Below are 57,671 nucleotides of genomic sequence, written 5' to 3'. Positions count from 1 at the left end.
GCGTTTCTTTGTTGGTCCTAACGGCTGTGAAGTGACGGGCTTTACCATTAGCCCAGATTACAAGTCGTTGTTCGTGAACATTCAGCATCCGGGTAACTGGCCTTACAGCGACAATGCTGCGGAAGAAACACCTGCGGGTATGAAACTGCGCCCACGTGCCGCAACGGTGGTTATTCGCCGTGAAGACGGTGGTGAAATTGGCGTTTAGTCATGTGACTGAATTGAAATCGGGAATAAGAAAAGCCCTGCGTTTGCAGGGCTTTGCTGTTTTATATCTAAATAAACATGCACTTTGTATCTAGGCTTGTATCTAGATAATAAGCTTAGTTTTTCAGTGAGCCGCCCGCAGTGCGAATCACATCTTGATACCAGAAGAAGCTCTTCTTACGTTTACGTTCTAATGTACCTTGACCATCGTTGTGGCGATCAACGTAGATGTAACCGTAACGTTTGCTCATTTCAGCGGTTGAGTTCGCGACCAAATCGATGGGTCCCCAACTGGTGAAGCCCATCAGCTCAACGCCATCCAGAATCGCTTCATGTGCTTGTACAAGATGGTCGTTCAAGTAAGCGATGCGGTAATCGTCTTGAATCTCACCGTTTTCATCGATTTCATCACGTGCACCTAATCCGTTTTCTACGACGAACAGTGGCTTTTGGTAGCGATCGTGAAGGAAGTTCAGCAGAACGCGCAGGCCTTTTGGATCGATCAACCAACCCCATTGGCTCTTCTCCAGATATGGGTTTGGTACGCTATCGACGATGTTACCCACTTCTTTTTGTTTCGGATCCGCGCTCGCACAACCACTTGCGTAGTAGCTGAATGAGATGAAATCGACACTTGCTGATGCGATCTCTTCTAAGTCGCCTGCTTCCATCTGAATTTCAATGCCATTTTCACGGAAGTAACGCTTCATGTAGCCAGGGTATTGACCACGTGTTTGTACATCACCGAAGAACAACCACTTGTTGTTTTCATGCATTGCAGCAAGCACGTCATCAGGATTACAGGTATATGGGTAGTTGATTGCGCCAAGCAGCATGTTACCTATCTTGCCGTTTGGTACGATTTGCTGACACAGTTTTACCGCTTTTGCGTTTGCGACTAGTTGGTGGTGAATCGCTTGGTAAATCTCTTGTTCACTGGCATCTTCTTGCAAACCAACACCAGTAAATGGTGCGTGCAGTGACATGTTGATTTCGTTGAACGTTAACCACAGCTTCACTTTGTCTTTGTAGCGTTCCAGCACGGTGCTAGCATAACGTTCGAAGAATTCGATGACGCGGCGATCACCCCAACCGCCGTAATTTTCAACCAGTGCGTAAGGCATTTCGTAGCGAGATAAGGTCACGAAAGGTTGGATGTCGTGCTTCGCCAGTTCATCAAAAATTTTATCGTAGAACGCCAAACCTTCTTCGTTAGGTTCTAGCTCGTCACCGTTCGGGAAGATGCGGCTCCATGCCAAAGACAGACGCAGACAGTTAAAGCCCATCTCTTTAAATAGCGCAATGTCTTCTGGGTAGCGATTGTAGAAGTCGATCGCCACGTCTTTGATACCCGGCGTACGTTCTTCACGGGTTTGATGCGGACTCAAAATACCGTTTGGCAGCATGTCTGATGTCGATAACCCTTTACCCCCAAGGTTGTACGACCCTTCTACTTGGTTTGCAGCAATAGCACCGCCCCAAAGAAAATGTTCAGGAAACTTAATCATGTTTCTCACTCTTTATCGTTTTGAAGTGTATGTTTTCTGTGTTCGAGAATAGTGTAGGTCAAGGAGGGATTCTTGTATCGAGATCGTGTTTTTCTCAAACGACGGGGATGCCTAGTTCTAACGGTGGTTTTGTAATCGATACAAATCACGCTGACTTGAACCATAAAGTGAAAATCAGCCCATTTTGTTCATTTTTATTCACGATAATTTGCCCGTTCATATCGCGCATATTATTGGCGGTGATCGCTAATCCCAGCCCTAATCCCTTACCAATTTTCTTTGAGGTTTGGAATGGTTCGAACATGGATTCAAGCATTTTATCCGAGACGCCGCAGCCATTATCACTTACCGTGAGCTCTACTTGATTGTCGGTTGGAGTGACGATCAAACTCAGCTGTGGATTGGCGGTTTGGTCCATTGCATCCAATGCATTCGACACAAGGTTGCCAAGGACCTGCAGAAGCCGTTGTTCTTCACCCATGATGTTAGGTAAGTCATGAGGAACGCGCACACGCACGTCCACGTTCTCTAATTGGGATTGGTACACCCGCAAAGTATCTTCGAGTGCAGAGGTGAGAGAAATTGCCTGTAAGCTTTCTGGTTTGTTGTAGGCGAACGTCTTTAGCTGACTGGTCATGCTTGCCATGCGATCAACCAGCTTCTGTACCAAAACATTGTTGGCTTTCATCATCTCCGTTTCGCCACGTTCTGCCAACAGTTCGTTTGTGGTGAGCAGGGTACGCAAGCCTGTCAGTGGCTGATTGAGTTCATGAGTGATCGCGCTCGACATGCGACCCAAAGCGGCCATTTTGCTCGATTCAATCAACTGGCTTTGCGCTTCTTTTAGCGCTTGAGTACGCTCTTCTACCCGCTGCGCCAGCTCTTGGTTTACTTGTTGCAGCGATTGCTCAGCTTTTTTCCGCTTAGTGATGTCGATGATTGTTGCAAGGAAATACTGATCACCATGCCAAGGGAAACTGGTCAGCGAGAACAGGACAGGGAAGACGCTACCGTCACTGCGTCTGGCAATGGTTTCAACCGTGCTGATCTCTGCGAGCTCTTTATGTTTAGGCAAGTCCTTTAGTAACTTAAGTGTGGTGGAATTGGGATTACCTGCGTCGAATAATTCCCAAGCAAAAGCGTGTCGATTGACGCTTTCTGGCAAACAGAACAAGCGCTTTGCCATTGGGTTGAGATCGAACAGTTGCCCTTGTTCATCAATCAATAGCAAACCTACGTGGGTCTTATTGATCATCTGTTTCAAGCGGCGTTGGGACTCTTCCAACAGGGCTTGAATTCGCTGTTGGTTGATGTGCTTTTGGCGACGTTGTAGACCAATGATGACAAGTAATACAACCAATAAGAGCAGCGCCGCTACGCTCCAACCAATCACGTTTATGGTTTGTTGAATCGGCTTAGAAGGGGTGAGGTAGCTGACGTACCAATTCAAATCATCCAATTTAACGGTGTGCGCAAAGTAGCGTTGCTGGTTGAGCGTCCACACACTGATATTGGTGTTGTCGTATAAGCGTTGCGTTTCTAACTGAACGGTGTTGCTCGGTTCGTTAAACCAGTCAGCATTATAAAGCGAGCTACTCGATAGGAAAAAGCGTTGTTGGCGATTTTGCAACGTAATGATGTCTTGGCTAGTAATGGTCTGTTCGGTCAACAGGCTGAGGTTGATTTGCACCACCACAATGCCTGCGATATCCAGACCGTCGTAGATAGGGGCTGCAAGATAATACAACGGGCTCGAACCTTTGGTTTTGTTCACCAAGGAAACACCGCCGCCTTGATTGTGAATTTGTTCCACAATGGCTTTCCGGTCAGACAGGCTAAAGCGCTCTTCGATCAAACTCGATACCAATACTTCGCCAGAGTTAGACAGGATTAACCACCCTTCTGTATTGGCAGCTTTATCGAGTTGAGTCAGCTGGGTTTGCAACGGTTCGTAATAAGTTCGGTTTCCTTTCACAAACGCGATGGTTTCTGGATTGTTGGTAACAAGGTAAGGCAGATGGTAGAAGCGTTTAAGTGCACGGCGAACTTCACCAATATAGTCGAGCAGCTTTTGCTGAGCTTCGGTTTGAGTTTGCACACTTAACCATTGACGGGCGACCTCTCTACTGGCGCTATAGCAAGACAACATCAGCACTGCCGCAATTGCGACCACAAGCCATGTTTTGCCATTCCTTTTGCGCTGCATACTGACTCCATTCAGCTAGTGCGTTCTCACCGAGAGTCATTAAAGAGTGCGCCTAACTGGTTGGATGTTAAAGACTTGTAATCAAGAAGTGAGATCTAGCTCCTTTTCTCCTCAGTGGTTTTTGCTACCGTTAACAAAGAGCGATTTCTTTCCCACCCCATAAAGCAGGCAGTAACTCATGGCTTTTGACGACATCCCTAAAATTGCACTTATCGAAGACGATGACATTGTTCGTCAGGCTACCAGTCAGTGGTTGCAACTCGCGGGGTTCGACGTGACCGCGTTTAGTTTGGGGGAGGAGGGCAAAGCCGCCATTCTTAGCCAAGAATTTGATGCGATTGTCAGTGATGTTCGCCTGCCGGACACCGACGGCTTGTCGATACTAGAAAGCCTGATTGCCAATCACATTCCAACGCCGGTTATCTTGATCACCGGACATGGTGATGTCGATATGGCAGTAGGGGCGTTGCAAAACGGTGGGTTCGATTTTATCGAGAAACCTTTCCAACCTGAGCGCCTATCCCAGCGAGTGACCGATGCGGTCGAGAGTTATCGCGCACAAACTTCTACTCAAGATCGCCAAGAGTACCTATCTAGTGTTAGCGGCTTAGAAGAAGTGTTGATTGGGCGAAGCCGAGTGATGCAACAGCTTAGAGAACAAGTAGCCAAGTTAGCGCGCATTGATACTAACGTGATTATTTACGGTGAAACAGGTTGTGGTAAAGAGCTGGTAGCGACCAGTTTGCACAATGAAAGCCAACGCAGCCCCCATCATTTTGTGCCAATCAACTGTGGTGCTATTCCTGAGAACCTGTTTGAAAGTGAGCTGTTTGGGCACGAAGCAGGGGCATTTACCGGGGCAGGTAAAAAGCGCATTGGTAAATTGGAATACGCGGATAAAGGCACCTTATTCTTTGATGAAATCGAGAGTATGCCACTGTCTATGCAGGTGAAAGTCTTACGTTCATTACAGGAACATACAGTAGAGCGCGTTGGGGGCAATCAACAAATCTCGGTTGATTTGAGAGTGATCGCCGCTGCGAAAGAAGATCTCAATGATCATGGCGAGTTTCGTCAGGATTTGTACTACCGCCTCAATGTGGCGCAGATCTATTTGCCACCACTACGTGAGCGAGAAGAAGACGCGTTGATCTTGTTCGAACACTTTGCTCTGAAAAGTAATCCAGGGAGTCGTCCGCTGAGTGAAGCCGATAGAAAAGCCATTCTTGCTTACGCTTGGCCCGGTAACGTGCGTGAGCTGAGGAATGTCGCGATGCGTTTTGCACTGGATGAAACCGTCTCCGTGATGGAAATTCTCTCCAGTCGACCATCTTCTACAACCGAAGAGACACAAGCAGGCGTTCCATTGGCGATTCAGCTACACAACTTTGAACGTAAAGTGCTGCATGACTCGCTAGTTCGACATCAAGGACGAATTACGGATGTGATGGTCGAGCTAGATTTACCGCGCCGAACCCTCAACCAAAAGATGCAGAAGTTTGGTTTAAATCGCTCTGACTATACATAGAAAAAACGGCTTCTGAGGAAGCCGTTTTTTGTTGAAGTACTTATTTGTTAAGGTACTTGCCAATCTAGGCTTGGTTTGCCAACTCGGTGTGTTGTTGGTTTGCCTTGCGGGTAAAGACGACCCCCACAATCACCATGACAATCGTCGGAACAATCCAGCTTGCAAAGTAGTGGTACAGCGGCATGTTGCTGTCTAACCATTGGTTTGCGGCTTCTGGCATGTAACCTAGGATGTGCAGCGCATCAACACAGCCAAACGTTAGAGCAGTGAACGCCGTCGCGACGACCATGATTTGCGACATCTTGTTGCGCACTGGTGCCATGATCATCAATGCAATCGCTACTGGATGAAGCGCCACAACCGCTGGCAATGTGATAGCCAATAGTTGCTCCAGACCTACGTTGGCGATCAAACCTGCCAACACCATAGTCGTGATAACGCAGCCTTTGTAGTTCACTTTGCTGAAAGTGTTGTCGTAAAACTCACTGCCTGCTGTGGTTACGCCGATAGCCGTAGTCAAACACGCTAATACCATCACGGCACCAAGTAATAGTGAACCAAATGCGCCGAAGTGGCTGAAGGTGAATGCCGTTAAGATGTCGCCGCCATTACTGAACTCAGAACCCAAGTATGAGCTTGTCGAACCAATGTAAGCCAATGAGATGTAAACAAATGCCATGGCAACGGCGTACATCAAAGCTGCAATTAGCGTGTATTTTGCGGTGGCTTTCGGACAATCCACACCCATGCTGCGAATCGCTCGGAAGATGATCCAACCAAAACCGATAGAACCTAGCGCGTCCATGGTCATGTAGCCTTGGGTTAAGCCTTCAGCAAATGCGCCAGATACATATGGTCCCGTTGCAGTAGTAAGCTCGCCGGCTGGATAAACCAGAGCGGTTACAGACATGATCACTAAAATAGCCATCAATGCCGGGGTTAAGATCTTGCCTAGGTTGTCGACTAATTTGCCCGGGTATAGCGCAAACAAAATGGTGATAACACAGAAAGCAATTGTGAAAGGTACCAAAGCGGCATCACCAAACATTGGTGCAAAGCTAAATTGGTAAGCCACGGTAATCGCACGTGGTATTACGAATGCAGGACCAATCACGATAAATACCATTACCCAAAAACTGGTCGCCAAAGGTTTAGGTAGGGCAGCGGTTAATTTGTCTGAACCGTTTACGATAGCGACCATCACCAGTGCCATTGCAGGCAGACCTACGCCCGTTAAGAGGAAGCCAGACATCCCGCTCAGAAAGTTTTCACCTGCTTGGTAACCCAAAAATGGAGGGAAGATCAGGTTACCCGCGCCTAAGTACATGGCGAAAGTCATGAAGCCCAAAGCGGCGATATTGCGTGCGCTTAACATTGTTATTCCTCTTATGTTTCGCTTGGAAGAAACTGAAAGGAATGGGAGGAGTATGTGGTGTTCCCGTCAGCTTCTTCTCAAGCTGACAGAAAGTTTAGATATAGCCTGTCAGCTCTGAATCAGTTCCAGAGAGAGCAGGAGGATCGCAGCAGCAACGCCAGATGGGCGTTTTAAAGCGAATTGTGATTGCGCAGTTGCTGACATGAGTGATCCTTAGTGACAAAAAAGCACCAAGGAATACGTTTGCCTTGGTGTGTAGTTACCCTAACGAACATGAGGCTATTGGCACAACCCCGAAGTAGAAAATAAGTTGATACGGTCAATGTTTGTTTCTGAACTGGTGGATCGAACTGGTTTTTAAATTTAAAATTAGAATAAATGACTTTTCATTTCATTAACATGGCTTGTTTTGCTGTATTTTTGTGCTATTTGTAGTCGTTTAGGCTATAAGCCTCCGCTGGTAAAGTGAGCAGTTTAGAATGATGCGCTTTTTATTCTTATTGTTAAGACGCTCATTAGTTGTAGTCCAATCCAAAATCACGTCGGCAAAATATTGCTTATCAGCCAATCGTGCATTTATTTTGTCTTGATCACATTTTATTAACCTTTTGCGATCTAGGCGTACAACCTTCTCCTCTTGAATAAGCAAGATCTTGCTCATCGCTTTGCTATCAAATCAGCATAATTTTGCTCACTTTTGATGTCTTTCTGTGCTTAAGTCAATAAATACAATGAGTTAAAAGTTGGCATTTCAATTGCTCTAGGGAATTTGTTGTTAATAAAGATTTAACATGATGTAAATCCCCAATCGTGAAACGACTACACGGAGAGTAATAATGAAAATGAATAAGCTGGTAAAAGCTTTGGCTGTCGCTGTGACTTCTTTTGGTATTGCTGCTAACGCTGCGGCAGAAGATCGTAGTTACATTCTTGCAACGGCATCGACAGGTGGTACTTACTACCCTGTGGGCGTAGCGTTGGCGACGTTAAGCAAAGTGAAATTGGCACCAAAGCACCACTTCTCCCTTTCTGCAATCAGCTCTGCGGGCTCTGGTGAAAACGTCAAACTGCTGAACGAAAACGAAGCACAGTTCGCGATTCTACAAGGTCTTTATGGTGCGTGGGCTTGGTCTGGTGAAGGTCCTTATGAGAAGAGCGGTCGTCAAGAACAACTGCGTTCAGTCTCTATGCTGTGGCAAAACGTTGAGCACTTTATTGTTCGCTCTGACTTAGCAAAAACTGGCACAGTGACTGACCTGAACAACCTAGATGGCAAGAAGTTCTCTATCGGTAAGAAGAACTCTGGTACTGAGAACTCGGGTCGCCAAATCATGAAAGGTCTGAAGGTAGACCCTGATAAATTCAACCTTGCGTACATGGGCTACGGCGGCAGTGCGAGCGCACTTCAAAACGGCACCATTGACGGCATGAACACGCCTGCGGGTGTGCCAGTTGGTGCAGTAACTCAAGCTTTTGCTGCGCTGGGTAAAGACATCTCGATTCTTTCGTTTACTGATGAGCAAATCAAAGAGGCGAACGGCAACTACAACCTATGGACGAAGTACGAAATTCCTGCGAACACGTACCCGGGTCTAGATAAGCCGATCACCACCATTGCACAGCCAAACTTCTTGGCAGTTCGTGAAGATATCTCGGAAGAAGACGTTTACCAGCTAACCAAAGCGATCTACGAGAACCTGCCTTTCCTACAAGGCATCCACAAAGCAACAAAAGCAATGGCGATTGAGAAAGCGATTGCTGGTTTGCCAGTGCCTCTTCACCCAGGCGCAGCGCGTTACTACAAAGAAATGGGCATCGAAATCCCATCAGATCTAATGGCGAAATAACGCCTACTTAGCCCCGAGTTTCGGCTCGGGGCATTTTATCCCTACCGATTTCTAAGATGGAAAAAGCCGCCAGAGCTTGGAGTATGAGATGAGCGACTCAATAGAAAAGGAATTGCAGAAGTTTGAGCTGCCCACGCGCACTGATTTTCCGTGGGTAACCACTACAATCACTGTGTTTGGCGTGGTGTTGTCTGCTTTGCACATTTGGTTTAATACATTATCGACGTTACCAGAGTTATGGATTTCCGCGACCCACTTTGCTGGCTTTGCGGTGATTTGTGCGCTTTGGTATCCGGCTCATATCTCTCTCAAGCAAAGTAAGGTTGCACTCGGCATCGATGTGTTGATTGCCATAGGCGCGGTCGCGTGTTTGCTCTACATTCCCTATGCCGAAGATGCGCTATATGAACGCGGTGTTAAGTTCGTGACCAGCGATTGGGTCTTCGCCATCATGGCAATCCTGATTGTTATTGAGCTGATTCGACGCACAATGGGCTGGTTTATTCCTGTACTGATTGTGGTGTGTCTGAGTTACGTTGTGCTTTGGGGTAAGTGGGCAACAGGCATTTTCCATTTCCCGGGTTTGAGCATGGAAACCTTGCTCTACCGCAGCTTTTATTCTTCTGAGGGCATGTTTGGCTCGATTTCACGCATCAGCTGGACTTTCGTATTCATGTTCATTCTGTTTGGTGCGTTTCTTGTGCGTTCTGGTGTAGGTGATTACATCATCAATGTGGCACGAGCTGCGGCAGGCAAAATCATCGGCGGTCCGGGTTTTATTGCGGTGATTGGCTCCGGTTTGATGGGCTCAGTATCTGGATCAAGTGTGGCAAATACGGTTTCAACCGGTGTTATCAGTATTCCTTTGATGCAAAAAGCAGGTTTCCCTTCGCGCTTCGCGGCGGGCGTTGAAGCTGCGGCGTCGACAGGTGGTCAGTTGATGCCACCAGTGATGGGAGCGGGCGCTTTCATCATGGCGTCTTACACGCAAATTCCGTATGTTGATATCATCGCGGTGTCTTTCATTCCTGCTCTTATCTATTTCTTGTCTGTGGCGTTCTTTGTGCGTATCGAAGCCAAACGCAGCGGCGTTCAAAAAATCACGACCAGCGATGAATCTCTACTGAAAGTGTTGATCAGCGGTTGGCACAACCTTATCCCACTGGCGGTATTGGTCACTTTATTGGTTCAAGGCTTTACACCGACTTACGCTGCGGGCTTGTCGATCATTTCAGTGGTGGTGGCTTCTTGGTTTTCGAAAGAGCATAAGATGGGACCAAAAGCGATCATCGAAGCACTTTCGCAAGGGGCGAAAAACATGGCGACAACCGCCGTATTGCTGGTGGGTATTGGTCTGGTGATCAACGTGATCAGTACAACGGGCATCGGCAACACGTTCTCATTGATGATCGATGGTTGGGCGAATGGTGACTTGTTCATCATGATCGTTCTGATTGCGCTCGCTTCTCTTGTTTTGGGTATGGGTTTACCTGTAACAGCGGCGTATATTGTATTGGGTACACTATCTGCCCCTGCGCTTTACAAGTTGATTGCAGAAAACCAATTGCTTGAATTGATGGTATCGGGTCAATTGCCTGAACAAGCAAAAGCCATCTTTATGTTGGCGGCGCCAGAAAAGCTGGAACTGCTTAATGCACCAATGGCGTTGGAAACCGCGAAAGAAATGGTGGCGCTAGTGCCTGCGGACTTTATGGAAACCCTACTAGAACAAAGTTTGGGTATGGAAGCGGTAGGCTTGGCATTGCTGGCTGCTCACCTCATCATCTTCTGGTTATCGCAAGACAGTAACGTTACGCCTCCAGTGTGTTTGACCGCATTTGCAGCAGCAACCATTGCAAAAACACCGCCAATGCGTACCGGTCTGATGGCGTGGAAAATCGCCAAAGGTTTGTATCTTGTCCCGTTGTTGATTGCTTACACAGGCTTGGTCAGTTGGGATGTGACGTCGGTGATTACCGTGGGCTTCTTTGCCATCATAGGAACCTATGCATTGATTGGTGCGATTGAAGGTTACTTGGAAGGTCCTCTAAACATTCTGACGCGTCTCTTGTTGGTAGTGGTGGGTACATTGCTGGTTTGGCACGACATCCCAATGTTGGTTCGTGTGGCAAGCTGCGCGGTATTTATCGCGGTGTTCATTTACAGTGGTCGCAAGTTCAAATTGCAACAATCTCAACTATCGGTTTTATAAGAGGTCGTATGAAATCAGTCTATGACTACATCATTGTTGGTGGCGGTATCGTTGGTGTGTCGACAGCATGGCAACTGCAACAACGTCATCCAGACAAATCCATTTTATTGGTTGAGAAAGAGTCCGGTTTTGCCAAGCACCAAACCGGACACAACAGCGGCGTGATTCATGCCGGGGTGTACTACGCACCGGGCAGCTTAAAAGCCGATTTTTGTAAGCGTGGGGTAGAGCGAACCATTTCGTTTTGCGCTGAGCACGATATTCCGGTGGAGAACTGTGGTAAGTTACTGGTTGCGACCAACGAGCAAGAAGTCGAACGCATGAATGCCCTCTATGAGCGCTGTCATGTCAACGGCATCGACGTAAAGCTACTTGATGAAGTTCAACTCAAGCTGGCTGAGCCAAACATCACTGGCTTGGGCGCGATTTATGTCAAAACCACCAGTATTGTCGATTATCGTTTGGTCACTGAGCAGATGGCGGAAGAGTTCCAAAAGCTCGGCGGGCAAATTAGCCTGAGAACTAAAGTGGTGGCTGCCGAAGAGAAGGACGAAGAAGTCCAATTGACCTGCATTTCAGACGGTCAAACCATGCAACTTAATACCAAGTTCTTGGTTACTTGCAGCGGCTTGATGGCGGATCGTATGACTAAGATGATGGGTATTCCAACCGATTTTCAGATCATCCCTTATCGTGGTGAATACTACCGCTTAGATAGCAAACACGACCAAGTGGTGAATCATCTTATTTACCCAATTCCCGACCCTGATTTGCCATTCTTGGGCGTCCACCTGACTCGTATGATTGATGGCAGTGTGACTGTTGGTCCAAATGCGGTGCAAGGCTGGAAGCGGGAAGGGTACGATAAGGTCAACTTCAGCTTGCAAGATACCATGCAAATGCTCAGATTCTCCGGTTTCTGGAAGGTGACACAAAAGCATCTAAAAACCGGATTGGATGAGTTTAAAAACTCATGGTGGAAGCCGGGCTATCTCAAATTGGTCAACAAATACTGCCCAAGCATCAAGGTGGAAGATCTCAAACCATATCCTGCGGGTATTCGTGCGCAAGCGGTGTTGTCTGATGGTACCTTGGTTCATGACTTCTTGTTTGCTGAAAGCGCAAGAAGCCTGCACGTTTGCAACGCACCGTCTCCCGCAGCGACATCTGCAATGCCCATTGGGGAATATATTTGCGATAAAGTGAATGAGAAGATAGAGGCGAAAATGGTATAAAACAAAGGCGACTAAACTGTCGCCTTTGTTGTATTTGAATCTGGGAATTAGGAGTTGCCATCTTTAGGGCAAAGTTCGCCCTTCTTGGCGTGTCTTTCGATCATGTAATCGCCGCGGGCGCTGTGCAACACAATCGCATTCCACACTTCCCCGTCTTTGAGTTCAAACTCCATCGCGTAGTGTATGCCGCCAACGACTTGAGTTCTTACATCATTGATTTGTTTTAGCTTATCCGTCGCGTTCATTTGATGCAGAATCATACTGAGTGAGCGCTCCGCATCTGGTGTAACTTTCGCAATCTGCCAACCACCTGGTACACCAACTTGTGAGCTGCAGATGGCTTGCATTTTCTTCTTCAAAGCTGGTGACATTTGTTTGTCGACTGCAAATGTGCTGGTTGCAAATGGCAGGGCAGATAACACCAAAACAGCCGTCCACATCATCCTTAACTTCATAATTCACTCCGTTGTTTTGTTATTGATTGAGTATAAGCACGACTTTCACGGTTTACATAATCACGAGGCATTCCGTAACAGCTCATAGATACGTATCGGAAAGATGAAAGAGTTAAAAACGATCGCCTTTCGATGGCTATTCGTAACACTCTTTAGAGGAGGAGACGTTATGAGTCTGAAGCATTATTTTGAAAAGGTCTCACCAAAGTTTGAACCAGGAGGCCAGTATCACAAGTTCTACCCACTCTTCGAAGCTGTTGAAACCCTTTTTTATACGCCGGGTAAAGTGAATCATGGCGTTACCCATGTTCGAGACAGCATCGATTTAAAGCGCATCATGATCATGGTGTGGCTAGCCGTTTTCCCCGCGATGTTCTGGGGCATGTACAACATAGGGCAACAATCCAGCGATACTTTGCTCTATGGTCTTGACCAAGTGGCAGCGCAGCAAGCCATTGATGCCTCTTGGGGTCTAAGCTGGGTTTGGGGCTCGGTAGAAGTCGCAAGCCAAGCAGGTTGGGCAAGTAAAATGCTTGTCGGCGCCACGTACTTTCTGCCTGTCTACGTGACTGTGTTTGTGGTTGGTGGGTTCTGGGAGGTGCTGTTTGCTATCGTTCGTAAACATGAAGTGAATGAAGGTTTTTTTGTCAGTTCTATTCTTTTTGCTTTAATTCTCCCGCCTACCATCCCATTGTGGCAAGCCGCGTTGGGTATCACTTTTGGCATCGTAGTGGCGAAAGAAATCTTTGGCGGTACGGGGCGTAACTTCCTAAACCCAGCATTGGCTGGTCGCGCATTCTTGTACTTTGCTTATCCCGCTAACATGTCTGGCGGCGCTGTTTGGATTGCGGCAGATGGTTACTCTGGCGCTACACCGCTGAGCCAGTGGTATGAAGGTGGTCAAAGTGCTTTGACGAACAACATGACGGGACAACCAATCTCATGGATGGACGCATTTGTTGGTAACCTTCCGGGTTCAATGGGGGAAGTCTCGACCTTGTTGATTGCGCTCACAGGTCTGGTGCTGATCTTTATGAAGATCGCTTCGTGGCGAATTGTTGCTGGGGTCTTTGTGGGTTTAGCTGTGACGTCGCTACTGCTTAATGCGATTGGCTCGAATACTAATCCTATGTTCTCTATGCCGTTTTACTGGCACTTTGTGATTGGTGGTGTTGCGTTTGGTACCTTCTTTATGGCGACAGACCCAGTATCCGCTGCGTTCACTAACGGTGGTAAGTGGGCTTACGGTATCTTGATTGGTGTGATGACGATATTTATCCGTGTACTCAACCCCGCCTATCCGGAAGGCATTATGTTAGCGATTCTGTTTGCCAACTTGTTTGCTCCTTTGTTCGACTACATGGTCAAAGAGAACAACATCAAACGCAGAATGAAAAGGGTGAGACCTTCGTAAAATGAGGTAAGCTTCACTGAAATTTGGTTGAAAACTGCACTATATTGAAAAGGTCAGAGACATGGGGTTTCTGGCTTTTCTTTTTATCAGGAGGACGAAGACGATGAGAATTAAGGATATTCTCGATAGCCGTTTGGTGCTGTCGTTCTGGTACAACCTAGACTACTGCTTGTCTCTTCTTAGCAAAATCTCTGCACGTTAATTTCCTCAATGCTTCCGCATTGAAAAGCAATTTATCAGTTTGTTTTTAATCTTACGCTTAAGTGCGTAGGGTCGTGCGTATAAGGAAATTAACAATGAAACGTATCCCAGAACCGTTCCGTATCAAAATGGTTGAGCCAATCAAAATGACGACCTTGGCTGACCGAGAAGTTGCCCTTAAACAAGCGGGCTTTAACCCATTTCTTCTTCGTAGTGATGATGTCTACATCGATCTGCTGACCGACTCTGGCACTGGTGCTATGAGTGACAATCAGTGGGCAGGCATCATGATGGGCGATGAGTCCTATGCTGGCAGTCGTAACTATTACAACTTGTGCGATGCGGTGGAGCACTTCTTTGGTTACAAGCTTACTGTGCCAGCGCACCAAGGTCGTGGGGCGGAGCAAATTCTATTCCCAGCTTTGATTGAGCGTATGCGTCAGGTTCGCGGTGGTGAAACGCCCGTATTTATCTCGAATTACCACTTCGATACCACTGCGGGTCACATTGAACTCAATGGCGGTAAAGCGATTAACGTGGTGACGGAAGAAGCGTTTGATACCACCACTCCATACGACTGGAAGGGTAATTTTGACCTCAATAAACTGGTGGCAACGATTGAAGAACACGGTTCTAACAATATCTGTGCGATCATCACGACGGTAACGTGTAACAGCTCTGGTGGTCAGCCTGTGTCGATGGAAAATATGCGCAGCGTGTACGAAATCGCAACCAAGTACGACATCCCTGTGGTGATTGATTCGGCTCGTTACTGTGAGAACGCTTACTTTATCAAGCAGCGTGAAGCGGGTTATGAGAACAAATCGATTCTCGAAATCATTCGCGAGATGTACCAATACGGCGACATGCTCACTATGTCTGCGAAGAAAGACCCGATGGTGAACATTGGTGGTATGTGTTGTATTCGCGATCATCAAGAGCTATTCCAAGCGGTTCAAACACGATGTGTACCGATGGAAGGCTTTGTCACTTACGGTGGTATGGCGGGTCGTGATATGGAAGCCTTGGCTCGCGGGTTGTATGAAGGTGCGGATGAAGACTATCTTCACTACCGTATTAGCCAAGTACAATATTTGGGTGAACGTCTACGCGAAGGGGGTATTCCAATTCAATACCCAACAGGTGGTCATGCTGTCTTCGTTGATGCGGCGAAGATCTTACCGCATATCCCCGCGGATCAATTCCCTGCGCAGGTGCTGTGTAATGCCTTGTATTTAGAGGCAGGCATTCGTGCGGTAGAGATTGGCTCACTGTTGCTTGGTCGAGATCCGGAAACGGGTAAACAGAAAGCGTCGGAACTTGAGTTGATGCGTTTGACCATTCCACGTCGTGTCTACACCAACGATCACATGGATTACATCGCCGATGCGATCATTGAGTTGAAGAATCGTGCTGATGAACTAAAAGGATTGACGTTTGAATACGAACCTCCAGTACTTCGCCACTTTACGGCTCGTTTCCGCGAACTGGATTGAGAACTCTTCGGGTTGTCGATACGTCAGAGATTGATAAACGTTAATTAAGCAAAAAGCCGCGAACTTCGCGGCTTTTTTAACTCATCTGGGTGTCGAGTTATGCTAAATCCAGCGTGATTCGCACAAACTGCTCGTCTTGGTACAGCACTTCGTAATTGAAGGTATTGCTGGCATAAATACTACCTAGGAACAGAGAACGTTGACTCATAGGTCCACGGAAAAGCATCGAAATAGGTGCGATTAAGGCGTTATTATCGTCGAAGTGTTGGTTTAAGTTATCAGACAGAACACATAGCAAACAACCATGTTGGTCGTGGGATAAATCGACATCTTCAGGACGAGAAAGCAGAACCGTCGTACCTAATTTCTTTTCGACTTCGTTGATCAGCAGTAGGTAGCTATCGAGGTGAGGTTGTGGGTTACTAGGTTTATCGGCACCTACACAACGTTCAAGTAAAGCTTCTAGATTGCCATTTTCCCCTTTTGCCTGTTGAGTCAGAGACTTTAATGGCTTTTTAATCAGTTTGTAGCGATTACTTTTGAGCTTAGGCTTAAGCCATTTTTGCAGTAGGTCGTTACGTTCTTTAAGAGGAAGAATTCGCGATGATGCGTGGATTTTGAAGTGCAGGTGTAATAAGGCGTGCACCGCAAGCTCGCTAAGTAATTGATTAGCGTCAGCGGACTGTTTTGCCTGTTTAGAACTTTGCATTACACTCTAAATTCTTTGAAAGAAAGGAATGGTGCCGAGAGAGGGACTCGAACCCTCACACCTAAGGCACTAGCACCTCATGCTAGCGTGTCTACCAATTTCACCATCTCGGCATCATGATGCTCTGAATACACAGAGGCTTCGAAATGAAGCGTTCCAAATTGTATATCCAAAATCCATAGATTGGCGAGAGCAAAATTGCTCATTTTTGGTCTTTGGTGTTCGATTGGACATTTATTGTTCATTTTTGGTGATTTCACTATTCGTCACCCTCCTAATACCCCTATTTTCCCTACAAGTATGACCACAAAATAGCATCTTTGCTTAAATTATGAACGCTTGAACGTTTGCGTAAATAAATGTGATGAATATCTCTTTTTGTTGGCTATACTTGCGACCCGTTTAAGCGGGAATTAGGGTTCGTTGTTCAGGACCCTTACCCATACAAGCCGTCACATGGAGCAGGAAGAGTCGAGAGCTCTCTAGCAGTGAATGACCCCACGGACCGGACCAGCTACGTTCAATTGCTTGTATAAGGTAAAAATAAGATGTCGAACTATCCGTTCTTCCTTCAATTTGGATCTACGAGTGCGTTGTCACTCGATGCGTTGTCCCTTTCTTCTGCCAATGCTTTTGGCATTCCTTTCTTTTTCAACGTTCAGTAGGTCCGATTCATGAGTGTTCTATTTAGTCTATTTGGTATTGTTGCACTATTAGGTTGTGCGTTCCTGCTGTCAGAGAGCCGTTCTTCAATCAATTGGAAAACCGTGTCTCGAGCATTGCTGCTTCAAATGGGTTTCGCAGCCTTGGTGCTCTACTTCCCTTGGGGACAAGCGGCGTTAGCCAGTTTGAGCAATGGTGTCGCTGGGTTATTGAGTTTTGCCGATGAAGGCATCAAGTTCCTCTTCGGTGACCTCGCTTCTACTGGTTTCATCTTCGCGGTTCGCGTTCTTCCTATCATCATCTTCTTCAGCGCTCTTATCTCTGCCCTTTACTACTTGGGTATCATGCAAAAAGTGATTCAATTTATCGGTGGTGCCATCCAAAAGTTCTTGGGGACCAGCAAAGCAGAATCTCTTGTTGCAACAGGTAACATCTTCCTCTCTCAAGGCGAATCGCCACTTCTTATCCGTCCTTTCTTGCAAAACATGACTCGTTCAGAACTGTTCGCGGTAATGGCTGGTGGTATGGCGTCAGTCGCAGGTAGTGTACTAGGTGGTTACGCAGGTCTAGGTGTAGAGCTGAAATACCTAATCGCAGCGAGCTTCATGGCTGCTCCAGGTAGCCTGTTGATGGCAAAAATCATTGTGCCAGAGCGTCAAACGCCAAGCGATTACAATAACATCGAATTGGATAAGTCTGAAGAGAGCAACGTGATCGACGCGCTAGCAAGCGGCGCGATGGGCGGTATGAAAGTTGCGGTTGCGGTAGGTACGATGCTGATCGCATTTGTGAGTGTGATTGCAATGGTGAACACGGGTCTGGAAAACCTAGGCGAAATGTTCGGCTTTGCGGGCATCACGCTACAAGCGATCTTTGGCTACCTATTTGCCCCTCTCGCTTGGTTAATCGGCGTTCCGGGTCACGAAGTATTAGCGGCAGGTTCTTACATCGGTCAGAAAATCGTAATGAACGAATTTGTTGCATTCATCGACTTCGTGCAACATAAAGCAACGCTGACTGAACACACACAAGTGATCATCACGTTTGCGCTTTGTGGTTTCGCGAACATCGGTTCTATTGCAATTCAACTTGGCTCTATCGGTGTGATGGCTCCAGAACGTCGTAAAGACGTAGCGAACATGGGTCTCAAAGCGGTAGCGGCTGGTACATTAGCGAACTTAATGAGTGCGTGTTTAGCAGGTATCTTTATCTCGTTATAAGGAACGCCTCCACATAAACAGCCATTCAAAACCCGCCACTTCGGCGGGTTTTATTTTATAAATTATTTGAATGAGAGCTAGGTTAAATATTAGGTAGGCTATCGCTCGACAATATTCATTATTGAGTAAATTCACATCAGGATTGAATAGTGCTTGCGTACGGTTTGCATTTACTTTCTAATTTATTAATAGAATAAGGAAGTCGTACGTGACGTCAAAAGTCGTATCGGTAGTATTAACCGATAAAGGTTGGACAGGGCTAGGTCCACTCACTCAAACATGCTGTAAATCCATCACACCTTTCGTAGGTTCTCACCGTTTAATTGATTTTTCGCTAACCAACCTCATTCAAGCAGGAATAAAGCGTAATCTTGTCCTCAGTCGTTTTTATTGCGCACCGTTAGTTGCTCACCTTAAGCATGCATGGCAGCACTACAAATCGAGAATCGAAGTGCTCGAACCCATTTATTCTCAAGCTAAGTTATTACCTAAGCTGCAACAGAATTGGACTGATGTTTTATTGCAGCATTTAGATGTCATCAATCGACCCTCCGATGAACATGTCTTGCTGGTCGGGGGTGAGCAAATCCATCGCAATTACATTTCTTCTTTGCTGCACTACCATCAAATCCAAAATGCCGAACTCACGTTAGTTGTGGCTCAGGTTCCTGTCGCACAAGCGTCTCAGTATCATGTCGTTGAGTTAGATGAACACCGTCAAGTCATTGATATTCAACACCAGCCCCCAACTCCAGCAGAAATTCCAAACAAACCAGGCTTTGCCATGGTATTAACGGAAAATTACCTCTTTCAGCGCCCCGTGTTGGTCAAAGGTTTGTTTAATAATGCCAAGAAGCTGGATGGTCAGCATGATTTGACCAAGGACATCGTTGCACTGCTTGCGCGTAGAGTAAAAACCGTGTTGTTTGACCTCGGCGAGATTGACGCAAAGCAAGCACCTATGTACTGGCACAACGTCAATAACATTGATGATTATTGGCGACTACAAATGATGATGCTGGCGGAACAAAGTGATACTAGCAAACCATCTACCAGTGCGTTGCTGAGCCGACAAATTGAATCGCAACGGCCAAGCCAATATTGCGATATTGAAGGGATCAAAGTCCGCGTTAAGGACAGCTATATTGCTTCTGGTTGCCATATTGAGGGGGCGTGTTCAATTCGCTCAGTCATTGGTGTGGATTGTGAGCTGGGTAAAAACAGTATTCTGCACGAGTCCGTATTAATGGGACGGTGCAAAATTGGAGAAAATAGTCGCATTACACGTACTATCATTGAAGAAGATGTTCAGATTGCTCCGGGTACCGTGATTGGGGAAAAGCCGGAGAGAGACAAAGAACGTTTTCACATTACGGATGGTGGATTAGTCGTGATTCCGAGGGGCAGTCGCGTTGGTTTTGAACAAGAAGCTTCTCCACTGCATGCGAATTACCCCGAAGGCGTTACAGATAACGTCGTGTAATACGGGTATTTTGAGTTGAATTGTGATTGACGTACAGAATCAAGATTTGGTGTGTAAATATACATATTTTCGAAACTAACGGCGTTTGGCTAGGAGAAAAAATGCAGTTCGACCGACTTCAATTTGCTGATGCATTGAAGCACTTTAGAAAGAAATATAAATACTCACAAGACAGTTTGGCGGAGCTGCTTTCTTCTTCACACCGTGTATTCTCTAGCTTGAATCAAGCAACGTTGAGCCAGTGGGAGAGGAGGAAAATAGAGCCGACGTTACTGCGACGTCTCGGGATCGCACATTTCTTTCAGCAACCATATCACTACGATACTCAAGAGCTGAAGAGTGTTAAGAAAGCACTCCAACATCCGGTCAACTTCCAAAATTTAAGTACGGTGTACGAGTATGAGATCACGCATACCAGTCACGTATCTTTGGATAAATTGGAAGGAGAAGATAGATCATTAGTTATGGATTCCCATCAACGTTTGAATGGGAACGAGCTTGTCGAAACTCTGAATGAGCTTGAGCTTCATCAACCTAAAATCTACTGTTTCTATTACCAAAAAATGCTGATTGGACATGTGGTGTATGAACAGAAGAATAACGCCATTTACTTGGTAAGCGTTGTATTTTTGACCAAGTCAATTCGAACTCAATTACTCAATCATATTGCTGAAATTAGTAAAGATTTGATGGTGTTTTTCCCGATTCGGGATCATAGCTTGAATCAGTTTATGGAAGATTGTTTTTTAGAACGATGTTGTTCAAGTCATTGCATCACTTTCTACACAGGAACCAGCCGGCAATTTTTTGAGAACCCAATGATCCGGAGCGTGATGCAAGGATTTCAAGACTTTCGCTTGGTTCGCTACGAGCAAATGCTTAAGAAGCAGAGTGTTTAGCTCTGCTTCCTGATCTCAAACTAGATTCAGTAAGGTTGATTACGACTTGGGTACCAATCCGTATGGTACTGAACTAAACGCTTGTGGTTGGTTTTTTACCGTCGGTGCTTGATGCACTCCTTGCCAATCTAACAGCATGATCGCGAGGACATTACGGTGTTCACCATAAGTTAGGTCGAACTCACCATCCACAGAAGGGATCATGCCTTGCTCAGTATTAAGGGCGCTTTGAATCGCTTGACGTGTTTTTTCAACAACCGGATCGTTATCCAAACCAGCCAACAAGAAAGTAATGCCGACTTCAGCAATCACATCTTCTTTTGAACGGAGAATGATGGTGTCTATGTTGTCGCGAAAGTAGTCATAGATCCATTGATGATCGGCTTCGTTAACCTGTTTTTGGTAGTACTGAGAATCTCCAAAAATGATGTGTGTCATGCCGTAGATCTTATTGCCGTATTGTTGCGGTGAGAGCTTCTTATCTAGGCTATCTGGGTAGGTGCTTCGGAATGCATCTGTAAACGCTTTAACGACATCTTGCTCGCCGAGTTGACGCAACCAATAAACCTGATTCGCCAACTGAGCTGCCCAAGCCTCAATCATGGCGGGGTCAGTGGCGTAACGAGTAAAGTCATAACGTTTTAGTATGCTTCTCAGCGTTTTGTCTTGCTTGTGTTTTAAACCATACTCATCGGCTCGTGCCATTGCGCCAAGTAAATCAACACCTAAATACAAGTATTCTGGTTGATGTTTGGTAACGGTATAACGGCGCTGCCCGCGCTCGTCTTCGTCGTCATGGTAGCTGGCTAAACGTTCCTCTGAATACAGAAAAATCTGTTCTGGTGTGGTGACATCGCTGGCAAAGCGATTTAAACGGCTGGCAACTTGCGCCATGTCAGTCCATACCGCAGGTAAGTATTTATCATCCAAAGTTTGGCGGTACATACGAAGACCGAAATGCCCTTCTCGAAACGCTGGTAAGGTATAGAGCTGTGACTCATAGGTACTTTTGATCAACTGAGCAGATTGTGAATAGGTCAAAGCTGGAGACTCTTGAGAGGCTTGCGCCTGAAAAACCAGTGAGCATGAGAGCAACACGGCTAAGCTGAGAGGTTTGATACGCATATACACATTCCGTTAGAAAGCCAGAATTCAAACCTACCATCAATGCTTTATCGGTATGTAATGGCTCAGTCAATAGTTAGTCACGATATGGCGGAACGTTAGGTTGATGCGTTCTCCTTTGGTTTTTGCAGTTTTTGGGACAGCATGCTTCCAATGGTGCTGAAGCTCACCTGCCATGATAAGCAGTGAACCATGGCTGAGTTCATACTCTATTTGGGTTTTACAATGTAAATTCCTTAGCACAAACCGACGAGTTTCCCCCAAATTAATCGACGCAATAATCGGGTTTCTTCCCAATTCTGGTTCGTTGTCTTGGTGCCAGCCCATTGAATCTTGTCCATTGCGATACAGGTTTGCCAATACTGAGTTGAACGAAACGTCTGCAATGGTTTCGCAGCGTCCTTTGAGATCACTAAGTTCTGTGGTCCAAGGGTGAGGTGCCATTGTGAGCCCGGAGTAGGTGTACGCTGCATCGCCGTGCCATGCTTGCAAACGAGGTTGTAGAACTGAGCGACCAAACATCATGATGCTTTCTTGTTGCCAAGGTAGGGTTGTTCGCAATTGGGAAAAGTAATGGTCGGCTTCTGAATGACTCAGAAAGTGAGGATCATGGTAGATCTTGCCTTGTGCTACTTCTTGCCAAAATGAGCTTTTGAATAAATCGCCTTGTACCTGCATCTCACTTTACCTTTCTCTTTTATAAAAAGAACAAATATTTATTACCTTTACGATGGCTATTGGTTATTCTTTTAGTAAATAAGTATTTTAACAATAAATAAAGAAAACTCTTGGTTTGCCATGAGTTAGTGGGGAACAGATGCGGTACTCACCGAAGAAGCAAGGTTACTTTGCATTGTTCTTCCTCACTTTTTTTGCCCTGTGCGTTGGAGTTATTGAGCTATTACACCAAAATCAGCTCAGTCTGCACCGAGAGCGAGTTCAAGTTGAGGCCAAAGAACAACTTTCTATGCTCCGTTCCAATTTGGAAGCGGAACTGATGGCTGACATATACAAAGCCAGCACTCTCGCTACGCTTATCACATTGCTGCCGAACAGCGAAACACACAAGCTGAATTTGGCGGCGAATCGTATCTTAAGCAAAAGTAATCACATTACTGTTATTGGCATCGCAGAAAATGATGTCGTCGGTTATATATACCCTCGAAAGGGCAATGAACGTGTGATTGGTCTTGATTATCGTAGCGTGCCTACTCAATGGGTTCAGGTACAAAAAGCCAAAGACATTGAAGAGATATTTATCGCCGGTCCTGTCGAGCTTGTACAAGGCGGTAAAGGGTTGATTGTGCGCGTTCCTGTGTTCCGCGATCCTCCGACTAATAAAGACTATTGGGGCGTTATTAGTGCGGTGATCGATTTCAATGGTTTGTTGAGAGAAACGGGTGTCATTGATTTTTCTTACCAATATCAAATGACGATGCGTGGCTACGACAGTGGCGGTGAGCTAGGTGATGTTATCTTTGGCAATCCGGGAAGAGAAGAGGACATTTATGCCAAAGAGCAAGTGTTCTTCCCATATGGTGGCTGGAGTCTGGCGGTGTACTCCAATGGTGAGTTAGAGCAACAAGTGCCTTGGTATGTATTACAAATGGCGCGTTTAGTTGGCTATCCGATCGTGCTTGCTTTGAGCATTGCGCTCATTGTTATTTATCGCCTATACATTGTAGCGGACAGCCGTGCATTGCATGATGAGCTTACTCAGCTGCCAAATCGTCGTTACTTTATGAAGTCTTATCAACAGCAGTTTGAGATCGCCAAGCGCTATAAAAAGCGTTATAGCTTTGCCTTGGTGAACATCGACCTCGATCATTTTAAGCATATTAACGATACCTATGGGCATGACGCAGGGGACAAGGTGTTGGTGGCGTGTGCAGAAAGAATCAAAAGCACATTGCGCCGATCAGATATTGTGGCGCGAATGGGGGGCGACGAGTTTCTTATCATCGTGCATAACCCTAAGACTGAAGAAAACATTCAAGCGTTGTTGAAAAAACTGAGGTTTGCCTTGTGTTCAACGCCGGTGATCTATGAAGAAGAATTGATATACCTGCGAACCAGCATGGGTTACGCGATGTTTGACCCTGAAATGATTTCATCTCAGCAAATGATGAAAATCGCCGACGAGCGAATGTATCAACAGAAACACTATGGCGGCTAAAACGAATGGTATAGCACCCGCTTAAAACATTTAAACGGAAAGCCTCGCACACTTAGCGAGGCTTTTTCATTTAAGCCGTTCTTATCACTAAGAAAGGACATTGCTGATAAAGGGATTAGTAGCAATGCATGTTGTGGCATATTTTGCAGTTGTTTGCATTTTGCAAATGCGATTTGCAAAATGTGTGGTTAATAAATCATCAATATGCATCAAGATCGAAGAAAAAACGCAGTTTTAAAAGTTGGCACGCATCGTGCTTTATACAGAGTGACCCTTATTAAGCCGAGGGTCACCTAGCCAACTGACGTTGTTAGTGAATACACATTGTTCACAAGTATATACCGCCAATCACCTCATTGTGATTGGCGTTTTTTCTTTTTAGAGTTCAATAGTTTGCCTCTCATCGCCCGAATCATCTGATTCGCCACACTTGTTATAACAACTTGGTTGCCTTGGACACACTGCTCCTCTTGAACAAATCAATCTTGCTTGAGTTTGAATCCCTCGTTCGATCCAATTGATGTTGAGAATTTTGGCAATCGTTGTGAGATCTTTCTTGATGTGCTGTGGAATCACAGTACTACCACCGGAAGATACACACAGTGACTTCAACTCTTCAGCAATCGCAATCGCATCACCACCTTGGGCTGAAATCGCTGGATTGAGGTCAATACCTGCACACAGAACGCGATTATTACCTGCAGGGTCAAATACGTTGACCGATTCACAGCAATAGATGCGAGGTTCGTTACCGACGTTAAGAATCGAAATTTGCGCCGAGCTGGTGTCCAGCGGTTGTGATAAGCGGCGGAATACCGCCCAGTGCTGACAAGGGTCATTGACTTTACGCATGTTTCCCCAAGGAAGAGGGATACCATTACCGCGATATACGGCTTTCAGTTTGCCCGGACCATAGGCATCAAAGTAATGCCAGTGTGGGTATGGCGACACTACCGTCATGCGGCGCATCGCGACAGAAGGCGAGACGCCCGCTTTTTTGTGAACATCAATTTCATAGCCAGAGCGGTCAAGTAACTGACGAAATGGCACTTTCGGACACAACAACGCCCCAGCAAAGAAACTCGACTCGAAATCGCGCCACGCTTGTAAAATATCTTGCGAGTTGAGTTCAGAGTTAGAAACCTGCGAACCGCTTTGTTCCCAGTTGTTCTGGTGACCAATCGACAACACGTTATTCATGCCGTCACTGCTGTGCAGCACTCGGTGCCCAATGTATACCGCTAAGTCGTACTTCAATCGAGTCGGGTAGTCTCGCATGCGCTTGTTGAGGTAGATGGTCCCTGGTGCTTCCATAAACGAGGTGATCAACTGCTTGGCACTCACACCGAGTTCATCAATCACATCTTGTGGCGCGCGGTCTACCCAGCGAATATCCAATCCCATGCTTTTCGCAATATCAATCAGATCCTCTACCGAAAGATTAAGACGTTTTAAGCCAACCTCTTCTGCCGCTCGTTCTAAGTCCGGGAAGTGGTTTTGGTGGTTCTCTTGATGCGCTCGAATCAAGAGATGAGCGAACTGACGTCCCGTGATGCCGGTTTGAGAGAGCATTTCCGGTATCGCGATTTGTAGGATGTCGTTAGAGAATAAAAAACTTGGTTCGAGCGCCATTCCGTTGATGCCACCACGATTACCTTTGTTGGGGGTAATGGCTTCTAGCTCTGGTTCATCGTCCAAAAACCAAGCGGGTTCTTTTTGGAAAACTTCGGCAATCACTTCCAACATATCAATGCTCGGAACGCGTTTTCCACGTTCGATCATGGATAAGTAAGAAACTGACGGAGCGTATTCAGGATTAATCCTAACGCAACGCGCAGACAAATCTTCCATCGTTAAATGGTTGTTCTTCCTTAGGTTACGAATTTTCGTTCCTAAGAAGTGAGATTGGCGGATAAGACTTTTTGACACAGACATTTTGTAAAATTCACATTGTAAAATTTTTGTTGTGAAATTGTAGTCAATATTTCGCTAGTCTACATAATGAGCAGGCAAGGAAATTAACCATCAACTTCACAGATTTGCCTGAAACTTAAACAGAGGTTTTAAGTTTTTACTCTAGGAAGAGTGTTTAAGTGCGAGGAAACGACGATGAATATGCTGAACTTCGATAAAAAAGACATCCAACAACAAGAACGCCCATTTATCGCTGAAGCCGTATTTGCCGTCGAGGCGGTAAGTGCTGAGCAGCAGAGCGAGAAGCAAGTTAAGGCGAAGCAACTACTGGACCGTATTTTCCCATTGGAGAGTGGGTCACACCAAGATGTATCAAGCTACGTGATCGACTACAGACACGTAATGGCGTACTTCAAGGACGGCACACACAGTGGTCTGAAAAGTCCAAAGCATTTTGTGGCGTACACAGGAGAGAAAGAAGATCCAAAATCGATCCTATTCAAAGATGAATCAGGCAGTCACGTTGAAGTAATGTTCGGTTGTCACAAAGGCACGGGTTGTGTGGAGTTGATGGACATTGACGACATCCAACTGGAAACGCGTACTACCTTTAGCCCTGAGCTAATTGGTAATGCACCGACCGCGATGCGTCATTGGATCAGCTTAATCAAAGGCGATAAGAAAGGAAAGCCAATGGCGTGCAGTGAAGACAAAGAGTACACCGCGAAAAATGGCGACGATTACTTCTTAAGCTACTGCTATAGCATTGATTAATGAGCTAAGAAGTACAGAGAATAACGAGCCAGCCCAAGAAAGACAAAACCCCAAGCACTTGCTTGGGGTTTTGTTTATATTTTCAGCCAGTTCGAATGGCTTTCGCCTGTTCGTTTTGACTGTGTTAAAGCGGCATTACGCGGTTACGACCGAGTTGTTTCGCTTCATACAATTGTTTATCAGCTTTGTTTACGATGCTATCGAGCGTGTCACCAACTTCAAATTCTGCAACACCAAAAGAGGCGGTGATGCTTTGTACTTGGCTCCCTGAACGTTTGTCACGAACACGCAGCTTTTCAATCATTCGACGAAGCGTATCAGCGTATTGTCGACCGATTCGCAGTGACTTGTTTGGTACGATAAGGGCAAACTCTTCACCACCAAAGCGATAAGCACTGATGCCGTCACGACAACTTTGTTGCAATCGACGAGCAATGGCTTTGATCACGGTATCTCCGAATAGGTGACCGTAGTTGTCATTGAATGCTTTGAAGTGGTCGATATCCAACATGATCAGCGTCATTGCTTGGTTGTTATCGATCAGCATTTGCAGGTCGTTATCGAAAGCGCGACGGTTATACAGGTTGGATAAGCCATCGAACAAGGCGTCTTTCTGCACTTCTGCTAGCTGATTCTTAAGGCGAGAGATCTCTTCGCTAGCCGTTGTGAGTTGGCTATTTAGGAACTTCGTCGAGTGGCGTATTTCACGAGACTCTGCAACAAGCTGACGCACTACATTCATCACTTCTTCGATGCTGAGGCTATTGTCTTCAACTTTTTCTAGTTTGTTAAAGCTCTTATCCACCATGTCGGAGAAGGAGGAGGTGTCGGTAATCGTGTCAGTCATCGAGCTAGAGACTTCGCCCAAAAGCACTTCTACATTTGTTTTGAGTTCTTCTAAGCTGGTTTCTGCTTTACTCGCAACATAGCTGTTATAGAGCTGCTTATGCATTGCTGGTGGGCAGACGTCATAGTTCTCAAGAACCATATCTAATTCTTGATTCAGCTCTGGGATAGTTTTGTCTACGTAGGTGTACCACAGTGCGTAGTTGGCTGGTGTTGCCGCTACGTGGTTTTTTATCATCAGTGGTACCGCTTTTTTTAGATTCGCGGTTGATTTCTTAAATTCGTCGGTCATTTCTGCAGTGTTACAAGCAAAATGGAATTAAGCTAAGGGTAACGGATATAAAACAATATCGCTTTATTTTTTGTCATTTTTGCTTGGTTTTCTTAAAAAATATGAGCAAATAATCAAATGGTTTCATGAATATTAGTCTTGATTTTAAAATTTCATAAAATCTTTCGTAACATTCTGTTTACCATAAAAGTTTGAGTGATGGAGTTTTGAGCAATGTAAACGAAGTGCTGATCTTGACCAACTAAGGTTCGTAGAATCTGGCATGCGCATAACAGAAAAGTGCCAAAAGGAGCTTCGTTTGAACAAAACAATAGGACTGTATTGGTTTACCAATGATTTGCGACTGCATGACAACCCAAATCTGGCTAAAGCTGCAGAAGAAGTGGATTTTCTTATCTGTCTTTACTGTTATCCCAAGGTTTCACCATTTTTGGCGCACTATGCTCAAACATCCGAGTTTGGTCAGCCAAAAAGACAGTTTTTAGATGAGTCATTACACTGCCTCAACCTGTCTTTAAATGCACTTGAACAACGTTTGCTTGTTGTCGACTTGCATCCTTATCAAGCATTAAAACATGCCTTCAAAAATCTTGGTGTTACAAGGCTTTACGTTGATGCTATGCCGGGTTGCGACGAGCAAAATGTCATCGAAGAAATTAAGGCGGAGGAACGCCACGTAACGGTTGTTCAGCACGAAGTGCGAAGTTTATTTAGGTTGGCTGACCTCCCGTTCAGTCTCAATGCGCTACCTGACACCTTTACCCAGTTTCGTAAGCAAGTAGAAAAGCTATCTATTTCGCAACCTATCGACAGAGTCTCCACACTTCCACCACTACCCAAAGGTCTCTCTTTACCAACATTGAGCCTAACTCGCGACTTAAAGCCAATGCCATTTGCTGGGGGAGAGCATGCGGGGCTTGAGCATTGTCGTCGGTATTTTGATTCGCCGCTTGCTAGTGAATACAAACAGACACGCAACGGTTTAGATGGCATGGATTATTCCACTAAGTTCTCCCCGTGGTTAGCACATGGTTGTGTTTCGGCGAAAAGGATCGTGGACATGTTAAAGCGTTATGAAGCGGATTATGGTGCTAATGATTCTACGTATTGGATTTACTTTGAATTGCTGTGGCGTGAGTACTTTTATTGGTATGCGCGACGATATGGTCGGCAGCTGTTTCATTTTGGTGGGATTCGCAATCAAACGCCATTGACCAGCTTTTACGCCCATCGTTTCCAACAATGGAAAAAAGGCGAGACGCCATTCCCGCTCGTTAATGCGTGTATGCATCAACTCAATGAAACTGGGTACATGTCGAATCGTGGCAGACAACTGGTCGCGAGCTGCCTTGTACATGAACTAGGGCTAGATTGGCGCTATGGCGCTGCATATTTTGAGTCTCAATTAATTGATTACGATGTGGCTTCAAATTGGGGAAATTGGCAATACCTCGCAGGCGTTGGTGCGGACCCTCGTGGTTCAAGGCAATTCAATCTTGAAAAGCAGACGCAAATGTACGACCCCAACCATGAGTTTATTGATAAGTGGGATGGGCATTGTGATGGTGCACGTTTGGATAATGTGGACATGGTTGATTGGCCGATTGCGATGGGAAGTCATGGCAATGCGTCTTCTACGGAGAAATCATGATGCAGTTTGATACCGTTCGGTTGATCTTGGGTGATCAACTCAATTGCGAACATACTTGGTTTCAGCAACCTGATGACCACGTTCTCTATTTGATTGCAGAGTTAAAGCAAGAGAGCACATATGTGACGCATCACATTCAAAAAGTATGTGCGTTCTTTTCTGCAATGGAAAAGTTTGCGAAAGAGCGTCAGAGCGAAGGCCATCAAGTCTTGCATCTTACGTTGGATGATACCCAATCTTTTGGGGATCTTGAGCAACTTCTCCAGCATTTTGTCAGCGAAGTTGGTGCAAGCAAGTTTGAATATCAACGCCCTGATGAATACCGATTATTGGAACAACTTGCCAAACTTAAGCTCAATGGCGTAGTAACGCGTTGCGTTGACTCAGAGCACTTTTTGTTGCCGTTTGAAGAGATCGAAGAGCAGTTCCCGCAAGGCAAACACATCATGATGGAGCACTTTTATCGCCGTATGCGCAAGCGTTTCAACATCTTAATGCAAGATGGCAAACCTGTTGGGGGGAAGTGGAACTATGATGCGAATAATCGCAACAAACTCAAAACTAAAGATATTGAGCAGTTGCCACAACCTTTAATGTTTAGTACCGATGTCAGTGAGATACAAGCGCGATTAACACGTCATGGAATTAAAACGATAGGGCACTTTGAAGGGGATTTATTGTGGCCGATTAACCGTGCTCAAAGCTTGTCTCTACTTGCTCATTTTTGCCAAGTTTGTTTGCCTCTTTTTGGTCGTTTTCAAGACGCGATGACTGGGCAACACGACGCTAAATGGAGTTTGTATCACAGTCGGATTTCGTTTTCTCTCAACAGCAAACAACTACACCCGCAAGAAGTCATTGATGCGTCACTCAAGGCATTCCATTCAAACCCAGACATTAATATTTCTCAGGTTGAGGGTTTTATTCGCCAGATTTTAGGTTGGCGAGAGTACATCCGCGGAGTGTACTGGGCGAACATGCCTCATTACCCGAAAAAGAACGAACTGGAAGCGAACAGAAAACTGCCTGATTTCTTCTGGAATGGCGAAACAAAAATGGCGTGCATGCGTAATGCGATTGGTCAGTCCCTTGACTACGCCTATGCGCACCATATCCAACGTTTAATGATCACTGGTAATTTCTGTTTGCTAACTGAGATCGAACCATCCCAAGTGGATGAATGGTATCTCGGTATATACGTTGACGCGATCGAGTGGGTAGAGATGCCAAACACACGTGGTATGGCGCTGTTTGCTGATGGAGGTATTGTCGGCACTAAACCTTATGCAGCTAGTGGTTCTTATATTAATAAAATGAGTGATTACTGTAAGGGCTGCCATTACGACAACAAAGCACGCAGTGGTGAAGGCTCATGCCCATTCAACAGCTTGTATTGGCGTTTTATGAACAAGCATGACAAGCGATTGGCGACCAACCCTCGTATCGGGATGATTTTCCGCTCTTGGGACAATATGGAACCACAGCAACGACAAGCTATCCTTGGAACCGCGGAGCGCTACATGGAAAATTTGGAGAGCTTATAATGGAAATATTGATCGTAGGTGGGAATGGCGGAATTGGATTTGCCATGGTTGCGTGCGTGGCGGAACATTTTCCTCAAGCTCGTGTTCACGCGATCTATCGTAGGCAACACCCCAACTGGCATCATCCCAATGTTATTTGGCATCAAGTGGATGTGACACAAGATGAGGAGGTGAAAGCGCTCAGTGAGTACATCGAGCATGTTGATTGGTTGGTGAACTGCGTGGGTATGTTGCACTCCCAAGAGAAAGGTCCGGAGAAGAATTTGAGTTCTCTCGACGCAGACTTTTTCCAGCAAACGATAATGGTAAACACCTTGCCCAGTTTACTGCTGGCGAAGTACTTTACACCTAAGCTCAAACGCAGCACACAGCCTAAGTTCGCGGCTGTTTCTGCTAAAGTTGGCAGTATTAACGATAACCAATTGGGCGGTTGGTATAGCTATCGAGCCTCAAAAGCCGCGTTGAATATGTTCCTTAAAACCATGTCAATCGAATGGCAAAGAATGCTCAAGCATGGCACGGTACTCGCGCTCCATCCGGGAACCACCGATACGGCGTTGTCTGCGCCTTTTCAAACCAATGTGCCAGAAGGAAAACTGTTCACGCCAGAGCGAGTGGCAAAGGATTTGTTGGGGTTAATAGAAAAAGCAACCCCGCAAGATAGCGGGGCATTTTGGGCTTATGATGGCGCATTACTGCCTTGGTAAAGGTTGTACTTACTGGGGCAAAATACGCACTAGAGAGGTTCGGAGTGACCTACGTCTTCGTTGATTTTCTTCTTCGGCAACGCTCAGAGCAATAAACGATTTCATCCCAATTTCGCGCCCACTTCTTTCTCCAAGAAAACGGGCGCTCACAGACTGGACAGACTTTTATGGGAAGGTTGGATTTAAAACCTTTCATCGTTCTGAATGTTCACTCCTAATTTGTTGTCTTAAGCGAGTTTAGTTATCAAATAGGTACAGATAATCGTCGTAACCTAGGTTTGCCATTTCGCTTACTGGTACAAACTTCATGGCTGCTGAGTTCATGCAATAACGTAACCCTGTTGGTTTTGGTCCGTCTTTGAAAACATGACCAATATGCGAATCGCCAAACTTGCTGCGAATCTCTGTTCGTGGATAAACCAATTTAAAGTCGGTCTTCTCAACGATGTAACCTGGATTGATTGGTCTAGTAAAGCTTGGCCAACCTGTACCTGATTTGTATTTATCCGTCGATGAGAACAGTGGCTCACCAGTGACAATATCCACATAGATGCCCGCTTCTTTGTTATCCCAGTACTCGTTGTTAAAGGGACGCTCTGTGCCTTCTTCTTGTGTTACGTAGTACTGCAGATCAGTCAACTTCGCTTTGATCTCTTTATCAGACGGTTTTTCATAGACCTTCAGTTTTGTCATCAGATCTTTTTCGTTGATAAGCTCGCGTAGTGTTTTTGGGTTGTCTTTACGATCCTCACCAAACACTTCATCTAGGTATTTATCTCGACCTGACGCATAGCGGTAATATTTGTATTTCAGGGCACTCTTTTTGTAGTAATCCTGATGGTAAGACTCCGCAGGGTAGAACTTTTCAAACTCAATAAGCTTCGTTTTAAGTGGCTTCGGATAAATCATCGCCTTGTCGATTTCCATCATAAATTGCTCAGCAATCTGTTTTTGCTCCGCATTATGGTAGAAGATCGCAGGACGGTATTGGGGACCACGGTCGACGAATGAGCCTTTGTCGTCAGTCGGGTCGATATGGCGGAAGAAGTAATCCAAAACTTGCTCGTAGTTAACAATGCTTGGGTCGTACTTCACTTCAATCACTTCTATATGGCCAGATTTGCCAGAAGAGACTTGTCGGTAGGTCGGATTTGCTAAATCACCACCTGAATAACCAGATACGACGTCCAACACACCCGGTAATTGTTCTAAATCTGATTCAGTACACCAGAAACAGCCGCCAGCCAAAGTAGCAATGTCGGTTTTGCCAGATGCGTTCACCTTATCCATGGTATCGGCAGTGCCTGTTTTACTTAATAAGATGAACAGTACAGGGAGTGTGAATGAGAATCCCACCAATAGCTTAGATACTTTCTTCATAACTTCCTCAAACGTCATTTTTCTCAATGAATGTTACGTAAGGAGACAGAAGTTAGAGCTAAAAAATTGCAACAATAGTGAAAAATTCTTTGCCCTTTTATACCGGAGGGCTACAGTAATGGCACCAAACAAACGCTCATTGGTGATAAGTTGCCGATGAGACAGAAGTAATAATGAGGGAAACCATGCAAGCAGAAGTAAAATGGGTCGAAGACTTTAAATTCCTAGGTCAGTCTCAATCTGGTCACTCCGTTGTGATGGATGGCAATGGCGGTGCGACTGCACCAAGCCCAATGGAGATGGTATTGATGGCTGCTGGTGGTTGTAGTTCTGTTGATGTGGTTGATGGATTGAAGTCAGCAGGTCAGAAAGTGGCTTCTGTTAATGCGAAGCTCACAACCGAACGTCGTGAAACGGCACCGCGTATTTTTACTCAAGTGAACATTCATTTTGAAGTGTCGGGTGAAGCCTTAGATCCAGAAATCGTAGCGAAAGTTGCTGCTGATTCGTTAGAGAAATACTGTTCCGTGTGCCTGATGCTCGGTAAGGGCGTAGAGATGACTCACAGCTGGGAAATCGTGTAACCGACCCTAGTGCCACTTAAATAAAATAGGAAAGAGAAAAGCGCGTGCTTTTCTCTTTTTTTATTCCTCTTTTGCATTAACCTAGCTACGTTAAAAAGCTGTAGGAAAGATCCTGTGACCGAACTAGAGAAAATGATGTCAGGCCAAGTATTCGATGGCGCAGACAAAGAAATTGATGCGATTCGAACCCACGCAACTCATGCATTGATGGCATTCAATGGCAACACCGATGAATCCCAACGTGATGCACTGCAAAAGAACCTATTTGGCAAGGTTGGGATGAGCATCATCCGTGCGCCGTTCCATTGTGAGTTTGGTAAAACGATTGAAATCGGTGAAGAGACCTTTATCAATATGAATGTCGTGATGCTTGATGGCGCTAAAATCACCATTGGTAATCATGTGCTTATTGGACCAAGTGTTCAGCTTTACACTGCATCTCACTCGCTGGATTACCGTAGCCGACTAAAATGGGAAACGTTTTGTAAACCAATCACGATTGAAGATAGCGTTTGGATTGGCGGGAACTCAGTCATCAACCAAGGCGTAACCATTGGCGCTCGTTCTGTGATTGCTGCCAACTCAGTGGTGAATTGTGATGTGCCGCCAGATTGTTTATATGGTGGAACGCCAGCCAAATTGATTCGTCGTCTAAACGAGGACGAATAACCACACTTACTCATGGTGCTTATTCTCATAATCAATAAGCGCTTATTTACATATCAATTTCATTAATTTATAAATTTCATATGCTTATTTTTGTTGTCTATGAAATTCATAATAAGAATGTATGAAGCTGAAAGTTGTAAGTATTTGCTTAATTGTGGGGACGGCGTTCGTAAGTGCTTTGCTCTATTTTGACTCTCAAAAGCTCGTACTTTCGCAATGCGCTGACGAAGAAAAAGTGGAGACTTGGGTTCAATTCGTATTTGACTATTCAATTCTCAATGACTTCAGCATAGAAGCCTTGGAAGAGCGAATCGACGAGGATTTAGCCCTTTCGAATCTTATTCTCGCAAACTCATGTGTTCCTATGATTCGTAAGAGTGCTGGTTATGAGTTCTTTGATGCTCACAACGCTAAACCTGAAGATATGTTGTCTTCACATTACGAACTCAACCTGCAACACAGCAGTTTGTTGGAACGTGCGTATCAGGAACCAAATTTTTATGTCGTGTTGGTGTTAAGTGAGGACAGCAGTTACTTTGATTTTGAGTACAAAATAGCAGAAACATGGGTTGATTTATTTCCTAACTTCGTGGTTTCCGATGTACGAGCTGGTCCACTAGCTTTGGAGCATGAACTAGGGCACTTAGCATGGGCACAACATGATTTAGAAACGCTATCATCTCAAGTTCAAGGTAGAACACTTGAATCCATGACAGCTGAGGATAACCAGTTACAGATCAAGCGGTATGCTCATGCTGCATTATGTGGTGACTCCGGAACCATCATGAGCTACGAAAAGAACATAGTACCTATCTATTCCAGCCCCAATATTACCTATCAAGGTCGAGTTTGTGGAGACGCCGAAAGCGCAGACAATGCAAGGCTGTTAACCGAGTATGCTCGAGCATTGCGAGCCAAAATTGATGCACGGTCATGGTAATCGTTACGTTGCTAAGAAATGCCTACCTAGGAGGCTAATATGTCAAGAAAGACAGAAGTGTTTCTGTGTCCTAAATGTGGAGTGGAAACGCACCACGTTGTGGTTTTAGTTAGAAAGAAAAGTGCTTTTGAGGGTGATAAAAACCGCGGGAAGAAAGAGTTCATTACTGGGTTTCTCAAAAGTGCTGTCTTCGGTGCTTTTTTAGCTTCGATGGACGATTTTTCTCGTCATTTGATCTGTGAAAATTGTGGTAACAAAACCATTCAAGATTAAGCTGTCGCCTTGGCAGCTTACCCAGAGCATAAGTGTGCGTTTTGATTCGCTGAATATTCAAACCCGAAATTTATTGAGTTAGTGCTTTTACTCTTAACGTCTTTCCATGCCTGCTACTCAGTTTTTGATGAGAGACTGTCGGCGCTAACCTACTGCTATTGTTGATAAATAATTCAAACTTTATTGTAAGAAGAACAGAGAAAGACAACCTTAAGCTTCCCTTCATTTTTGAGAGTTGATGAGATAATTGATGCTTAAGTTTATTGACATTTGTGTCTTTTGTTTCACATTGTTGTGATTTTTATCACATAAAATGCAAATTTATAAAAAATAGTTAAATGAATATAAATTCACAGATATGCAGCCCATTTGTGTTGTAATTAGAGTTCTCTGCCTTTAATTATTCATTTTGTGAATGTTTGTGTAATTTTTATCGACCTTAATGGGTGACTTTCTATTCAAACTACTCTTGGGTTACGTCAATATATTAGAAAACTCGAATTTGATATTATTTCCATCTTTTGTTTTAAATGCGAAATTCATTATTAACAACGGATGGTTTTGATGATTTCCCTTATTAGTATTCTTCAGTTATAAGATTAAATAATTAGCCTACCAAAATGACATAACAAGGATTGTTATAGCGGAATGATGTTCTCATAAATGCATCTGTTCTATTAACATGTATTTCTCATTTCTGTCTCTTTCAAAGCTTGTTTTTGTAAGTTGTTGATAAAGATCGGTATTGTTGTCTTTTTAGTAATGACGACAACGATTGCTTTATATGATTGTGCAATTTTTAAAAATGGAATCGTTATATTGTAACAACGTTGACTTATCACGAGTTATAAATTTCAAATAGCACAAATAACTAAAAATAGATCTATCAAAAATAGAATAAGGATTTAACCATACGAGAAATCTTATGGTTGATAGGTTTATTGGTCTGATTGTTACTTATTTAGAATGTCATTCCAATAATCTGTTTGTCTTTAAGTTTGTTCTAATGAACTTAATTTTCATGGAAGTTTAAAAACATGCAGCACACAACTAAGTGGACGATGACCCCGCTTGCGATGCTGTTAGGTACGCTGTTTTCAATGCCGTTAGTCGCAGAAGAAAACAACGTAGCTGATAGCAGCGGGATCGAATCTACCCAAAATGAAGGAGAGTCGTCATGTATAGTTTGTAAACTAAGTGGGTCCGTTTACCTCTCTTACGATACAAATATTTACGACAAAGACGACTATCGCTCCGTTCGCAACTTTTCTTGGGGCGGGGATCTCAACTACGCGATTTCAAAAGACATCAAAGCTTTCTTTTCTGCCGGTGGTTACCGTGCTCTAGAAGATGAAGTTGGAACTTACGCAACGGATTCAGTACTGGGCTTGCAATACTCGAATCTGTATCGCTTTGGTGAAACGGGGAAAATTGCTGTTGCAGGTCAGTTCACCATACCTACCTCAGAAGACTCGCGAAACGATGAGCTACAAACAGCTTTTCGTTTAGCCGTACCGGTCTCTTTTTCTTTGTGGAGCGTTGATTTTTCTATCGCGCCGCGACTCAAAAAGAACTTCCACAAGTACAAAACGAATGGCGGTCGCTCACTCACAGAGTGGACCTATTCACTGTTTTCTGTCGCTGAAAAGTCTTGGGATTCGTTCTCTCTGGGCATCACGGCTTTAGGTGGTAACACCATCAGTTATCAAGGGACTCGACGGAGCAGTTGGCAGTATGAAGGTGCCTTATACGGAACCTACAAATTCAACAAGAACTGGTCACTAACGTTGGCAGCATCCTCTACCGGCTTCTATCAAGATGCGGAACGAGGAACGCTGGGCAATATCGACCTGCTTGACCAAGAGAAAGCGTCATACATCGCCTCTGTTGCTTACTCCTTCTAGGAAAATAACAAAAATTAAGGATATCCAAACCATGTTTAAAAAATTAACTCTGGTGTCAGCGATCACTGCCGGACTTGCCGGTTGTGGTGCTGACGATCAGGCTTATGACTATGTCGAAAGAGATGCAAAAGAAATCGCGGTTAAAGACCTAAAAGACGGTCGTTGGTTCTACGTACCAACAACTGGTGCAGCACCAAGATTCGCGCTAAACCAATTCCCATTTTTACAAGGTTCGCCTCGTTATGTTGAGCTGTGTTTCAGTAAAGAAGGTCTGGAAGTTCGTAATTACGACAAAAACTACCCAGACGCACATCTGACCAAAGACGCGAACAACTATTGTGGCGAGGAGAAGTTCGTTGCCGATGATGACGATGTTAACTTTGCACATGTTCTGACTATTCCTGGTGACTTTGCAGCATACCGCTGTAAAGAAGATGGTCACGGTGACTGTACGAACAAAGAAGAAACTAACGAGGATGCGAGTCTAAACTACAAGAGTAAGACCCACTTTACTCCGCGTCCGGAAGATCTTGAGATCGCCGAATTCAATATGGAAGATCTGTATGGGATCACGGATGGGCTAACCGAAATTGGTTCGCCGCGCGTAATCTCATGGGATTTTGATCCAGAGAAGGGCACGTTAAACTTCGAACTTGAGCGCTCGTTCCGCATTGACTTGGATAACATGTCAGCCTACATCAACGAAGATACCAAAGCGGGTCTTGACGACATGCTGGTCGATGGCGCGTTTAAATCTCGTTTTTATTACTCTCTAATGCACGAGAGTGTGGTGGCAACCAAAGACTACCAACCGGTTCTATATCCTATTGGTGACGAGAATGACATTGGTTTCTTTGTCTCTGAGACAAAGCAGCTTAACCCTATCACAAACAAGTATGATCGTGATGTGGTGTACCTGAACCGTTTCAACCCTGATCAAGATTCAATCAAGTATTATCTGACCGATAACTTCTTTGAAGAGAAAAACAAAATCTTCTTAGATGCGACGCTTGAATCCATCGATAAGATGAACCAAGCACTTAGATTATTTGGTGCGGATTCTGGTAAGCCAGAAATTGAAATCGTAAACAAAACCAAAGGTGCAGGTATACACCCAGGTGATTTGCGTTACAACGTGATCAACTTGGTGGATGAGCCGCTGGCGAACGGCTTGTTAGGTTATGGTCCTTCCGTTGCTAACCCAATGACGGGCGAGATCATCAAAGGTCACGTAAACCAATACGCTGGTGTGGCAAGAACTGGGGTTCCTTATTACTGGGATAACCTAGCCCGATTCTACAACCGTAATCAATTGGACTTAGACGGTCTCGATCCGTTACCAACGACAAGCTCCGCGACAACAACATCAGAAGTTTCAGAGAGAATTGAGTCGCTCTCAACTATGGCGGCAATCGCGAAGCTGGAAGCGGACGAAAGTATTCCTGCGCCTCTTGTGTCAAAAGAAGAAATGACCACAAGCAAAGCAGCGACTAAAGCGCCAACGGAGCTAAAGAAAACCTTCAGCGATGAGTTAGATTTTGAAAAGGTGGTCGCAACAGAAGAAAACCGTTTGTCTTTCTGGGCGGAGCACAATGTTTACCCAATCGAAGCATCGTGGGTTTCTTCAACCAGCAAAGCCATGCTTGATAATTTGAAACTGGATGACGACCGTTACTTCGAAATCAAGCTAGATGATGCTGGCAAAGAAGTCTCTCGAGAGCTTAAGCGTTGGAAACACCTACCAAAAGATCTGCAGGTTAAAACGGCAGATGCGATTACTGTAGCGACTTACAGTAATACGCTGGTTCATGAGCTTGGTCATAACTTAGGTTTACGTCATAACTTTAAAGGTTCGAATGACAAATCAAACTACTACACGCTAGAGCAAGCACATCAACTGGGCTTGAATAATATTCCTGCGTACAGCTCAACCATGGACTACGCGCCGAGTATGTTGGATGAAACACCAACATGGGGTCTGTACGATATTGCAGCGTTTAAGTTCGGTTATGGTCGTAAAGTTGAAACCGTTCAAGCATCTTCGGGCTCAGCTCCAACACCTGTAGCGAAGCCAGCAGACGACGCTAGCGATGAAGCGAAAGCAGCATACAACAGCTACCTAAAAGAACTGCAAGACTATCAGCAAAGCTTCGCCTACAGATTTGGTGATAACGCTGAGAATGATGCACTCATGGTGTGTTCTGAAGTTAAGAAGTTAACGGGCACAGACAGTGGCAAATCTCTGTACAACTGTGACTTTAGCCGATTTGACACTGCAGCACTGTCTGATGACTCGGAACTTAAGGCGAAGACGCGTTACGGTGTGCTCTATTATCTTGATAAAGTCAATGAGATTGAGCGTAAGTCATATGACTTCTGTACTGATGGTAACGTATCGCTAAACAGCGACTGTAACCGTTTTGATGAAGGGACAAACTTAGAAGAAATTGTCTCTTATGAATGGCAAAACTACCTTGATAGTTATGACCGCCGCAATTTGCAGCTTTACGGAACGACAGGGTTGTACTCCACAGATTACATAGGTTACCTATTACGCCGCTATTCTGAGATGAACTCGATTCGTGACAAGGTGGAAGATCTAGAACGCATCGATAACTTGTACACCAACTTAGGTTATACCGCTAGTACAGATAAGCCGGGCGATTTCTTGCTGCGCCTAGCATCAAACCCTCAATACTGTAGTGAAGGCAAAGCAGATAACTCATGGTTCTGTGACTACGCTAATGGTGCGAAGAAATCAGCAGCGTTCTTCCTTGATGTTTTGCGTACACCAGAGCACCAATGTGTGATTGAAAATGCGTCAGGCAATCAAAAAGTGATTTCGTTTGGTAAATTGCTGGATAATAACTCACACCAAATTCCGGCGGATTACGATTTGTCGGCAGCAAATTGTTTTGATGAGTTAGCGGCGCGTTTCATTGAAGATGCCGATGAAGGTTACAAGGCGGTTGCAGAGACACAAAACGGACGCTTCTTGAACTCTATTGGCAGCTTTGACCCTGATTACCCTTGGTCAAACGCCGTGTCAGTGTTGGGTTACTGGCCAGACAAAGCGCTTGCGAGCTATTTCTTGGCACGTCGATTCTCTAACCGCTACACCGATGAAGTGAGCTTTGCTTCGTTGTTGGACCTACCAGGTGTTCAAGCTGAATATGAAGATATCATGGGCAACATTGTGGCAAATGATGCTTTAAGCACGCCTGTCGCGCTGGTGGATAAAGAGGGTAAGTCATACACCAACCTAAAAGGTACCACGGTGAACTTACACCTTACTGAACAAATGGAGTCCTTACCTCCAATGCCACGTGGTATTTATCGATTCTTGGGCATTGACGCAGTCAGTCGTGAACGTATCGGTGATGTGATCCTTGAAATGGGCGTTAGCCAAATGCAGTCTGACGATTACAAAGTTAAGGCTCGTGGTAAAGCGCAGTTTGATGCATTCACTAAACAACAAGATCGCTACGGTATTATTGCAGGTGACAAAGTAGAGTTTGTAATTGATGGTAAGAAGTTTGTGGCAACGAAAGCCAACAAACTGGCTTATGATTACGCAAATCAGCTAGTTACCAGCGAAGGCTACGATCTGAAAAACTACTTGGATAACTACGACTCGGCACAACTAAGCAAGATTGCTTCGGACATTGAAAAGGCATGGGGACCATTCCGTACATCGATTCTTCCTGCATACCACGATGCGGTATTGCTACTGGATGCTCCAATGGTAAATGCAATGAAAACTACCATTGATGCAGACATTGCAGCAGGTGTGCTGACGTTTAGCACTTCATTCGGTAACTTTGTGAGAGCCAACCTGACTTCAGGTGATCTTGTGATGGATTCAGTTGCAGGAACATTAAGTTATAAAGGTGGCAAAGCACATAAGACGACAAAAGTATTTGAAGCTTACACTGACGCAATGGCTCTGATTTATAACAACTACACAAAAGACATGATGTTTGCAGTTGATAATGTGTATGCTGGCTATGTCGCGTCTGCGGATGCAGACAAAGATCTATGGCTGAAAGATCTGAATCTAATCCAAGCGTACATTCGTGGTGACATCGGTACGGTAGCCGGTGAGTACTATGAAATGCTAGATCGTCTGCCAGAAGCGAGTGATTTTGAGTAATTAAACCTCAACTAATAAAAACAAAGGCCTGCAGAAACGCAGGCCTTTTTAGTGTCAGTCGCTATTAGATTAAGAATGGAAGATCACTTGTTCGTCTTCGGTCATTACAAGCGTCGCTTTGTTTTGCTCAATAAGCTGAGCGGCATAAGAAGGCGTCACGGCTTGAATCTCGCCTTTTGCTTTTAGCGTCAGTGATTCCCACGCTTGGTCACGATATTTACCCGCTTGGGTGTATTGAATCAGTACTTTCATAGCTTCACGCTCCGGTGTGGTTGACGTGCTACTTAAGTTAGCGCTCCTACAGCGGTTGCGCACCTGTTAAAAATGAAACATTAGATTAACCAAATAAGGTGGTACGTCGTTTTGAATAAATCGCAGTATTGACAGGTTAAGTTGATGGTATTAACTTAATGGTGTTAACTATTTATTTTGAGACGATGATGAGCGAAAAAAGCAGTAAAGGGCGTCCTGCGCAAATTTCTAGAAAAGACGTGGTTGAGTGTGCCTTAAACCTAGGGTTAGAAAATGTAAGCATGCATGCGCTGGGCAAACAATTGGGGGTCAGCGCGACGGCACTGTACCGACATGTTGGCTCTAAAGAAGCGTTGGTCGATTTATGTTGCGACTATGTACTAGGGAAAGTCGAATTGCCGCAAGAGAAAGACTGGGAAGCATACCTTTACACGTTTGCGAAAAACTTTAGACAAGCACTTATGTCTATTCCGGGTTCGGTCGCGTTTATTCGCCATAGCCAAAGTTTCACGCCGGCTTCAAGCATCATCGTCAACGATATTTTAGGTATCTTCAGAGAGGCCAAATTTGAAGCAGAAGTTGGTTTTATGGCGTTTGCGAGTGTTTATACGCGAGTAACGGACATCGTTGAGCATCAAGAACAAGCTGCACGCAATGAACCTCAATCTTTTCCTGAATTGGACGCCGAGCAACTGCCTCATTTTGCGTGGTTAATGAGTCAAGCTAAGCCCGTGAACTATGAAAAGTACTTCGATGATGGTATTCGAATCACGATCGAAGGTCTCAAAGCCGTTTACAAATAGAACGCATTACTCGAGAGGTGGATATGTCGTCATACATTGATAACGCGATCGGTGGTTGGATTCGCAATGCTGAAAAAACAGGTGAGCTGAAAGACAACCCTTACAGAGGTAAAAAGCTCGACCTTGAAGACTATTTTAAAACACCCGCTGAGCACCGAATGGGTATGAAGATTCTTAAAGACGCAAACTGTCTACCGCCAGCGGTGCAAATGATGCAGCTTATCGAGAAGAAGCAGAAAGAATTCGAAAGCTCAGAAGATCCTGAAACGAAAGAAGTGCTGAGAAAGGAAATTATGGCGCTTAAGTTGAAGAAAGATCTTCTGATTGAGGCTAATAACTGATCTCAGCAAAACATGTGTATTCGTCAGTGGGTATTCGAATCGATCAATAACGATCCCAGTACGGTGTATCAGTGCCGAGTTTTTCGCTGATGAAGTCAATGAACACTCGCACTTTCAATGGCATGTGTTTGCGCTCTGGAAACACCGCATAGATGGCATGCTCAGGGAGAGAGAACTCTTCCATAAGCGGTTTTAAGTTACCGGCTGCAAAGTCTTTGGCGGCGATGAAGGTCGGTAATTGTGCGATGCCAGAGCCTCTTAATAGCAACTGGCGAATCGCTTCACTGTTGTTGACCACAAAGTTGCCCTTCGGCAGTACCTTATATTCGTTACCGCTGTTGATGAACATCCATTCCACCCCGCCTCGGAAATACGAATAACGCAAACAGTTGTGCGTCACCAAGTCGCTTGGTTTGGTTGGCACGCCAAATTCTTTTAGGTATTCGTGAGAGGCGCACAGTACGCTTTTACACGGAGCAAGGCGCTTAGCGACAAGGTTAGAAGTCGCAAGTTCGCCAATGCGAATCCCCAAATCAAAGCCTTGTTCGACCAAGTCCACCATGGCGTCTTCTAGCTGTAAATCGACCTCAATTTTCGGGTAACGTGCAAGAAATTCGCTGATAAGTGGCGCAACGTGCAAAACACCAAAAGACATCGGGGCTGTGATTTTGAGCCTACCTTGCGGTGAGCCTTGCAACTCGGAAACGGCATCGACACCTTGTTGAGCAAGGTTCACTGCTTGTGAAGCGTACTCGAAGTATCGACGTCCAGCTTCGGTTAAGCTGAGCTTTCTTGTGGTGCGATTAAGCAAGCGAATACCGAGGTCATCTTCGAGTTGATTAATGCGTTTGCTGATCGCCGATTTGGTGAGGTTCAACTGCTTGGCTGCAAGGGAAAAGCTGCCGCATTCTACGACAGCGACAAATACTGGCAGTGACGCAATGGCATTCACGGTGTGCTCCTAGGTTATTGGGGTTATCTATTATTAGTCATATTGTTGAGAAAAACGATACAATCATTTTCCAATTATAGAGATTATCTTCAAGAAGAAAACAATTAGACTATGTGGCAGAAAACGACCTGGATATTGGAAAGAAGAAAATGAAATACGATTGGATCTTGTTTGATGCTGACGAAACCTTGTTTCACTTTGATGCCTTCAAAGGTTTGCAGCTAATGTTTTCTCGCAAAGGCGTAGACTTCACCGAGCAAGATTTTGCCCACTACCAAACGGTCAACAAGCCACTTTGGGTAGATTACCAAGATGGTAAAGTGACAGCAGATGAGCTCAAGCACAAACGCTTTACTGAGTGGGCAGAAAAGCTCAATACCACGACGGCGGATCTCAACACGGCATTCTTAGAAGCGATGGCAGACATCTGTACTTTGTTGCCGGGTGCGAAAGAGTTGATGGAAGCGCTGCAAGGTAAAGCCAAAATGGGCATCATCACCAATGGTTTTACCGAGCTGCAAGCGATTCGTCTAGAACGCACAGGTATGAGCGATTACTTCGAGCACGTGGTGATTTCTGAACAAGTCGGTATTGCCAAGCCGGATCTAGGAATTTTTGAGTACGCGATGACGCAAATGGGTAACCCGTGTAAGACGCGCGTCTTGATGGTGGGTGACAACCTGCATTCTGATATCTTGGGTGGTAACAACTTCGGTATTGAAACATGCTGGCTGAACACCACAGGTGCAAGTGTGGATGAGTGCATTGCACCAAGCTACACGGTTGAATCATTGAATGAGCTTAAGAGCATCCTCATCGCTTAAGCTTAAGTAAACAAATAAACGGAAAAAGCGCTGATTTCTCAGCGCTTTTTTGTTTTTATCGATACTGTTTTGTGTCAATCGATCTTGCTTATTGGTTTGCGTTTTTTTCAGTCAATTCGCCTTGTACTTGTCGTTCTTTCTCACCAAGCTTGAAGTAAATCTTGCCGACGATGACCTCTGAAATCAGGATGGTAAACACCACCGCAAAGAAGGCTACAACACCGTTCCAAGGACCACTAAAGTCAACCTTTTCACCAAATAGGATGTTAATTGCTTCTAGCATCACGAACTTCGAACCGACCAAAATAACGTAAGTCGAAAGACCGCGATAAATCTTAGGTGCCGTGCCCGGTTTCGATTTAAAGTACTCTGCAATTTTGTGTTCCGCTTTGATCGACAGCTTCAAAAGCAACTGAAGCAGCAATGCCGCGGCGAAAGAAATCGTAAACGAATCAATCGTTACAAAGTCCCAGTATTCGTCATAGAAGTTCAGTACCGTAAGGTCTACCAATACCGCCAAGGTATAACCAACAAACAGACGCTGTGGAGTGTTGAAACCGTAGACTTTATCCGATGCGCTCATAAGAACCCTCAATCAATAATGAACAAGTTTGCAAAGCCATGCCTTGCGTCGATGGGTTAACTATATGAGTTCCTCGAATTGAAAACTTGCCATTTCGCGCCATCCTAACCATTGCGATGAATGATTGTTTTGATTGGATATATTGAATACCAATAAGCGCGTTGAATTTGAAAACCGTCTACAAACTGACACGCAAACAGCGTTAGAATGGCGCTTAATCCAATAAGTAATTTCGAAGAATCAAGCAGTAAGGACTCTCATGGCAGACATCAAGCAGCTCGACAGCAAAGTGGTGTATCAAAATAAATGGATGACGGTACGTGAAGATAAAATCCAACGCCCTAGCGGAGCCGAAGGCATTTACGGTGTGGTCGATAAGCCAGACTGTGCGGCGATTCTGGCTATCGATAACGGTGTGATTCATTTAGTACAGCAGTTTCGTTACACCGTAGGGCAACGTTGTTGGGAAATCCCGCAAGGGGCGTGGGAATCAAATCCAGATGCGGATCATCTTGAGCTAGCAAAAGGTGAACTTCGTGAAGAGACCGGCATGCAGGCTAATAAGATGGAGTACGTTGGTGCGCAGTTCATCGCTTACGGGTTCTTAAACCAGACTTGCCACGTGTACTTCGCGAGTGAGTTGTCTGAAGTGGGCAATCAGCTAGACAGCGAAGAAGAAGATTTGATCACTCGTTCGTTTTCTGTCGAAGCGTTTGAGCGCATGATGATAGACGGCGAAATCAAAGACTGCGTGACCATTGCCGCTTATGGTTTAGCAAAATTGAAAGGCTTAGTGTAAGTAATAGAGCGAGCCGAAGTTTCGTTGGTGTAAAAGGCTCGTGATGAGCCTTTTAACGGTAAGTTTTGAGATGAATCATCGCCGCATGTTGTTACCATTGCAGTTTGGCGTAATGCTACTCACCACCGCCGCCGTCTCCCCCGAAGTCTCCGCTGTCAGCATCGAAATCATTAGAATCGGTGGCGGGTTGTTGTTTGTTGCAGTCCTGAATTTCTGCGTAAGTCAGTAAAGCACTGACGCTTACAAGATCTGTCGCTTGGTCAAACAAGGCAAGTGAGACTTCTGATTGAAATTCAACATGCTCACCCAGCTCTTGGCTTAGCCCTATCGACACGTAAGTGGTTTGGTTAATGAACATGCCGTATGCGAGAAGGGCGAAAGCGTCGTCTGTTTTTCCATTTTCTTTGAGTGCCCAATCGATCTCTTTCTTCGCGTAATCCGTTTTCTCACCATACTTGAGCACGAGTTTAGGTGTAATGTCTTTTGCGATTTCTCGAATTTGGCGGTTTCGTTTCCAACTTCCAAACATAATGATTTCCTTTCAACAGGCGGTTAATCTTGGGCTATCGTCTCTCTAGTACTTCAATGAGTTCATATCGGTACAAACTTGTATCTGCTGGCGCATTCTCTGGAGTAAATTGCTGGATGCGTTTGACTTTTAAGGTGTACTCATAGCCGGGTTCAAATTCAAAACCGTCAATTTGATCATAGAAGTAGTTACCGTCCACGACCATGCACTTCATTGGAGCCACACCCACGCAGTCTACACGCTCAGGAGCGACATGAATTGTCATTGTGTTCATGGTGTCATCAGAATTGCGCTGAGCACAACCAAACAGCACCGTTGCCATCATAGGCAATACAATATAGTGTTTTAGATTCATTCTTTGTTCCTTAAAAAGTGACCAAATTATCATAGCAAGATTGACGAAAAACGACCTTGAACTTTGCGTTAGGGGCTTTATTCCCAAGTGGTTTCAAGATGCAGGGTTCAGAGCGTTGTCATTGAGTCGAGTTCAAGGAAAACAATGCAGCGTAATAGCTAGCTCTTGCCAAGTTGTATATAGTATTTCATTCATAAACCTTTGGCGGAGCAGTAGCGTGAAATTATTGGCAGATAAAACTGGTGAACAATTTTTGCAAATTTTAGATGAGCAAGGTGACACGTTAACGGTGCAATTCATCTCCAATGAAGGTGAGCCAAAAGGGCAGCCATTCAAAGATTCTCTCAAAGGGTTGATATTGGCGGGTTGGTCTCATCGAACAACATCGACTGCGATTGGCATCTCTCGATTCAAAAAGGGCTATCTTGAAGATGCGCATGTGAGTTTTGCGTTGCATCGTCTCTATCCTTTGGGACGCAAAGTAAAGCTGCCAAGTGGAGAAATCGTTCAAATCGCAAGTTATGCCAATACTCACGTTGATGGTTATTATATGTTTGTGCGTCGTGAAGGGGAGCAAGAATTGGTGCGTATGAAGATGTCACCGGATTGGCTGCTAATGCCGTCAGAAAAGCTACTTGCTCTACCTTATTATCCTCGTCCTCGAACTCAAAAAGAGCTAGATGTGATTGATGAATTCGATAGCTGGGCTGGTGGCTTTTAATCGTTAGCTTATCGATAATCAAACCCAAATCGCGCTAAGTAGTGCCAGACTTTCTTCAAATCTTGCTCGTCAAACGCTTTTGCTTTTACCGCTTCACCAATAATGCGTGGTGTTAGCATGCCATTTTCTGCAACTTGATTTGCGATGTCTAAAATGGTTTGTCCTCGGTAGTCTGGATAAAGATTGATGTCTTCTATTGAGACACAAAAGCCACTGTGCCAACGAATTTCAACTGGTAACTCGCGAGCGTAATCTTCTACCTCTGTGCCTTTAAATGAAGGATCGAGCACCAAGGCTCGAATATCTTCCTCCAAGCGCAAATCGCCGTGGATTTGAGTTTCGATATAGGCGTCCAACCTGTCAGGCGCTTGCGCGTTTAACTCATCCAACAAGGGTTGAACATGTTCAATGGTGGCGAAGTGCTCTGGCTCGAAGAAGCTATCTGGATAACAAAATGTCGCTCGTTTAGTGATCTCTGGTTTCAATAAGAAGTAGCTCGACCCAAATCTTGGTGAAGCGCCAACTTCTGAACCTGAGAAGTTTAACGCGCCATACTTTGGGCGTTGATTTGGTTGGCTATTGTCGTACACACCATCAAACACGCGTTGCTCCCAACGCCAACGCTCTCCGCCTTTATAAGCTGTTAATCCGCCATTGCTTGTACCGGTTTCAAACTGAGATTTGAGCTTTCCGTCTTGCGCAATTGCTTTGAGAAGAGGTATGCCTTGAGAGGTCAAACGATCGGGATGGAAGTTAATTGTGACCGAAAATGGATGTGATTGAGGTGCTCCAACAGATTTCGAGCGAATGATTTCAAGAGCGCGTTGAGTTAAAGGATGTTCGAGCATGACGTTGACCTCAGAGTTTTCTTCAACTTATCGAGTTCGAACGACGAATACAATCTCTGGCTTATGAATGGGAATAAGGCAATTAGAACCTCTCGACTACAGAGAGGTTCTATGAGTTTCGTTAGCTTAGAAAGGATGGTTTGACAATTGATTCGTACTTTCTAGCATTTTTTCTGCCACGTAGTGGTGTGTTGCTGTGGTCGGGTGTGTTACGTCCCAGAATACAAACTTATCAGAGCCAGAAGACGCACACTCAGAACGCAATGAGTGATGGTATAGGTAATCTACCGATGAAGAGCGGTTGATGTCTTGGCAAGCTTGGCTCGCGTTTACAAAACTGTGTTGCTCTGGATTTGCTGTTAAGCTTTCAAACAGTGCATGCGTATCGTACAAGGTAACGTTGTAGCCTTGTGCAGTGTAATACGCTGCTTGTGCTTTGATGAACTCATTCATTTCCACGATCTTCGCGCGGATCTTGTTGATTTCTTCTTGAGTCGAGTAGGTAAACTGTGGTGCACGTGTTGCATCTGGTAGTGTCATCAACAACAAGTTCTTCGCACCTGCATCGGTCAGTTTAATCAAGGCTTCCGCGTAGTCTGATTTCACTTCTGGCACGCTACGGTTGTAGTTCATGAAGTCATTTAGACCAAACTCAAGGGTAAACAGGGTATTAGCAGGCTTGTAGTTTTTCGCTAATTTCGCATATGCCAAGTAAGAGGAAACTTGCTCACCTACACCAGTCAGAGCGATGTATTGGTTTTCGCCTGCCGCGCCACCCACAGCCCAGTTGTATAGCGGTAAGTTTTTCGCTTGAGCAATGTACTCAGTCCACACAAAACCGTTTGAGAAGTGTCCCAAGAACCAGCTATTTGGATTCGGGAATCGCCATTGTGATGCATTAAAGATGTTGCCTGTATCAGACAAGCTGTCACCCAATGCTACGACCTTGTTGATTTGGTCTGGCTGCATGACAGGGTCGTTGCTCCAGATAGTATGGTTGTAGGAGAAACGGTTATCGGCTGCAAAGAAGGTGATGTCAGCGTTTTCATTTGCTAGGTCCAGAGTTTGCTCACAACGTTGCTTGATAACACTTTGCGGTGTGTCTGTGTAGAACATGTTCTTGAAAGAAACCGAACTCCACCAGTAGCCATCAAGCGTGAAGTAACTGCCGTCTGGATTTTCTGCCCATTCCCAATCGGTCGCAGGTTCATCTTTTGAATAACTGGTGCGGTACCAGCAGCGGACATAAGTGTAAGTTTGTTTCGCTTGCGCGCTTCTTACTTGAGAGGCACTGACCATCTCTGGAGACAATGTTGGCTCGGCAGCGTGAGCAAAACTTAGTGGTAGTAATAATGCACTAAGTAACGTAATAGTTTTATTCATGATTCACTCTCTGTGATGATTATCGTCATGATTTAGGTGAGAATTTATCTCACCAAACGTCCTCATTCTGAGTAAATACCCTACTTAGTCAAATATCTAATTATTCATTCTGTCAATTCTGGTACCGCGTTCAACTTTCAATAGATTTAGTAAATAGCATAATTTTATAAAATCTAGAATAATTACTCACTAACATTAATTTAACATGCACTTTTGACGTTAATAAGTAATTGCTTTATAAGAAAATTGGTTCTCTTTTGATGTTCACTTTATCTGTTGATTAAATGATCTTTTATTAACAATTATGCATTCACAAAATCAATTGTTTGGATTTTTTTACAAATAATCTATAGCTGAGTAGCTCATGTTAATGATAGGTGAATGATTTTTCATGAGCGTAAAGTGAATAAAAATCAGCTCAAAAAGGAATAGAGCAAATGCATCACACAACAACTAAATTAAATGGCTTGTTTTCATTGTCTGTCGTTGCAGTGGCACTGACATTTTCGATGTCAGCGCATGCGGCTCCTCTGACGGGGTTCGACGAATCTAACTTGCCGACCAAATACATCGTCAAATTTAAAGAAGATACGTCCAGTCCTTCAGCATTGGGTGGGAACTCATTCTGGGGACCACGTATCGCGCAAGAGTCGGTCTTAGATCAGCTCAAAGCGCGTAAAGTGGAAAAGCTAGGAAATCGCGCGATTTACAGCGTGGAAATGGAAGACTCGGAGTTGGGGCAACTGCGTAACCGCAGCGACGTGGAATACGTTGAAATTGACCCACCGCGTTATCTGTTAAGCGAGACTATCCCTTGGGGCTATGAGGCGGTGAATGCTCAGCTTCTGAATGACTCAAATGCAGGGAATCGCACCGTGTGTATCATCGACTCGGGTTACGATTTGGCGCACAACGATCTGAGTGGTAACCGAGTGTCGGGTACAAATGATAGCGGTACCGGTTCTTGGAGTGTTCCGGGTAATAACAACGCTCACGGTACACACGTAGCGGGTACGATTGCCGCGATTGCCAACACGGAAGGCATCAAAGGCGTTATGCCAAACCAAAACGTGAATTTGCACATTGTTAAGGTGTTCAATGAAGCGGGTTGGGGCTACTCATCCAGCTTGGTGAAAGCGGTACAAACTTGTGCTGACAACGGCGCGAACGTGGTCAACATGAGCCTTGGTGGTAGCCAGTCGAGTGTGACAGAGAAAAACGCGTTGCAAACCATTTACGACCAAGGCGTGTTGCTGATTGCCGCTGCGGGTAACGATGGTAATACTGCGCACAGTTACCCAGCATCTTACGATTCAGTTATGTCGGTTGCGGCGGTGGATGATAAGCGTGATCACGCGGCGTTCTCTCAAGCGACAGACCAAGTTGAAATCGCAGGTCCGGGCGTAGCGATTCTATCTACGGTGACAGTGGGCGAGGGTAAGCTTTCAGACATTCGCTTGAACGGTGTTAGCCAGTTCGATCGTGGTATCGTTCCTCACAACCGCTTGATCCAATCGGGTGGCAGTTACGGTCCTGATCCAGTAGCCGGTTCTATCACGGCGACACTGGCAAGCTGTGATGTATCTGGTAGCAGTTTCAGCTGTGGTGATATGTCTGGCAAGATCTGTTTGACCGAGCGTGTGGGTAACCAATCATCAGGCAACTACCCAGAAATCGATGCAGTTCAAGCGTGTTACAACGCAGGTGCAAGTGCGGCGATTGTGTACAGTAACTCTGAGCTTCCGGGTTTGCAGAATCCTTTCCTTGTCGATCAAAACAACGCGGCGCGTATTGTGTCAGTAACCGTTGATCGTGCCTTCGGTCAGGAGCTGTTGAGCTATGTTGGTCAAGAGATCACGGTATCGACCACTAAGGGTGAAGACTACGAGTATTACAACGGTACTTCGATGGCGACGCCACACGTAACCGGTGTTGCAGGTTTGGTATGGAGTTACCATCCAACCTGTACCGCAGCTCAAGTACGTAACGCGCTGATCAAGACAGCAACGGACATTGACGTAACAGGTCGTGATAACCGCACTGGTCATGGTCTTGTGAATGCTGAGGCTGCGAAACAATACCTAGACGCTGGCTGTAATGGTCCGGATGGCGGCGGCTCTGGCAACGACAACGTTCTAGAAAATGGCGTGGCGAAAACGCAGCTTTCTGGCGGCAGCAAATCAAGCACAGTATTCGTGTTTGACGTCCCTGCGGATGCAACGCAAGCGACATTCAACATGAGTGGTGGCTCTGGTGATGCTGACCTTTACGTGCGCTTTAATGGCACACCAAGCACCAGCACTTACGACTGTCGTTCATGGGCGGGCGGTAATGGCGAAAGCTGTAGCTTGAACGTATCTGGCGCAGGGCAATATGAAGTATTAGTTTACGGCTACAGCGCGTACTCTGGTGTTTCTCTTGTTGCAGCGCATAACGGTTCGGGTGATTCATCTGGTGGCGGCTCTACACCTTCTAGCTACACCAACTCGAATGCAGTAGCGATTCCTGACAACAGCTCTGCAGGTATCGTAAGCCCATTAGATGTGGCTCGCTCTGGCGATGCGGGTTCAGTGACTATCGACTTGGATATCACTCACACCTACATTGGCGATCTTCGTGTCACGCTAACGTCACCTGACGGTGGTCAAGTAGTACTGCACGACAATGCGGGTGGCGGTGCGAACGACATTAAAACCAGTTTCCAAGCGGACTTCTCTGGTTTTGAATCACAAGGCACATGGGAACTTAAAGCGGTGGACAATGCCAGAAGAGACACAGGCACCATCAACAGTTGGACTCTGACCTTTCAATAAGGAGTGACTATGAAGAAGTTGACCTTACTTTCTTTGTCTGCGGTAGGCGCTACCGCACTATTGGCAATCGGACTGAGCTCAAGCAGCTTGGCAAACAATCAAGGATTTCCTCTCGTGGATGAACGCCAAGATCAAGCCGAGCAGCAACCTGCACGTTACTTTGTTAAGTATCATGAGGGGAAAGAGAGCGAAGTGAGAGCGCTTCTTCGTCAGCACAACATTGAAGTGGTCGACGCTCTGGTGAAACAACACGTGTTGGTTGTGGTGGGTGAACAGGCGGAAGTCGATAAGCTCGTGGATCACAATGCGGTCGAATATACCGAGCAAGAACCGACAAGAAAGCTGCTATCTAACGGAACTACGCTTCAATAAGCCAAACTTTCTTAAGATAGTGTCAAAAAGAAAAACGCCCCTCACGTGAGGGGCGTTTGTTTTCTTTCTACGATTGCTTTCTTCTAAAGGTCGTCGTTTGCTATGACGAGATATTCTTGAAGATTGATGCCGATGAACCTATTCGCGCATCAATCAAGTCAGTTATCAGCTAGTTATATTCAGACTAACTACTTAGCGAACAATCAGACCCAGTAAGATACCAACAGCGCCGAAGTCTGCGTCACTAAAGGTCGTGTTAGCAAAGCCTAGGTCACCCAGTACTGGCATTAGGAATACTGGTAGGAAGGTAATCAGTAGACCTTGTGCAAAAGCACCCAAGATTGCACCGCGACGACCACCTGTAGCGTTACCAAATACACCTGCCGCTGCACCTACAAAGAAGTGTGGAACGACACCAGGGATAATCACAGTAAGCCCCATCACGTAAAGTAGGAACATACCCAAAAGACCCGCCGCAAAGCTCGATAGGAAGCCAACCAATACTGCGTTTGGTGCGTATGGGAATACAACCGGACAATCAAGCGCAGGTTTCGCGTTTGGTACTAGTTTGTCTGAGATGCCTTTAAACGCCGGAACGATTTCTGCGATAACCATACGTACACCTTGAAGGATAACGTACACACCACCGGCGAATGTGATGGATTGCATCAGCGCGAACATGAACCAGTGCTTACCACCGCTAACTTCGCGTACAAAGTCACCGCCAGCAAAGATACACGTCACCATAAAGATGATGCCCATGGTGAACGAGATTGCTACAGGCGTATCACGTAGGAACAACAAGCTCTTAGGTACGTTCATCTCTTCAGTAGAGTGTTCTTTGTTACCGAACTTGCTGCCAATAAAGCCCGCTAGTACGTAAGAAAGGGTAGAGAAGTGACCAATCGCAACGTCGTCAGAACCTGTTACTTGCTTCATGTACTTGTGAGCAATCGCAGGGAAGAACACCATCACAGAGCCCACAACCAGAGAGCCAAGCGCGATCAGTGGAACACCTTTCATGCCGCTAGAAGCAAGGATCGCCGCTACCATCATCGACATAAATAGCGTGTGGTGACCTGTTAGGAAGATGAATTTCCATGGCGTGAAGCGAGCGATCAAGATGTTCACTAACATACCGAAGAACATGATCATCGCCATCTCTTTACCAAACGCTTCTTGCGCGATAGAGACGATAGCTTCGTTGTTTGGAACCACGCCTGTGATGCCAAATGCGTGTTGGAAAATCGTCGCAAAGTCACCCAGAGAAGTCACAACTAGACCTGCACCCGCACCAAGCACGATGAAACCAAGAATGGTTTTTACCGTACCTTTAATACATTCAGTGACCGGTTTTTTCTGGGCAATTAAGCCGATTAGGGCGATAAGACCTACCAGAACCGCTGGCTCTGATAGGACATCGTTCATTAAGAAACTGAAAAATTCCATAACGCCACCTTATAGAGCGCCAAGCTCTTGAAGTGCCACAGATAGACGCTCTTTCATTGCCACTTTGTCGACCATGTTATCAAGCGCAACGATGCGTGGTTCAACGCCAAGTGCGTTCAACTGTTCAACGATGTCGTTAGTACCGATGAAGATGTCACAATCCGTACCTTTTGCAGAACCTAGATCGATATGATCCACTTCTGCGTTTACATTCAATTCTTTCACGATGCCTTTGATGCTCATTTCCATCATTAGGCTAGTACCAAGACCGTGACCGCAAACAACCATAATTTTCATAATTCAGACCTTTTCTTTTTATAGGGGTGTATGCCCATTTTTTAAGGGCACATCAGGAGTTAGTATTTTTCGATGATCGCGAGAACATCTTGTGTGTTTTGAGCGGTGCAGATGGCTTCTACATGCTCTTCATTCATAAACAACTCAGCCAGTTTAGAAATCGCATCCACGTGCGAGTTACTGTCTGTCGCGGCTAGCGTAACCAGCATTTTTACTGGATCGTTACCTTCAGAATCGAAGTTCACGCCGTTTTGAATCACCGTGATGGCAAGAGACAAACGGTTAACGCCATCTTCAGGGCGAGCGTGTGGCATTGCCATACCAGGACCTACCACGTAGTAAGGACCGAGCTCTTCGTGTGAGCGGTAAATAGCGTCCACGTAGCTTGGCTCAATCGCGCCATTTTCAATCAGTGCTTCACAGGATTTGCTCACCGCATCTTTCCAGTCAGTAGCATCAGAATGGATGCGAATCACATCAGAGGTAATCAGTTCACGTAGCATTGGATCTTTCCGGTTTGTTGTTTTGTTGATGGGTACTTTATCGATCAATTTGTCAGAAAAACCTGAGAATGATCACAAATGGTAGCGCTATCTGATAGCGCTATCATAAATTGTGATAGCGCTACCATTTTTATCAGTCACCCGAGTTTCATATGCTTGTGATCGACTTCTAATGCGCTAATATCAAAACCAATAAAACGCTGTGGTAAGATGTCGCGGCAGAAAATAGAGAACACTAAATAAGAACAATGAGCGAACCTCGCAAACGAAGAAGTACTGGCAATGTCACCTTGGCGGACGTCGCTAAAAAAGCCGGCGTAGGCACCATGACGGTGTCGAGAGCATTACGAACGCCCGAGCTAGTATCTGACAAGCTGAGAGAAAAGATTCAACAAGTGGTTGATGAGCTCGGCTATATCCCGAATAAAGCGGCAGGGGCTTTGGCGTCTGCTGAAAGTTACTCCATTGCTCTTATCATTCCTTCCCTGTTTGAAAAAGCGTGCGCGCTTTTCTTACCGAGCTTTCAACAAGCGTTGAACAAAGCAGGTTATCAGTTGCTGCTTGGCTACAGCGACTACTCGGTAGAGCAAGAAGAGAAACTGCTTTCGACATTTCTTGAGAGCCGCCCAGCCGGAGTGGTGCTGTTTGGTAATGAACACAGCCAACGTACTAATCAGCTTTTGGAAGCCTCGAACACGCCGGTATTGGAAATTGCTGAGTTAAGTTCGAAAGCCAGTTACCTCAATATCGGTGTTGACCATTTTGAGGTGGGTAAAGCCTGTACCAAGCATGTGATTGAGCAAGGCTTCAAGAACGTGGGCTTCATTGGTGCGCGTGGGGATCACTCCACTTTGCAACGTAAGCTACACGGCTGGCAAAGCGCGATGATTGAGAACTACCTTGCGCCGGACCATTTCTTAACCACCCACGAAGCACCATCTTCACAATTAGGTGCGGAAGGGTTGGCAAAGCTATTGCTGCGCGATTCAAGTTTGAATGCTTTGGTATGTAGCCATGAAGAGATTGCGATTGGTGCGTTGTTTGAGTGTCATCGCCGAGTGCTGAAAGTCCCGACCGACATTGCGATTATCTGTTTGGAAGGCTCTTCTATGGGTGAGCACGCCTACCCAAGTTTGACCTGTGCAGAATTCGATTACGAACGTATGGGGACGAAAGCCGCAGACAAGTTACTGCAAGCCATTAAAGGTGAGCCTGTAGAACATGCAACGGACATGGGTTTTAAGCTAAAACGCCGAGCGAGCACTGCGATCAACTAATTTGATTTGGTTAGAAACTAATACGTGATACAAAAAACCTCTCGATGCTGAGAGGTTTTTTATGCGTGAGAATAGTGATTGTCGACTAAGGACGCTCACCTGCTGCTAGGCGACGTTCGATATCTGCAACCACTTCTGGGAAGTCAGCAATGGTGTCGATTAGGTAATGCGGCGAGCTCTTTAGCAATTTTGCACGCGCTTTTTCACGAGCGGCATCAAGCGTTGCTTCGTCCGCGGCTTGGTATTCTTCAAACGTTAGACCTGCTTCGTTACCAGAAAGTAATAGACCAACGGTCCACATACCGGCGTTATGACCTTCATCGATGCCTGGGGCTGCGTCATCCACTTTGATACACGCATTAACGTTGGTAACATTCAGCTCAATCACGTTTTTCAGTGCCATAAATGGTGCAGGGCGACCACCTTGCGGTAGGTCATCCGTTGCTACTACGTAATCCGGTTTGTAACCGTAATCCGCTGCCACTGGAATCAGCACGTCCATCACTTCGCGAGGGTAACCAGAACAAGAACCGATCTTGATGCCTTTGTCTTTCAGACCGTTCACAACTTCAATCGCATTTAAGATAGGCTCTGCATGATCAGCCACTTTTGCTTTTTGCAGAGGCATAAATGCTGCATAGATAGCGTCGATGTCTTCGCTGGTCATTGAGCGACCAAACTTCTCATTCCAACGCTTATCAACCGCAGGAATACGACCCACAGCTTGGATGTGATCCCACTTACCAAGCCCCATTGGTTCACGTGCTTCTTCAAGGTCGATTTCGAAATCAAATCCTTGCTTGAACGCTTCCACAAAGATGCTGGTTGGCGCGAAAGAGCCGAAATCGACGATAGTGCCAGCCCAGTCAAAGATCACTGCTTGAATTGGTGAGGTGCTCATGTTCAATCCTTTTTCTTGCTTGCCAGAGCGCTGCCTACACATTGGAACCGCGCTCTGAATCAATTGGTGTTTGTTGAGG

At 45.3% G+C, this 57,671-nt stretch carries 51 protein-coding genes and 1 tRNA gene (1 of these 52 cut by a window edge); 29 read left to right on the top strand and 23 right to left on the bottom strand.

Annotated elements, in window-relative coordinates; all coding sequences use genetic code 11:
* A protein-coding gene (locus QMY49_RS18050; protein ID WP_061066166.1) for a PhoX family protein crosses the window boundary here: on the top strand, window positions 1-208 show its 3' end. It extends 1,829 nt beyond the left edge of the window; 208 of the gene's 2,037 nt are visible here — the last part of the coding sequence; its start codon lies off the left edge, out of view; the stop codon is at window positions 206-208.
* 115 nt (window positions 209-323) lie between these two features.
* Here the strand turns inward: QMY49_RS18050 and QMY49_RS18045 are convergent, their stop codons facing one another.
* The gene (locus tag QMY49_RS18045; RefSeq protein WP_283315850.1) at window positions 324-1,715 is read right to left on the bottom strand and encodes a glycoside hydrolase family 1 protein; all 1,392 of its coding nucleotides are present in this window, start codon (window positions 1,713-1,715) and stop codon (window positions 324-326) included.
* Between the two features lie 145 nt (window positions 1,716-1,860).
* The gene (locus tag QMY49_RS18040; RefSeq protein WP_283315848.1) at window positions 1,861-3,921 is read right to left on the bottom strand and encodes a sensor histidine kinase; all 2,061 of its coding nucleotides are present in this window, start codon (window positions 3,919-3,921) and stop codon (window positions 1,861-1,863) included.
* Window positions 3,922-4,099: 178 nt separating this feature from the next.
* On the opposite strand from QMY49_RS18040, the gene QMY49_RS18035 reads away from it, so the two are divergent.
* On the top strand, window positions 4,100-5,449 hold the full coding sequence (locus QMY49_RS18035; protein ID WP_283315845.1) for a sigma-54-dependent transcriptional regulator: 1,350 nt from the start codon (window positions 4,100-4,102) through the stop codon (window positions 5,447-5,449).
* A gap of 64 nt (window positions 5,450-5,513) precedes the next feature.
* Here QMY49_RS18035 and brnQ read toward each other — a convergent pair whose 3' ends face one another.
* The gene (brnQ, locus tag QMY49_RS18030) at window positions 5,514-6,824 is read right to left on the bottom strand and encodes a branched-chain amino acid transport system II carrier protein (protein ID WP_005453319.1); all 1,311 of its coding nucleotides are present in this window, start codon (window positions 6,822-6,824) and stop codon (window positions 5,514-5,516) included.
* Window positions 6,825-7,660: 836 nt separating this feature from the next.
* On the opposite strand from brnQ, the gene QMY49_RS18025 reads away from it, so the two are divergent.
* The 3 genes from QMY49_RS18025 to lhgO all read left to right on the top strand — a co-directional run bounded on the left by QMY49_RS18025 (window position 7,661) and on the right by lhgO (window position 12,118).
* A complete protein-coding gene (locus QMY49_RS18025) occupies window positions 7,661-8,671 on the top strand; it encodes a TAXI family TRAP transporter solute-binding subunit (protein ID WP_005374185.1) in 1,011 nt (336 codons plus the stop codon).
* A gap of 88 nt (window positions 8,672-8,759) precedes the next feature.
* A complete protein-coding gene (locus QMY49_RS18020; protein WP_283315842.1) occupies window positions 8,760-10,883 on the top strand; it encodes a TRAP transporter permease in 2,124 nt (707 codons plus the stop codon).
* Window positions 10,884-10,891: 8 nt separating this feature from the next.
* Window positions 10,892-12,118 carry an L-2-hydroxyglutarate oxidase gene (gene lhgO / locus QMY49_RS18015; RefSeq protein ID WP_047516311.1) on the top strand — a complete coding sequence of 409 codons (1,227 nt, stop codon included), beginning with the start codon at window positions 10,892-10,894 and terminating at the stop codon, window positions 12,116-12,118.
* A 47-nt stretch (window positions 12,119-12,165) separates the two neighbouring features.
* On the opposite strand, the gene QMY49_RS18010 is transcribed toward lhgO, so the two are convergent.
* Window positions 12,166-12,573 carry a cystatin domain protein gene (locus tag QMY49_RS18010; RefSeq protein ID WP_009696869.1) on the bottom strand — a complete coding sequence of 136 codons (408 nt, stop codon included), beginning with the start codon at window positions 12,571-12,573 and terminating at the stop codon, window positions 12,166-12,168.
* A 169-nt stretch (window positions 12,574-12,742) separates the two neighbouring features.
* Between QMY49_RS18010 and QMY49_RS18005 the strand changes: the two genes are divergently transcribed.
* Together QMY49_RS18005 and QMY49_RS18000 are read left to right on the top strand one after the other, a co-directional pair.
* The gene (locus QMY49_RS18005) at window positions 12,743-13,987 is read left to right on the top strand and encodes an NADH:ubiquinone reductase (Na(+)-transporting) subunit B (RefSeq protein ID WP_085319131.1); all 1,245 of its coding nucleotides are present in this window, start codon (window positions 12,743-12,745) and stop codon (window positions 13,985-13,987) included.
* Window positions 13,988-14,283: 296 nt separating this feature from the next.
* Window positions 14,284-15,684: a tryptophanase gene (locus tag QMY49_RS18000; RefSeq protein ID WP_005453331.1), complete on the top strand. Its 1,401-nt coding sequence runs from the start codon at window positions 14,284-14,286 to the stop codon at window positions 15,682-15,684.
* A gap of 97 nt (window positions 15,685-15,781) precedes the next feature.
* On the opposite strand, the gene QMY49_RS17995 is transcribed toward QMY49_RS18000, so the two are convergent.
* Together QMY49_RS17995 and QMY49_RS17990 are read right to left on the bottom strand one after the other, a co-directional pair.
* Window positions 15,782-16,393 carry a DUF2913 family protein gene (locus tag QMY49_RS17995; protein ID WP_009703776.1) on the bottom strand — a complete coding sequence of 204 codons (612 nt, stop codon included), beginning with the start codon at window positions 16,391-16,393 and terminating at the stop codon, window positions 15,782-15,784.
* Between the two features lie 29 nt (window positions 16,394-16,422).
* A tRNA-Leu gene (locus tag QMY49_RS17990) sits at window positions 16,423-16,506 on the bottom strand.
* A gap of 561 nt (window positions 16,507-17,067) precedes the next feature.
* Here QMY49_RS17990 and QMY49_RS17985 point away from each other — a divergent pair.
* The 3 genes from QMY49_RS17985 to QMY49_RS17975 all read left to right on the top strand — a co-directional run bounded on the left by QMY49_RS17985 (window position 17,068) and on the right by QMY49_RS17975 (window position 20,658).
* The gene (locus tag QMY49_RS17985; RefSeq protein WP_005432553.1) at window positions 17,068-18,276 is read left to right on the top strand and encodes a NupC/NupG family nucleoside CNT transporter; all 1,209 of its coding nucleotides are present in this window, start codon (window positions 17,068-17,070) and stop codon (window positions 18,274-18,276) included.
* A gap of 208 nt (window positions 18,277-18,484) precedes the next feature.
* Window positions 18,485-19,759: a GlgC family sugar phosphate nucleotidyltransferase gene (locus QMY49_RS17980; protein WP_017188539.1), complete on the top strand. Its 1,275-nt coding sequence runs from the start codon at window positions 18,485-18,487 to the stop codon at window positions 19,757-19,759.
* A 101-nt stretch (window positions 19,760-19,860) separates the two neighbouring features.
* On the top strand, window positions 19,861-20,658 hold the full coding sequence (locus QMY49_RS17975) for a helix-turn-helix domain-containing protein (protein ID WP_005453337.1): 798 nt from the start codon (window positions 19,861-19,863) through the stop codon (window positions 20,656-20,658).
* A 39-nt stretch (window positions 20,659-20,697) separates the two neighbouring features.
* Here QMY49_RS17975 and QMY49_RS17970 read toward each other — a convergent pair whose 3' ends face one another.
* Both QMY49_RS17970 and QMY49_RS17965 read right to left on the bottom strand, forming a co-directional pair.
* Window positions 20,698-21,783, bottom strand: coding sequence for a DUF3541 domain-containing protein (locus QMY49_RS17970; RefSeq protein ID WP_050939730.1), 1,086 nt, complete (start codon window positions 21,781-21,783; stop codon window positions 20,698-20,700).
* Window positions 21,784-21,852: 69 nt separating this feature from the next.
* Window positions 21,853-22,461, bottom strand: coding sequence for an alpha-ketoglutarate-dependent dioxygenase AlkB family protein (locus tag QMY49_RS17965; RefSeq protein ID WP_005453342.1), 609 nt, complete (start codon window positions 22,459-22,461; stop codon window positions 21,853-21,855).
* Between the two features lie 139 nt (window positions 22,462-22,600).
* On the opposite strand from QMY49_RS17965, the gene QMY49_RS17960 reads away from it, so the two are divergent.
* Complete coding sequence (locus QMY49_RS17960; RefSeq protein WP_005453344.1) at window positions 22,601-23,959, top strand: diguanylate cyclase; 1,359 nt, start codon at window positions 22,601-22,603, stop codon at window positions 23,957-23,959.
* 378 nt (window positions 23,960-24,337) lie between these two features.
* Here the strand turns inward: QMY49_RS17960 and QMY49_RS17955 are convergent, their stop codons facing one another.
* Window positions 24,338-25,894, bottom strand: coding sequence for a DUF3612 domain-containing protein (locus QMY49_RS17955; RefSeq protein ID WP_080971591.1), 1,557 nt, complete (start codon window positions 25,892-25,894; stop codon window positions 24,338-24,340).
* A 174-nt stretch (window positions 25,895-26,068) separates the two neighbouring features.
* On the opposite strand from QMY49_RS17955, the gene QMY49_RS17950 reads away from it, so the two are divergent.
* Complete coding sequence (locus QMY49_RS17950) at window positions 26,069-26,647, top strand: aldolase/citrate lyase/malate synthase family protein (protein WP_005453348.1); 579 nt, start codon at window positions 26,069-26,071, stop codon at window positions 26,645-26,647.
* Between the two features lie 124 nt (window positions 26,648-26,771).
* Here QMY49_RS17950 and gefA read toward each other — a convergent pair whose 3' ends face one another.
* Window positions 26,772-27,785 carry a diguanylate cyclase GefA gene (gene gefA, locus QMY49_RS17945; RefSeq protein ID WP_005453351.1) on the bottom strand — a complete coding sequence of 338 codons (1,014 nt, stop codon included), beginning with the start codon at window positions 27,783-27,785 and terminating at the stop codon, window positions 26,772-26,774.
* Window positions 27,786-28,083: 298 nt separating this feature from the next.
* Between gefA and QMY49_RS17940 the strand changes: the two genes are divergently transcribed.
* From QMY49_RS17940 to QMY49_RS17930, 3 genes are read left to right on the top strand one after another with little or no spacing between them, the layout of a single operon-like run.
* The gene (locus QMY49_RS17940; RefSeq protein WP_283315823.1) at window positions 28,084-29,436 is read left to right on the top strand and encodes a DASH family cryptochrome; all 1,353 of its coding nucleotides are present in this window, start codon (window positions 28,084-28,086) and stop codon (window positions 29,434-29,436) included.
* The gene (locus tag QMY49_RS17935) at window positions 29,436-30,980 is read left to right on the top strand and encodes a cryptochrome/photolyase family protein (protein WP_154203028.1); all 1,545 of its coding nucleotides are present in this window, start codon (window positions 29,436-29,438) and stop codon (window positions 30,978-30,980) included. Before QMY49_RS17940 ends, QMY49_RS17935 begins: the two co-directional genes overlap by 1 nt.
* Window positions 30,980-31,687, top strand: a complete 708-nt coding sequence (locus QMY49_RS17930) for an SDR family oxidoreductase (protein ID WP_283315820.1) — start codon at window positions 30,980-30,982, stop codon at window positions 31,685-31,687. Before QMY49_RS17935 ends, QMY49_RS17930 begins: the two co-directional genes overlap by 1 nt.
* Before the next feature lie 49 nt (window positions 31,688-31,736).
* On the opposite strand, the gene QMY49_RS17925 is transcribed toward QMY49_RS17930, so the two are convergent.
* Window positions 31,737-31,883, bottom strand: a complete 147-nt coding sequence (locus QMY49_RS17925) for a DUF2256 domain-containing protein (protein ID WP_005453360.1) — start codon at window positions 31,881-31,883, stop codon at window positions 31,737-31,739.
* A 41-nt stretch (window positions 31,884-31,924) separates the two neighbouring features.
* Window positions 31,925-33,067, bottom strand: a complete 1,143-nt coding sequence (msrB, locus tag QMY49_RS17920) for a peptide-methionine (R)-S-oxide reductase MsrB (RefSeq protein WP_283315818.1) — start codon at window positions 33,065-33,067, stop codon at window positions 31,925-31,927.
* 185 nt (window positions 33,068-33,252) lie between these two features.
* On the opposite strand from msrB, the gene QMY49_RS17915 reads away from it, so the two are divergent.
* The 6 genes from QMY49_RS17915 (at window position 33,253) to QMY49_RS17890 (ending at window position 41,590) form a co-directional block, all read left to right on the top strand.
* A complete protein-coding gene (locus QMY49_RS17915) occupies window positions 33,253-33,651 on the top strand; it encodes an OsmC family protein (protein WP_009696881.1) in 399 nt (132 codons plus the stop codon).
* Window positions 33,652-33,765: 114 nt separating this feature from the next.
* On the top strand, window positions 33,766-34,320 hold the full coding sequence (locus QMY49_RS17910; protein ID WP_005445435.1) for a sugar O-acetyltransferase: 555 nt from the start codon (window positions 33,766-33,768) through the stop codon (window positions 34,318-34,320).
* Window positions 34,321-34,441: 121 nt separating this feature from the next.
* Complete coding sequence (locus QMY49_RS17905) at window positions 34,442-35,260, top strand: hypothetical protein (RefSeq protein WP_283315816.1); 819 nt, start codon at window positions 34,442-34,444, stop codon at window positions 35,258-35,260.
* Between the two features lie 39 nt (window positions 35,261-35,299).
* Window positions 35,300-35,533, top strand: coding sequence for a hypothetical protein (locus QMY49_RS17900; protein ID WP_005445432.1), 234 nt, complete (start codon window positions 35,300-35,302; stop codon window positions 35,531-35,533).
* Between the two features lie 1,037 nt (window positions 35,534-36,570).
* A complete protein-coding gene (locus QMY49_RS17895) occupies window positions 36,571-37,437 on the top strand; it encodes a hypothetical protein (protein ID WP_283315813.1) in 867 nt (288 codons plus the stop codon).
* Window positions 37,438-37,468: 31 nt separating this feature from the next.
* Window positions 37,469-41,590, top strand: coding sequence for a zinc-dependent metalloprotease (locus QMY49_RS17890; protein WP_050904375.1), 4,122 nt, complete (start codon window positions 37,469-37,471; stop codon window positions 41,588-41,590).
* A gap of 69 nt (window positions 41,591-41,659) precedes the next feature.
* Here the strand turns inward: QMY49_RS17890 and QMY49_RS17885 are convergent, their stop codons facing one another.
* The gene (locus QMY49_RS17885) at window positions 41,660-41,842 is read right to left on the bottom strand and encodes a hypothetical protein (RefSeq protein WP_005445428.1); all 183 of its coding nucleotides are present in this window, start codon (window positions 41,840-41,842) and stop codon (window positions 41,660-41,662) included.
* Window positions 41,843-42,027: 185 nt separating this feature from the next.
* Here QMY49_RS17885 and QMY49_RS17880 point away from each other — a divergent pair, with 185 nt between their 5' ends.
* Window positions 42,028-42,645 (top strand): TetR/AcrR family transcriptional regulator, encoded by a 618-nt coding sequence (locus tag QMY49_RS17880; protein ID WP_226982141.1) that lies wholly within the window; start codon window positions 42,028-42,030, stop codon window positions 42,643-42,645.
* Between the two features lie 23 nt (window positions 42,646-42,668).
* Window positions 42,669-42,986: a DnaJ family domain-containing protein gene (locus tag QMY49_RS17875; RefSeq protein ID WP_009696887.1), complete on the top strand. Its 318-nt coding sequence runs from the start codon at window positions 42,669-42,671 to the stop codon at window positions 42,984-42,986.
* Window positions 42,987-43,029: 43 nt separating this feature from the next.
* Here QMY49_RS17875 and QMY49_RS17870 read toward each other — a convergent pair whose 3' ends face one another.
* Entirely contained in the window at window positions 43,030-43,938 is a 909-nt protein-coding gene (locus QMY49_RS17870; protein ID WP_049538164.1) for a LysR family transcriptional regulator, read from the bottom strand.
* A 149-nt stretch (window positions 43,939-44,087) separates the two neighbouring features.
* Here QMY49_RS17870 and yjjG point away from each other — a divergent pair, with 149 nt between their 5' ends.
* Window positions 44,088-44,762 carry a pyrimidine 5'-nucleotidase gene (yjjG, locus tag QMY49_RS17865; protein ID WP_053052901.1) on the top strand — a complete coding sequence of 225 codons (675 nt, stop codon included), beginning with the start codon at window positions 44,088-44,090 and terminating at the stop codon, window positions 44,760-44,762.
* A gap of 88 nt (window positions 44,763-44,850) precedes the next feature.
* On the opposite strand, the gene QMY49_RS17860 is transcribed toward yjjG, so the two are convergent.
* Window positions 44,851-45,345: a hypothetical protein gene (locus QMY49_RS17860; RefSeq protein ID WP_038898185.1), complete on the bottom strand. Its 495-nt coding sequence runs from the start codon at window positions 45,343-45,345 to the stop codon at window positions 44,851-44,853.
* A 259-nt stretch (window positions 45,346-45,604) separates the two neighbouring features.
* Here QMY49_RS17860 and QMY49_RS17855 point away from each other — a divergent pair, with 259 nt between their 5' ends.
* The gene (locus QMY49_RS17855; RefSeq protein ID WP_005445422.1) at window positions 45,605-46,144 is read left to right on the top strand and encodes an NUDIX domain-containing protein; all 540 of its coding nucleotides are present in this window, start codon (window positions 45,605-45,607) and stop codon (window positions 46,142-46,144) included.
* A gap of 115 nt (window positions 46,145-46,259) precedes the next feature.
* Here the strand turns inward: QMY49_RS17855 and QMY49_RS17850 are convergent, their stop codons facing one another.
* Window positions 46,260-46,673, bottom strand: coding sequence for a DUF6559 family protein (locus QMY49_RS17850; protein WP_005445421.1), 414 nt, complete (start codon window positions 46,671-46,673; stop codon window positions 46,260-46,262).
* Window positions 46,674-46,707: 34 nt separating this feature from the next.
* Complete coding sequence (locus tag QMY49_RS17845) at window positions 46,708-47,028, bottom strand: DUF4377 domain-containing protein (RefSeq protein WP_050902510.1); 321 nt, start codon at window positions 47,026-47,028, stop codon at window positions 46,708-46,710.
* 217 nt (window positions 47,029-47,245) lie between these two features.
* On the opposite strand from QMY49_RS17845, the gene QMY49_RS17840 reads away from it, so the two are divergent.
* Window positions 47,246-47,749 carry a hypothetical protein gene (locus tag QMY49_RS17840; RefSeq protein ID WP_005445419.1) on the top strand — a complete coding sequence of 168 codons (504 nt, stop codon included), beginning with the start codon at window positions 47,246-47,248 and terminating at the stop codon, window positions 47,747-47,749.
* A gap of 8 nt (window positions 47,750-47,757) precedes the next feature.
* Here QMY49_RS17840 and QMY49_RS17835 read toward each other — a convergent pair whose 3' ends face one another.
* Together QMY49_RS17835 and QMY49_RS17830 are read right to left on the bottom strand one after the other, a co-directional pair.
* The gene (locus tag QMY49_RS17835) at window positions 47,758-48,597 is read right to left on the bottom strand and encodes a DUF3626 domain-containing protein (protein ID WP_029789584.1); all 840 of its coding nucleotides are present in this window, start codon (window positions 48,595-48,597) and stop codon (window positions 47,758-47,760) included.
* 126 nt (window positions 48,598-48,723) lie between these two features.
* On the bottom strand, window positions 48,724-49,983 hold the full coding sequence (locus QMY49_RS17830) for an SGNH/GDSL hydrolase family protein (RefSeq protein ID WP_283316813.1): 1,260 nt from the start codon (window positions 49,981-49,983) through the stop codon (window positions 48,724-48,726).
* A 434-nt stretch (window positions 49,984-50,417) separates the two neighbouring features.
* On the opposite strand from QMY49_RS17830, the gene QMY49_RS17825 reads away from it, so the two are divergent.
* Entirely contained in the window at window positions 50,418-52,793 is a 2,376-nt protein-coding gene (locus QMY49_RS17825) for a S8 family serine peptidase (protein ID WP_283315803.1), read from the top strand.
* Between the two features lie 9 nt (window positions 52,794-52,802).
* Window positions 52,803-53,165, top strand: coding sequence for an ATPase (locus QMY49_RS17820; protein WP_283315800.1), 363 nt, complete (start codon window positions 52,803-52,805; stop codon window positions 53,163-53,165).
* A gap of 192 nt (window positions 53,166-53,357) precedes the next feature.
* Here the strand turns inward: QMY49_RS17820 and ulaA are convergent, their stop codons facing one another.
* The 3 genes from ulaA to QMY49_RS17805 are packed head-to-tail and all read right to left on the bottom strand — an operon-like array spanning window position 53,358 to window position 55,414.
* Window positions 53,358-54,614 carry a PTS ascorbate transporter subunit IIC gene (gene ulaA, locus QMY49_RS17815; RefSeq protein WP_005384349.1) on the bottom strand — a complete coding sequence of 419 codons (1,257 nt, stop codon included), beginning with the start codon at window positions 54,612-54,614 and terminating at the stop codon, window positions 53,358-53,360.
* 9 nt (window positions 54,615-54,623) lie between these two features.
* Complete coding sequence (locus QMY49_RS17810; RefSeq protein WP_005374080.1) at window positions 54,624-54,911, bottom strand: PTS sugar transporter subunit IIB; 288 nt, start codon at window positions 54,909-54,911, stop codon at window positions 54,624-54,626.
* Window positions 54,912-54,970: 59 nt separating this feature from the next.
* Window positions 54,971-55,414, bottom strand: a complete 444-nt coding sequence (locus QMY49_RS17805) for a PTS sugar transporter subunit IIA (RefSeq protein ID WP_005384357.1) — start codon at window positions 55,412-55,414, stop codon at window positions 54,971-54,973.
* 248 nt (window positions 55,415-55,662) lie between these two features.
* Here QMY49_RS17805 and QMY49_RS17800 point away from each other — a divergent pair, with 248 nt between their 5' ends.
* Entirely contained in the window at window positions 55,663-56,691 is a 1,029-nt protein-coding gene (locus QMY49_RS17800) for a LacI family DNA-binding transcriptional regulator (RefSeq protein WP_005442357.1), read from the top strand.
* A gap of 85 nt (window positions 56,692-56,776) precedes the next feature.
* Here QMY49_RS17800 and phnX read toward each other — a convergent pair whose 3' ends face one another.
* The gene (gene phnX / locus QMY49_RS17795) at window positions 56,777-57,592 is read right to left on the bottom strand and encodes a phosphonoacetaldehyde hydrolase (protein WP_283315792.1); all 816 of its coding nucleotides are present in this window, start codon (window positions 57,590-57,592) and stop codon (window positions 56,777-56,779) included.
* Window positions 57,593-57,671: the final 79 nt, after the last annotated feature.

Source organism: Vibrio harveyi, from assembly GCF_030060435.1.
In the GTDB taxonomy this organism is placed as follows: Bacteria; Pseudomonadota; Gammaproteobacteria; order Enterobacterales; family Vibrionaceae; genus Vibrio; species Vibrio harveyi.
The sequence above is the reverse complement of the archived record's forward strand: the minus strand, read 5'-3'. Positions and strand labels throughout refer to the sequence as shown.

What these genes read in the sequence shown, in the direction of transcription:
- QMY49_RS18045 (WP_283315850.1), bottom strand. Translation starts at nt 1,715, where the DNA reads ATGATTAAGTTTCCTGAACATTTTCTTTGGGGCGGTGCTATTGCTGCA.
- QMY49_RS18040 (WP_283315848.1), bottom strand. Translation starts at nt 3,921, where the DNA reads ATGCAGCGCAAAAGGAATGGCAAAACATGGCTTGTGGTCGCAATTGCG.
- QMY49_RS18035 (WP_283315845.1), top strand. Translation starts at nt 4,100, where the DNA reads ATGGCTTTTGACGACATCCCTAAAATTGCACTTATCGAAGACGATGAC.
- brnQ (WP_005453319.1), bottom strand. Translation starts at nt 6,824, where the DNA reads ATGTTAAGCGCACGCAATATCGCCGCTTTGGGCTTCATGACTTTCGCC.
- QMY49_RS18025 (WP_005374185.1), top strand. Translation starts at nt 7,661, where the DNA reads ATGAAAATGAATAAGCTGGTAAAAGCTTTGGCTGTCGCTGTGACTTCT.
- QMY49_RS18020 (WP_283315842.1), top strand. Translation starts at nt 8,760, where the DNA reads ATGAGCGACTCAATAGAAAAGGAATTGCAGAAGTTTGAGCTGCCCACG.
- lhgO (WP_047516311.1), top strand. Translation starts at nt 10,892, where the DNA reads ATGAAATCAGTCTATGACTACATCATTGTTGGTGGCGGTATCGTTGGT.
- QMY49_RS18010 (WP_009696869.1), bottom strand. Translation starts at nt 12,573, where the DNA reads ATGAAGTTAAGGATGATGTGGACGGCTGTTTTGGTGTTATCTGCCCTG.
- QMY49_RS18005 (WP_085319131.1), top strand. Translation starts at nt 12,743, where the DNA reads ATGAGTCTGAAGCATTATTTTGAAAAGGTCTCACCAAAGTTTGAACCA.
- QMY49_RS18000 (WP_005453331.1), top strand. Translation starts at nt 14,284, where the DNA reads ATGAAACGTATCCCAGAACCGTTCCGTATCAAAATGGTTGAGCCAATC.
- QMY49_RS17995 (WP_009703776.1), bottom strand. Translation starts at nt 16,393, where the DNA reads ATGCAAAGTTCTAAACAGGCAAAACAGTCCGCTGACGCTAATCAATTA.
- QMY49_RS17985 (WP_005432553.1), top strand. Translation starts at nt 17,068, where the DNA reads ATGAGTGTTCTATTTAGTCTATTTGGTATTGTTGCACTATTAGGTTGT.
- QMY49_RS17975 (WP_005453337.1), top strand. Translation starts at nt 19,861, where the DNA reads ATGCAGTTCGACCGACTTCAATTTGCTGATGCATTGAAGCACTTTAGA.
- QMY49_RS17970 (WP_050939730.1), bottom strand. Translation starts at nt 21,783, where the DNA reads ATGCGTATCAAACCTCTCAGCTTAGCCGTGTTGCTCTCATGCTCACTG.
- QMY49_RS17965 (WP_005453342.1), bottom strand. Translation starts at nt 22,461, where the DNA reads ATGCAGGTACAAGGCGATTTATTCAAAAGCTCATTTTGGCAAGAAGTA.
- QMY49_RS17960 (WP_005453344.1), top strand. Translation starts at nt 22,601, where the DNA reads ATGCGGTACTCACCGAAGAAGCAAGGTTACTTTGCATTGTTCTTCCTC.
- QMY49_RS17955 (WP_080971591.1), bottom strand. Translation starts at nt 25,894, where the DNA reads ATGTCTGTGTCAAAAAGTCTTATCCGCCAATCTCACTTCTTAGGAACG.
- QMY49_RS17950 (WP_005453348.1), top strand. Translation starts at nt 26,069, where the DNA reads ATGAATATGCTGAACTTCGATAAAAAAGACATCCAACAACAAGAACGC.
- gefA (WP_005453351.1), bottom strand. Translation starts at nt 27,785, where the DNA reads ATGACCGACGAATTTAAGAAATCAACCGCGAATCTAAAAAAAGCGGTA.
- QMY49_RS17935 (WP_154203028.1), top strand. Translation starts at nt 29,436, where the DNA reads ATGCAGTTTGATACCGTTCGGTTGATCTTGGGTGATCAACTCAATTGC.
- QMY49_RS17930 (WP_283315820.1), top strand. Translation starts at nt 30,980, where the DNA reads ATGGAAATATTGATCGTAGGTGGGAATGGCGGAATTGGATTTGCCATG.
- QMY49_RS17925 (WP_005453360.1), bottom strand. Translation starts at nt 31,883, where the DNA reads ATGAAAGGTTTTAAATCCAACCTTCCCATAAAAGTCTGTCCAGTCTGT.
- msrB (WP_283315818.1), bottom strand. Translation starts at nt 33,067, where the DNA reads ATGAAGAAAGTATCTAAGCTATTGGTGGGATTCTCATTCACACTCCCT.
- QMY49_RS17915 (WP_009696881.1), top strand. Translation starts at nt 33,253, where the DNA reads ATGCAAGCAGAAGTAAAATGGGTCGAAGACTTTAAATTCCTAGGTCAG.
- QMY49_RS17905 (WP_283315816.1), top strand. Translation starts at nt 34,442, where the DNA reads ATGAAGCTGAAAGTTGTAAGTATTTGCTTAATTGTGGGGACGGCGTTC.
- QMY49_RS17900 (WP_005445432.1), top strand. Translation starts at nt 35,300, where the DNA reads ATGTCAAGAAAGACAGAAGTGTTTCTGTGTCCTAAATGTGGAGTGGAA.
- QMY49_RS17895 (WP_283315813.1), top strand. Translation starts at nt 36,571, where the DNA reads ATGCAGCACACAACTAAGTGGACGATGACCCCGCTTGCGATGCTGTTA.
- QMY49_RS17890 (WP_050904375.1), top strand. Translation starts at nt 37,469, where the DNA reads ATGTTTAAAAAATTAACTCTGGTGTCAGCGATCACTGCCGGACTTGCC.
- QMY49_RS17885 (WP_005445428.1), bottom strand. Translation starts at nt 41,842, where the DNA reads ATGAAAGTACTGATTCAATACACCCAAGCGGGTAAATATCGTGACCAA.
- QMY49_RS17880 (WP_226982141.1), top strand. Translation starts at nt 42,028, where the DNA reads ATGATGAGCGAAAAAAGCAGTAAAGGGCGTCCTGCGCAAATTTCTAGA.
- QMY49_RS17875 (WP_009696887.1), top strand. Translation starts at nt 42,669, where the DNA reads ATGTCGTCATACATTGATAACGCGATCGGTGGTTGGATTCGCAATGCT.
- yjjG (WP_053052901.1), top strand. Translation starts at nt 44,088, where the DNA reads ATGAAATACGATTGGATCTTGTTTGATGCTGACGAAACCTTGTTTCAC.
- QMY49_RS17860 (WP_038898185.1), bottom strand. Translation starts at nt 45,345, where the DNA reads ATGAGCGCATCGGATAAAGTCTACGGTTTCAACACTCCACAGCGTCTG.
- QMY49_RS17855 (WP_005445422.1), top strand. Translation starts at nt 45,605, where the DNA reads ATGGCAGACATCAAGCAGCTCGACAGCAAAGTGGTGTATCAAAATAAA.
- QMY49_RS17850 (WP_005445421.1), bottom strand. Translation starts at nt 46,673, where the DNA reads ATGTTTGGAAGTTGGAAACGAAACCGCCAAATTCGAGAAATCGCAAAA.
- QMY49_RS17845 (WP_050902510.1), bottom strand. Translation starts at nt 47,028, where the DNA reads ATGAATCTAAAACACTATATTGTATTGCCTATGATGGCAACGGTGCTG.
- QMY49_RS17835 (WP_029789584.1), bottom strand. Translation starts at nt 48,597, where the DNA reads ATGCTCGAACATCCTTTAACTCAACGCGCTCTTGAAATCATTCGCTCG.
- QMY49_RS17825 (WP_283315803.1), top strand. Translation starts at nt 50,418, where the DNA reads ATGCATCACACAACAACTAAATTAAATGGCTTGTTTTCATTGTCTGTC.
- QMY49_RS17820 (WP_283315800.1), top strand. Translation starts at nt 52,803, where the DNA reads ATGAAGAAGTTGACCTTACTTTCTTTGTCTGCGGTAGGCGCTACCGCA.
- ulaA (WP_005384349.1), bottom strand. Translation starts at nt 54,614, where the DNA reads ATGGAATTTTTCAGTTTCTTAATGAACGATGTCCTATCAGAGCCAGCG.
- QMY49_RS17810 (WP_005374080.1), bottom strand. Translation starts at nt 54,911, where the DNA reads ATGAAAATTATGGTTGTTTGCGGTCACGGTCTTGGTACTAGCCTAATG.
- QMY49_RS17805 (WP_005384357.1), bottom strand. Translation starts at nt 55,414, where the DNA reads ATGCTACGTGAACTGATTACCTCTGATGTGATTCGCATCCATTCTGAT.
- QMY49_RS17800 (WP_005442357.1), top strand. Translation starts at nt 55,663, where the DNA reads ATGAGCGAACCTCGCAAACGAAGAAGTACTGGCAATGTCACCTTGGCG.
- phnX (WP_283315792.1), bottom strand. Translation starts at nt 57,592, where the DNA reads ATGAGCACCTCACCAATTCAAGCAGTGATCTTTGACTGGGCTGGCACT.